The following is a 44,741-nucleotide window of genomic DNA, read 5'->3' as shown; positions in this document are numbered from 1 at the left end:
AAGGGGCGGATGAAAACCACCGGCAAATTGGGCGATGTGATGAAGGAAAGCATTGATGCGGCGAGCAGTTATGTGCGCTCGATCAGCCCTGAAATCGGGGTCAAACCGCCAGTGTTCGAGAAAATCGACATCCACGTTCACGTACCCGAAGGCGCAACGCCAAAGGACGGGCCGAGTGCCGGTGTGGGGATGGTGACATCTATCGTGTCAGTGCTGACGGGCATCGCTGTAAAGAAAGACATCGCCATGACCGGCGAGGTGACCCTGCGCGGTAATGTTCTGCCCATTGGTGGTTTGAAGGAAAAACTGCTGGCCGCGTTGCGAGGTGGCATTAAAACCGTGCTGATCCCGGCCGAAAATGAAAAGGATCTGGTCGAAATCCCTGACAATGTGAAAGAGGGGCTGACGATCATTCCCGTCGCGCATGTGTCCGAGGTGCTAAAGTATGCTTTGGTACGCGCGCCCGAACCTGTGGAATGGGATGAGGCAGCCGAAGAAGCGGCCGCTGCCAAAGCGGCGCTGGCGGCCAAGGCAGGGGATGCGGGCGCTACGGCGCACTGATCCGAACCAATATCGAAATTAAAAAGGGCGCCCGTTTGAGGCGCCCTTTCTGCATGGTATTTGTTGTTGGGACTTAGTCGACGACTGTCATTTCCAGACCCAGCATGTCGTAGTTAACGGCGTAGTAACCACCGGGCATAGTCACCACGGCTTCGGGTGTATGTGTCAGCACGTCCTGCGCCATGACGCCTTGATACATAGTGGGCAGGCCGATGTAGCGGAAATGATAAAGAGGAAGACCGCTGTCTGACATACCAACCTGTGTAATGTCGGCCTTCAGGCGCGCGTCACTGACCGCCGGAACAGGATCACTACCACCGCCAGATACAGCCGCGGCTAAAAGGACCAGCAAAAGGATCGGAATTAACAACCCTCCGCCACTACTGGTGGTTTCCTAGGCAACCACTTCTGGCTCCATTGTCGGCTCGATTAAGTTGCCCGCGAATGCCGCTTGTGCTGTCAGGCCGCAAATTAATGCGCCTGCGATGATTGTATTTCTCATCTTTTATTACTCCCTTGTTTATTGCTACAAATATACACTTACATACCATATGTAGTATTGACTTGGCGTCAACCATTACCAGTACCCTGCTTTAGTCATGTGTTTTCGCCATCACACTACAGAGGTGGCATAATTTGCCATAAGGCGTTATGTTGTTTCCAATCCGGAAACAAAAGGTAGATTGAGCAATGGCAACCACGATCAAGAAAAAGACACCCACGACAGGCAAAAAAACAATCACGGCCCGTGTGGCCCCCAAGGTCATGAAGAAAGCCACCGTGGCAAAGCCAACACCAACACCAGCGGCCAAACCCGCGACTGACGTACCTGTGCTGCGCAAGAAAGAGTTGATCGAGCGGGTCGTGGCACGTTCCGGGATAAAAAAGAAAGATGCCAAGCCTACCGTCGAGGCGATGCTTGCAGTCCTTGGCGAGGCGCTGAGCAATGGCGAAGAGCTGAACCTGCAGCCATTGGGGAAAATAATGATCAACCGTGTGATCGACAAACCAAACGCTACTGTGATCGTCGCCAAGGTGCGCCGTCGCAAGGAAAATGCTGGCAGCACTGTCGTTAAAAACGCCCCGAGTTCCTGATTTTCAGAGGCAGATACCTAAAATAATGAACGCATCGCAAAAGTGGTGCGTTTTTTACCTAATAGGGCTTGCGCGTCCCATGCAAACCGCGTTATGACGCGGCTCGGCAAGGGTGATTAGCTCAGTTGGTAGAGCGCTTCGTTTACACCGAAGATGTCGGGAGTTCGAGCCTCTCATCACCCACCATTTCCCTTATTTTGATGCGAGCGTCAGATGGCAGATAAATACCCCGAAATATTTGTACTGCGGCATGGGCAAACCGAATGGAATCTTGCGGGGCGATTCCAGGGGCGTATGAATTCCGAATTGACGGCCAAAGGGCGGGTGCAGGCAGGTGTGCAAGGTGAATTGTTGGCTGATGTAACCAAAGGGCGCAGTGACATTGTCGCCCATTGCAGCCCCCAGAAGCGGGCGATACATACAGCGCAGATCGCGCTTGCTCCATTGGGGATGATGGCCACACAAGACCAGCGTTTGTGCGAGATATCTTTTGGAGCGTGGGAAGGGCTGACTTTTGAGCAGATTTCCACGGGATGGTCCGAGCACGTCAAACATGCCGATACGACCGAATTTGATTGGCAGTTCCAATCCCCAGGCGGTGAAAGTTTTGATGTTATGCGGGCGCGGATCAAAGGGTTTTTGGCATCACTAAAGGGGCCAGGCATTATTGTCACCCACGGGATTACATCACGTATTCTGCGCGGGATTTGGCTGGGCCATGTTGGGAATGAAATAGCGGGTTTAGGAGGCGGGCAGGGCTGTGTTTACCACCTGCGCGACGGGCAGCAGGTGCTGTTGGAAGGTTAAGCGGTGGTTGCGGGCAAAGTATTTTCGTAAAACCCGCCGGAACGGCTTGACGCCTATCGCCCATAGCCCTAGAACGCCCAAACAGATCGCCGCTTGGTGGTTTGTTAAAGTGCGCGGTTGTAGCTCAGTTGGTTAGAGTACCGGCCTGTCACGCCGGGGGTCGCGGGTTCGAGTCCCGTCAACCGCGCCACTTATCCCCTTAGTGATGAAAGAGGCCGCATGTCATTTCTCGACAAAATTCCGATGCAGATGACAGTGATCATGGCCATATTTCTGGGGCTGTCGCCATTTGTGCCAGAACCACATCTGTTTGAAAAACTGCGGATGTTGATGGATGGGACGTTGGTAAAACCGATTGATATTGTCGATCTGCTGTTTCACGGCACCCCATCGGTGATATTGGTCGCCAAATTGCTGCGCCTGCGCAGTGGTGCTGGGAAAGGTTAAGCCATGTGGGGCATGCTGGAACAACTGCCGCTGTCTTATGCGGTGATCGCGGCGGCCACGCTGGGGCTAGCGCCGTTCGTGCCCGAGCCGCATATCTGGGAAAAGATCAAGATGATCAAGGCGGGCACGTTGAAGCGCCCGATTGATGTGTTTGATCTTGTATTGCACGCAGCGCCGTTTGTGGTGCTGGTCGCTAAACTGGTGCAGGTCGCTATCAGCTAGGCGCAAGGCAAATATTTTGAAAATATTTGGGTAAAATCCTTTCAAAGGATTTTGAGCGCTACTTGGCCAGCGCCGCCAATATCCGTGCCCAGCTGCGTGTGCCTTTATGAAAACTCTCCATATCGTATTTTTCATTCGGCGAATGGATCGCGTCATCATCGCGGCCAAACCCGATCAGCATGGCGTCCATATCCAGAATATCCTTGAAAAACCCTGCAATCGGGATTGATCCACCGCACCCAACATAGGACCCAGGGCGGGGCCATTCATCCGTCAATGCCTGTCGGGATTTCTCGAACGCTGGATTGTCGGTGGACATTTGCGAAGCGGGCGCGCCACGGCTTGGGGTGAATTCGGCGGTGAAATCATCCGGTAGATGAGCGTTGATATATTTGACAAAGCTTCCGTGGATTTTGTCGGGGTCTTGGGTGCCAACCAGCCGGAAGCTGACTTTGGCGTGGGCCTCGGCTGGCAGCACGGTTTTGAACCCGTCACCGGTGTAGCCTCCCCAGATCCCGTTCACCTCGGCGGTGGGGCGCGACCAGATCATTTCCAGCGGGGTGCGATCCATTTCGCCGGCGGGCACCGACAGTCCCACGTCGCTCAGATAGGTGCCATGATCAAAGGCAAGGCTCTGCCACTGGCTGCGCATTTCATCGGACAGTTCCGGCACATCGTCATAGAACCCCTCTAGCGTGATGCGCCCTGTTTCGTCGTGCAAACCGGCGATAATGTTCGACAGCACATGGATCGGGTTGCCAGCCAGCCCGCCATACATACCCGAATGCAGATCACGCGCCGCGCCTTTGATGCTGAATTCTTCCGTTATCATGCCGCGCAACTGGGTGGTGATGGCGGGCACAGCACTTTCAAACAGGCCAGTGTCACAGATCATAGCGATGTCGGCGGTCAATTCGTCCGCATTTTCACGCATGAAGGGCACCAATGAGGGCGAGCCGGATTCCTCTTCGCCTTCAAAAAAGATCGAGACCTTGATCGGCAGCTTGCCATGCACCTGAACCCAGGCGCGGCAAGCCTCGACAAAGGTCATCAACTGGCCTTTGTCGTCGGACGATCCGCGCCCGCGAATAACCACGCCTTTGTCGGTTTCCTCTAACGCCGGTTCAAACGGCGGAGTGTCCCACAGATCAAGCGGGTCCACCGGCTGCACATCGTAATGGCCGTAAAACATAACATGCGTGCCCCCGTCTGCATGGCCCCCGTCTGCATGGGCCATGACCATCGGATGGCCTGTGGTTTTGCGTTTGCTTGCGTCAAAGCCGATGGTTTTCAGATCATTGACCAGCCAATCCGCGGCACGGTCGCAATCCGCGGCAAATTCGGGGTCAGTGGAAATCGACGGAATGCGCAACAGGTCAAGCAGCCGTTCGGTCGCCTCTGGCAGGTTTTCGTCAATTTTGGCAAGGACAGCGTCTAGGGTCATTGGAAGGCTCCGGCAAATGTGAATCAGCCGGAGCGTATCAGGCGTGCACGCCATGTCCAGAGAGGCTGGTCAGGGTGCGGGATACGAGCTAACATTAGCCCAACCATTCTGGAGGGAAATATGGGTAGGATTCTGGCGGGCCTGAGTGTGGCCGTAATTTTGGGTGCTGGCGCGGTCGCGGCAGAGCCGATTGATACAAAAACGGCAAAGAAACTGTTGTTCAAGCCGAACAAAGTTGAAATCGAAATATTACCGCAAAGTTTTTTAAACGACGGGGAGCGCGCGGCGCTTCGATTGAATCTGCTGGATCAGAAATTTCAGTATTATGGTGCCTTTGCGGTATCACCTGCCAATGGGGCGGCGTCTTTGGGTGATATCAAGGGTGCGATGGGGGCGATTAACCACCACAGTCTGGATGCAGCCCGCGCCGCGGCCCTTGCTGGCTGTAACGCCGAGCGCAATGGCGGGGGGGAATGTGTGATTATCGGTTTGGTGCGCCCAGCAGGCTGGAGTGAAACAGGGTTCCAACTGAGTTCAGATGCGACATTGGCATTCCGCAAGAAATACCGCGGGGGCGGCGGCCCCAAGGCATTCGCCATATCACCAAAAACGGGTGAATACGCATTTGCCAAAGGGGATGATGCAGACCAGACCGCATTGGCCAGCTGCAACGCGGTTGCCAAGCCAAAAGGGGCGAGTGATTGCGAAATTGTGATCCAGAACTAAAGATTACCTGCAGCGTCAATTTGTAACCTATTCCAAAGAATATTTGGGCGATAATGTGTAGGCATTCTACAATCGGGCGCGATTCTACGGTGCCTGAAAAGGGAGCCTAACATTGAATTATTCTGTCAAACTCGATGAAAGCCTGCAACGTTTGCATGATGAGGGGCGCTATCGCACCTTTATTGACATTGAGCGGCGCAAAGGTGCCTTTCCGCACGCGATCTGGCGCCGTCCTGATGGGACGGAGCAACCGATTACGGTTTGGTGTGGCAATGATTATCTGGGCATGGGCCAGCACCCGCATGTGCTTGAAGCGATGCACGAAGCATTGGATGCCACCGGTGCGGGGTCTGGCGGCACGCGTAATATTTCCGGCACCACGGTATATCACAAACAGCTAGAGGCCGAGTTGGCCGATCTGCACCAAAAAGAGGCGGCGCTGATATTCACCTCGGCCTATCTCGCCAATGACGCCACGCTTTCAACGCTGCCACGGCTGTTCCCAGGGCTGGTGATTCTTTCGGATGAATTGAATCACGCGTCAATGATCCAGGGCATACGCAACGGGCGCGGTGACAAGAAAATCTGGCGCCATAATGACATGGCACACTTGCGTGAATTGCTTGAGGCGCTGGACCCCGATCAGCCGCGCGTGATAGCCTTTGAATCGATCTATTCGATGGATGGTGATTTTGGCCCGATTAAGGAAGTGCTTGATCTGGCTGATGAATTCAACGCGCTGACCTATATTGACGAGGTCCACGCCGTGGGCATGTATGGCCCGCATGGCGCTGGTGTTGCCGAACGTGACGGGTTGATGGACCGGATCGACATTATCAACGGCACCCTTGGCAAAGCATACGGTGTGATGGGTGGCTATATCGCCACCTCCGCCAAAATGGCGGATGCGATCCGATCATATGCGCCAGGTTTTATTTTCACCACCAGTCTGCCGCCTGCGGTTGCGGCGGGGGCGGCGGCATCCGTGAAACATCTAAAGACCGATCCGCATTTGCGCGCGTTGCAGCAAACACAGGCACGTATTCTGAAGGACCGCCTTAAGGCGCTTGGCCTGCCGATCATTGACCACGGCACCCACATCGTTCCAGTGCATGTCGGTGATCCGGTGAAATGTAAGATGTTATCGGACCGGTTGCTGGAAGATCATGGGATTTACGCCCAGCCAATCAATTTCCCGACCGTGCCACGCGGCACTGAACGGTTGCGGTTTACCCCGTCACCAGTGCATGGACCCGAGGAGATAGACAAGCTGGTGGGGGCGTTAGACGAGCTGTGGTCGCAATGTGCGCTAAATCGCGCCGAACTAACTGGTTAGTCTTTGTAAACGTGCATAATTGGTTGTTCTGTGCTACGTTATCCGTAATAGATCGGCGCATATCGAATCGCCGACTATTTTGGGGATGATTGCGTGACGACGGAGCAGGGTAAATGATCAGGCGGATTTTCTCGTCTAAAGAGGCTGAAGACGACGCGCCGAGCGGTTTCGACGCCTATGATCTGCGCCTTGGTGACGTGATGCGCGGCGAGCGTGCAACGCTTGGAAAATCCCTGCTGGATGTGCAACGCGAATTGAAAATCAAGGCGACCTATATTGCTGCGATTGAAAATGCAGACCCGACCGCCTTTGGCTCCCCCAGTTTTATTGCAGGATATGTGCGTTCATACGCTCGCTATCTGGGGTTGGAACCGGAATGGGCTTATCAGGAATTCTGTAAAGAAAGCGATTACGAAACGGCGCATGGTATGTCGGCCGAGGCTTCTAGCACGGCAGCGGTCAAGCCCGCGCGCCAAAAACGTGAAAACCGTGATCCGCTTGCGGATCCGAACGCGGCGTTTGTGCCGCAAAAAGAACCGATGTTTGCCAATATCGAGGCTGGTGCAATCGGCTCGGTGCTGGTTCTGGTCGCGTTGATTGGTGGCATTGGCTATGGTGGCTGGTCGGTGTTGCAAGAGGTGCAGCGAGTGCAATTCGCACCGGTTGAACAATCGCCTGGTGTGACCGATACGGTTGATCCGTTGGCCGCGAGCGAAGATGTGATTGCCGCTGTTGACCAATCCACGGGGTTTGTTGCCCCGACCCCCGATGCGCTTGACCGTTTGTATCGCCCACAGGCGCTGGACGTGCCGGTGATGGTGGCGCGTGACGGGCCTATTTCGGCGCTGAACCCGCAGAATTTTGGCACCCTTGCCCCCGACGATAACCTAAACGGCGATGACCTGCGCCGTGTGATGGCCGGTCTGGATGCACCAGACCTGTCGCCCGATCCAACCTTGATCAAGGTGGTCGCGGACGGTGTGCCCGAAGTTTCGATATTTGCTGTGCGCCCTGCGTGGGTGCGGATCAAATCGGCGGACGGCACTGTGATCTTTGAAAAAGTCATGGATGCAGGCGAAAAATTTGTTTTGCCCAAAACCGAAGAACCACCAACGCTGCGCACGGGTTATGCCGGCACGGTATATTTTGCGGTGAACGGGCAAACCTACGGGCCTGCCGGTGAAGGGGCGTCTGTCGTCAGCAAAATCGCCTTGGGCCAGGACGAGATCAAGGCAACCTATGCTTTGGCGGATCTGACTGCCAGCGAAGAGCTGGCCAGCGTCGTTGCGGCCCTTTCGGTTGCCCCTGTGGCCCAAACGCCCGAAGAATAATCCCGCATCAGACATTGCCTGTTATTACCTGCGTGATTATCTATCCCTAGACACATGTTGAAACTGGCCAAGAAGGCTGATCGATAATGCATAACCCAATCCGTCCATGGCGCGATATTTACCGCCGTAAATCGCGTAAAATCCATGTCGGCACTGTGCCCGTCGGGGGCGATGCGCCGATTGCGGTGCAGACGATGACCAATACACTGACATCGGATGCTGGCGCGACCATTAAACAAGTGCTGGCTTGTGCCGAGGCGGGGGCAGACATCGTTCGGGTATCCGTGCCGGATGTTGCCTCGTCTGCCGCACTAAAGGAAATCGTAACCGAGAGCCCCGTACCGATCGTGGCCGACATCCATTTCCACTATAAACGCGCGATTGAGGCCGCCGAGGCCGGGGCGGCCTGTTTGCGGATCAACCCGGGCAATATTGGCAAGCCTGAGCGGGTGCGCGATGTGATTCAGGCGGCCAAGGATCACGGTTGTTCCATCCGTATTGGCGTAAATGCCGGATCACTGGAAAAGCACCTGCTGGATAAATACGGCGAGCCATGCCCTGACGCGATGGTTGAAAGCGGTCTGGAACATATCAAAATCCTGCAAGACAATGATTTCCACGAATTCAAGATATCGGTCAAAGCGTCCGATGTGTTCATGACCGCCGCCGCCTATCAACAACTGGCAGACGCCACAGACGCGCCGATTCATCTGGGGGTGACCGAGGCAGGCGGGCTGGTTTCAGGCACGATCAAATCGGCCATCGGGCTGGGGAACCTGCTGTGGATGGGCATTGGCGACACCATTCGCGTGTCCCTGTCGGCGGATCCGGTGGAAGAGGTCAAAGTCGGCTTTGAAATCCTGAAATCACTGGGGTTGCGCCATCGCGGTGTGAACATCATTTCCTGCCCGTCCTGTGCGCGGCAAGGGTTTGATGTGATCAAGGTGGTGGACACGCTGGAACGTCGTCTGGAACACATCAAAACCCCGATGAGCCTGAGCATCATCGGCTGTGTGGTCAACGGGCCGGGCGAGGCATTGATGACCGATGTCGGGTTCACCGGTGGCGGGGCTGGCAGCGGTATGGTGTATCTGGCAGGCGCGCAGAGCCATAAACTAAGCAATGACGAGATGATCGAACATATCGTTCAACAGGTTGAAGAACGTGCCGTGGTCATTGATGCTAAACTGGCAGAAGAAGAGGTGGCAGGTGGCTGATATTGCAGGAAAAATCTCTGCAATGGGTTTGCTTCTACCACCCGAACCAGTGATGCCTGAGGGCGTTGTTTTACCATTCCCGCCCGTTCTGGTGCGGGGCAATCTGGTGTTTGTCTCGGGCCACGGCCCACAAAACAGCGACGGAACATTGGCAGGGCCGTTCGGGCAGGTCGGTGTGGATGTAACTGTCGATGAGGGCTACGTTTTGGCGCGAAAAACAGGGCTGTCGATCCTTGGCTCTCTGGAACGCGAGCTGGGTGATCTGGACCGCATAACCGCATGGTGCAGCATATTCGGCATGGTGAATTGCGCTGCCGGATTTGGCCAGCAACCGGCGGTGATCAACGGCTTTACCGATCTGGTTATTGAGGTGTTTGGCAAAGAGGTCGGCGCCCATACGCGGTCAGCCGTGGGCATGGTGTCATTGCCGTTTGCGATAGCCGTCGAAATTCAGGCAGAACTGTTGATCGACGGCTAAAGCATGTGTTTGGCCGCTATTCGTTGCGGGCTGTTTCGACCATATCGCGCATGGCATCCAGTGGCACATAGCCCCGCACCATTTGGCCATCCAGAATAAACGTCGGAGTGCCGGAAATCTGCAACCTTTGACCAAGCGCGCGATTGGCTTGAATGGCTTGGGTCACTTCGGTGCTTTCCATCTTTTCCAGCAGGGCTGCGGCGTCCAGATCAAACTCTTTGGCCATATTGGCCAAGGCATCGCTGCTGGGGGCGCCACGCAGCTCCATCAGGGCGGCGCTGACCTTTTCATAGGCGCCGGGGCCAGCGACCATCAACGTGGCCAATGCAAATTTGGCAGTGGTCAGGGATTCCGGCCCGAGGATTGGAAATTCTTTGTATATCAGGCGGATATTGCCATCTGATGCGACCAGTTCGGTGACTTCGGGGTGGGCGCGTTTACAATAAGGGCAGCGATAATCGGAAAATTCGACGATGGTGATGTCGCCGTCAGGATTGCCGCCGACATAGGACACGCCATCATTGTAGATTTCATCGTTGTTTGCCAACAATAGGGCAGCATCGTTGTTCTCGGCCTCTGCGGCTTGGCGGCCTTCCAACACAGCGATGGCTTCTAGCAATACCTCGGGGTTTTCCATCAGATAGGCGCGCACTTCGGCGCGAAACACGTCACGCTCGGTGTCGGTCATAGTAATGATGTCGGTGGCATAGGCCGGATTGACGAAAGTCAGGGCGGTAAGTGTTGCCGCGAGAATAAGGCGTTTCATATCTGAAGTTATCTCCGTTGTTGCACTGCTTTTGCAGCTCTTAGCACATCTTGTGCCCTGTTCCAGCCAGCAGAGCCACGCGGCAAAAGGCCCGCGGCGCGTTTGGCATGGATTGCGGCATCTTTCAGACGGCCTTGTAGCGCATATCGTTCGGCGGTGGCTAGGGATGCCATGCCGTTATTGCCGGATTTTGCATAAGCCACGGCCAGATCGCGCATCATGCGGGCATCTTGCGGATCACGGGCGCGGGCCTTTTTCAGCACCGATAACGCCTTTTTGATGCTGGGTCCGGTGTTCTGGGCCAACAACGCGCGGCCATATCCGGCAAGGATCAGGGCCTCGTTCGGGGCCAGATTGACGGCCCTGGCATAGGCCGCAGCTGCGGCTTTGGCTTGACGGGATTCCAGCAGGATTTGCCCTTTTAGTTCATGTGCATATGGATCATTGGGGCGGGCGGCAATCAGCGCGTTTACTTCGCGCAGCGCCTTTTTCGCGTTAGGGATACGATGATAGGCGATAGCCCGCATCATCATGCTCACATCGTTAAATCCGGTTTTTTTGGCTTCACGCAGGCTCCAGCGTGAGTTGCGCAAAAAAGCACCCAGTTTGCCACGGGTGCGGGCATACCAATAGGCCGAGTTCGGATCGGGTTTGCCTTGTGGCGCATAGGCGGCGGCATAGCCCTTGATCGCGCGAAGGCGCTCGCGTGACAATGGGTGGGTCAGCGCATATGGGTCGCGGCGCGCGGCTGACAGGGCTTCTTGGCCGCGAAAAATATTCAGCACGTCAACCATCGCCTGCGGATCAATCCCCGCCCGCGCCATATAGCGCGCGCCGGACTGGTCAGCCGATACTTCTTCGCCACGGGTATGGGCCAGAAAAACCCGCTGTGCGGCGCCTGCAGCGCCAAGGGCGAGACCCGCACCTGCTTGCGAATTGCCAGAGGCGGCAGCGGCGATGCCGGACAGTAAAATCCCCAGACCGGCGGCAGTTTTGGCCGACCGCATGTTGGCCAGACGCCGCGAGATATGACCATTGGCGATATGGGCGGCCTCGTGCGCGATCACCGCTTGCAATTCTTGCGGGGTTTTTAGTTTCAGGATCAGGCCCGAATGGATGAACATGTGGTTGTTGTCGATCACAAAGGCATTCAGCGATGAATCATTGATCACCAGAATTTTGATCCGCCCCGCATTCAGCCCTGCTGCGGTGAAAATCGGGCGGGCCAGTTTGCGTAGGGCAAATTCGATTTCAGCATCACGGATCAGGCTTTGGGCGCGGGCAGGCGTCATCAGCACGCCAGTGGCCGCGACCCAGAACAGCGCGAGTGTCAGAATACGTTTGATAAGGATGACTGCCATTGACCTTCATTCATTGTCTTGGGACAAAGCTGTTAAGTTTTGGGCCCGTAAATTGGGCGCAGTTTGAGAGGGTTGGATGAAAACATCAAGTCGAAGCGTGGTTGATCCCTTTATCGTGATGGATGTGATGGAATCGGCGCGTGCTGCGGAAGAGGCGGGGCGCCACATTATCCATATGGAAGTAGGCCAGCCGGGGACGGCGGCACCTGCGGGTGCGCGTGCGGCATTGGCGGCGGCAATGCAGGATCAGGCGATGGGGTATACCGTGGCGCTGGGGTTGCCGGAACTGCGGGCGCGGATCGCGTTTCTATATAGGGACTGGTATGGCATCACGCTTGATCCGGCGCGGGTGATTGTAACGCCGGGATCATCGGGCGCGTTCATTCTGGCGTTCACCACGCTGTTCGATGCAGGTGCGCGGGTTGGGCTGGGTGAACCTGGCTATCCGTCGTATCGCCAGATCCTATCGGCATTGGATCTTGCACCTGTTGGTATCCAGACCTCGGCGCAAAACCGCTTGCAGCCGGTGGCGTCGGATCTGAAAGGACTAAAACTTGATGGGTTGATTTGCGCCTCACCGGCGAATCCTTCGGGCACGATGCTGGACCGAGGCGCGATGGAAGGATTGATCGGGGCCTGTGCGGATCAGGGCATCAGCTTTATTTCAGACGAAATTTATCACGGTATTCAATATGAAGGCCGTGCGGTATCGGCGCTAGAGGTCAGCGACGATGTCTATGTGATCAATTCATTTTCCAAATATTTTTCGATGACCGGCTGGCGGGCCGGCTGGATGATTGTGCCTGATGATCATGTGCGGGTGATCGAGCGGTTGGCGCAAAATATGTTTATCTGCCCCTCGCACGCCTCGCAAATTGTGGCGCTGGCGGCGATGGAATGCGGCGACGAGCTGGAGGCGAATATGGTGGTTTACGCTGAGAACCGCCGCCTGATGCTGGAAGGGTTGCCCAAAGCAGGGTTTGACAAAATCGCGCCGCCGGACGGGGCGTTTTACATCTATGCGGATGTGTCCGACATCACGACTGACAGCCGCGCATTCGCCGCTGAAATACTGGAGCAGGCTGGGGTTGCGGTGACGCCGGGGCTGGATTTTGACCATATCCGCGGGGCGGGTACGTTACGGTTTTCCTATGCGCGGGCGACGGTGGATATTGTGGAAGGACTGGCGCGGTTGCAGGTGTTTATGCAGGAACGGCCCAAGCCCAAGGAATAAAGATGGGGAAGGTTGTTTCCGAATTGAGAGGGGCGCGTTATAGTCTTGGGAAAACGGGCACTTTGAATATGGGCAATATGATACGGGTATTTCTGCTGACGATCCTTGCAATGTGCGGGGGCGCGGTTCAGGCGCAAAACCTGTCGGCACTGGCGCGACTGGATGCAACCCGTTCGTTCATTCGGGATCAGGGGTGTTGCGGGCTGTCGATTGATCTGCATTTGTCACAAGCGGTGCCGTATCGCGTGTTCACACTGGATGAACCCATGCGGTTGGTCGTGGATTTTCGCGAGGTGGACTGGGGCGGGATTTCGTCCGAGACATTGCTGGAAGGCCAGAACAACGCAAGCGGGGTTCGGTTTGGCCTGTATCGCCCGGGTTGGTCGCGCATGGTGGTTGACCTGAAGGGGCCGATGGCGGTGCAGACGGCGGGGATGGTAACCGACCCGTCCGAGGGCGAGGCCACGGTGCAATTGCGTTTGATCCCATCGTCACAGGCCGAATTTTCAGCCACTTCGGGTGCCCCCGCCAGCGCAATGTGGGGCGAGCCGAGAGTTGCAGATGTGCCGGAACTGATAAAACGGCGCACCGGCGAGGGGCCACTGGTGGTGGTGCTGGACCCCGGGCATGGCGGAATTGATCCGGGGGCCGAAACCGGCGGGGAAAGTGAAGCGCAACTGATGTTGACCTTTGCGCGTGAACTAAAAGAGGTTTTAACGCGAGCAGGCGGGTTTACGGTGGTGATGACTCGCAGCGAGGATGTTTTTGTGCCGCTGGAAACCCGCGTCAGCATTGCGCGAAGGGCGGGGGCGGATGTGTTTATATCGCTACATGCAGACGCATTAAGCGAGGGCCGCGCATCGGGGGCAACGGTATACACCTTGTCGGAAACCGCATCGGACGAGGCATCGGCCAAGTTGGCCGAGCGCCACGAGCGCAGTGACTTGCTGGCGGGGGTCGATCTGTCTGGGCAGGACGATGTGATCGCAGGTGTGCTGATGGATCTGGCGCGGTTGGAAACCGCACCTAGGGCGGACAAGTTGGCAGACCAACTGGTGATTGATATTCGTGAGGCGGTGGGCAAGATGCACAAGCGGCCGCGCCAAAAGGCAGGATTTTCTGTTCTAAAAGCGCCGGATATCCCCTCCGTTTTGATCGAGCTTGGCTTTTTGTCCAGCGCAGATGATCTGGAAAACCTTTCGTCGCCTGTCTGGCGCGGCTGGGCGGCGGACGGGATTCGGGCGGCACTGGCGGCTTGGGCGATTACAGATGCCGCCGAGGCACAACTTTTGCGACAATGACGTGGATTTAGTGATAAAACTGGCGTGTTTGTGCTGATTAATGCGGATCACGTTTTGACCCTAGGGGGCAGCGCCCCTATATACTGTTGGAACCCTTTGGCTGGAGAGCGCAATTGATCCGAACCACACTATCCTTTTTCGGCGCGATATTTAGCTGGTTGACCATTGCCGCTTTTATGGGGGCACTGACGCTGGGCGCTGTTTTCTGGATGTATAGCCGTGATTTACCCAGCCACGAGTCGCTGGCGCAATATACCCCGCCAACGATCAGCCGGATTTATTCAAGCGAGGGGCGGATCATTGACGAATTTGCCAAGGAACGCCGCCTGTTCGCTCCGATTGAGGATGTGCCTGATCTGGTAAAACAGGCGTTCATTTCGGCCGAGGACAAAAATTTTTACAACCACAAGGGCTATGACGTTCTGGGCATTGTCAAAGCGGCAATCGATGCGGCGCGGGGCGGGCGTTTACGCGGGGCCTCGACCATCACCCAGCAGGTGATGAAAAACTTTTTGCTAAGCTCGGACAGGTCTGCCGAACGCAAGGTCAAGGAATTGATTCTTGCCTCGCGTCTGGAACAGACCCTGAGCAAAGAAAAAATCCTTGAGCTGTATCTGAACGAGATTTTTTTGGGGCAAAACAGTTTTGGCGTCGCGGCTGCGGCACAAACCTATTTCAACAAAACGCTGGATCAGTTGAAGCCCGAAGAAGTGGCGTATCTGGCAGTTTTGCCCAAAGCGCCTTCACGCTATCACCCTGTGCGCCAGCATGACCGTGCTGTGGCGCGGCGCAATTTCGTGCTAAAGGAAATGTTTGAAAACGGCTATCTGACCAAGGATGCCTATGAAACCGCCCGTGATGCGCCACTGTTGACGGTGCAAAATGGCGACTTTGACAGTTTCAAAAAGGCCCTGCCACCGCGCGATTATTTCACCGACGAAATCCGTCGCCAGCTGACCAAGGATTTTGGCGAGGGCGAGTTTTTCTCGGGCGGGTTAAGTATCCGCGCGACGATTGACCCCGAGATGCAAATTGAGGCCGCCAAAGCGATGCGGAGTGGGTTGGAGAAATATGACCGCAATCAGGGTGTTTGGCGCGGCACAGGCCAGACATTGCCACCCGAGGCATTGGTGGACGAGGCAACATGGCGGGCTGCATTGGCCGATTTGCGCATTGCCCGTGATGTGTTTCTAGAGAGCCAATGGCATCCGGCGGTGGTGCTAGAAGTGACAAAGAATGGCGCACGTGTTGGCATCGAAGCTGTCGAGACCAAGGAGGGCGGTAACTGGGTGCCCGCCAAAGATATGGGCTGGGCCCGCAAGCGTCTGGAAAACGGCAAGCTGGGACCAAAAGGTAAACTGCTGGAAGTGGGCGATGTGGTGCATATCCGTGCGATGGTGACGGATAGCGATGGTAGTTTCATCCGTTGGACCCTGCGCCAGATCCCTGAAATTCAGGGCGGGTTTATGGCGATGGATGTGAACTCGGGCCGTATCATCGCCATGCAAGGCGGGTTTTCCTATCAACATTCGGTGTTTAACCGTGCAACTCAAGCGCTGCGCCAGCCCGGCTCGAATTTCAAGCCGATCGTCTATGCGGCGGCGCTGGACAGTGGCTATACCCCTGCGACAATTGTCGTCGATGCGCCGATTGAGTTTTCCACCGGCCGCGGCATTTGGCGGCCGACGAACGCGTCGAACCGGTTTTACGGACCAACGCCGTTGCGCACCGGGATCGAGCAATCGAGAAACATTATGACGGTGCGTCTGGCCAGCGAAATTGGCATGGATGTGGTGGCGGAATATGCCGAGAAATTTGGCCTGTATGAGCGGATGGACCAGTTTTTATCTGGTGCGTTGGGCGCACAGGAAACTACCTTGATGAAGGTTGTAACTGCCTATGCGATGATCGCCAATGGAGGTGAGCGGGTCCAGCCAACGCTGGTTGACCGTGTGCAGGATCGGTACGGTAATACCATCTATCGGCGCGATCAGCGGGTGTGTGACGACTGCCAACTGGCAACTTTGCCCGCCGGACAGTCACCGGAGATCCAATCGGACCGCGAACGGGTGATTGATGCGATCACCGCCTATCAGATTCGATCGATGATGCAGGGCGTGGTCCAACGAGGCACGGCCAAAGGTCGGGTCAATCTGGGTGTACCAGTCGCGGGCAAAACAGGGACTACGAATGATGCCAAAGATGTGTGGTTCACTGGTTTCACCTCGAACATCGTTGCGGGCTGTTACATGGGGTTTGATACACCGCGCTCATTGGGGCGCGGGGCCTTTGGTGGGTCGATGTGTGCACCCGTGTTCAACCAGTTCATGAAACAAGCCACCCGCAAATATGGCGGCGGTAAATTCGCGGTGCCACCAGGGGGCCATTTCATCAAGATCGACCGCTATACCGGCGCCCGCCTGTCGGATGATGCATCCGGACCCAACGTGGTGGCCGAATACTTCCGCGATGGCGAAGACCCGATATTCGGCATTACCTTTGATGGTGGCTTTGCGATGGGGGCAAACCTGCCTTTGTTCAAAGAGGCCGAGACAACCACCACAGTGACCACATCGAGCGGCGAGACGATCAATCTGGGCGGCAAGGCCAGTTTCGGGTCTCTGTCATCGGGCGGACTGTATTAAGCCTGCGCCTGACCTCTATTGTAACCAAACTATATTTTTATTACCCTCTAAGTCATTAAAGAGTTGATTTGGAATCGGGGACGTAAATGGGATTATTTGCACTTATTTTTATGACATCGCTTGGACTTGGAGCGCTTGCTTTCAATCTTTTTGACGATGATGATGACAATGATGTCCCCCCCGAAGAAGAGAATACCCAAAATGGCACCGATGGTGATGATGTCCTTACTGGCAGCGTGGTGGATGACATCCTTAACGGTGGAGCCGGTGATGATACCCTGCGCGGTCGTGCCGGCGATGACACGCTGAACGGCGATGCGGGCGAAGACGTGCTTCATGGCTGGATCGGCAATGATATCCTGCGCGGTGGCGACGGGGACGACGGTTTATACGGCGGCGATGATGATGATACCTTGTATGGTGGTTCCGGGAGGGATCAATTGGAAGGTGGGGCTGGCGACGATGTGCTTTATGGCGGTGCTGATGAGGACCTTCTTATTGGTGGGGATGGCAACGATGAGCTTCACGGTGGTTCCGGTGATGATACGCTGGTTGGCGGCACAGGAGAGAACATTCTATATGGCGATGAAGGTAATGACGGCCTCACCTCGGATAGTGGCAACAGTCGCCTTTATGGCGGAGCCGGAAATGATATGTTTTTTGTTTCAGGCGGTAACAACCTCGTAGAAGGCGGCGATGGTAATGACTCGATCTTCGGACGGGACAGTCACAACGATGAGCTTCATGGGGGCGATGGTGATGATTACATCCTGGGCTCGGCAGATAGTGTGCTTTATGGTGGTGCGGGCAATGATCAGCTTGAGACCGGCTACAATGATGAATATGGCGACTTCATTCCTTTTGTCGGTGAATTATATGGCGGTGCTGGTGACGATGTTTTGCGTGGCAGCGGCTTGCTTGATGGTGGTGACGGCAATGATACTTTGATTGGGCCTGCGAATGCTACTGCCGAGACGACCCTGACGGGCGGGGCCGGCGTTGACACATTTGCCGTTGGTTACGGGTTTCATCCAGATGCCCCTAGCAATACGCTCGACTATGGCTATGAGGCCGTGACGATTACCGATTTCGATCCGGCGACCGAGGTTTTACAGGTCACTGTGGCGACCGATACAATCGATCAGACCCTGCTTACGACCGAAACACACGGCGATGACCTTTGGGTGGTTTTGGTTGACACTAGCGGTCAGGAATTTGTTGCGGCAGTAATAGAAGGTGTCAGCGGGGATAGTATTGCGGATGGTAGTATCATCTTGCAGCCCCAACTTACGTTTTAGCAACCGCACCAACCCTTGCCCCTGACCTGTGCGATTGCTATCAGGCGAGGTGAATAACCGTCATCAGGGGCAGGGACCATGCGCGCAGAAATTGAAAACACCGTTGCCGCGATTGATAAATCGCTCGGCCTGTTGCGCCAGCGGATGGATTGGGACACCGCCAAACACCGGCTGGAGGAATTTGACGCGCGGGTCGAGGACCCGACCCTGTGGGATGATCCCACCAAGGCACAAAAACTGATGCGGGACCGGCAAGCGCTGCTGGATGCGATCAAGACCTATGAGGATATCAGCCAAGAGATGTCTGACAACGTCGAGATGATCGAATTGGGCGAGATGGAGGATGATCAGGAGGTCATCACCGAGGCCGAGAATGCGTTGATCAAACTGGCCAAGCTGGCCGCGCAAAAAGAACTGGAAGCGTTGCTGAATGGCGAGGCGGATGGCAATGACACGTTCCTCGAGATCAATTCGGGCGCTGGCGGCACCGAAAGCTGTGACTGGGCCAACATGCTGGCGCGCATGTATGTGCGGTGGGCCGAGAAGAAGGGCTATAAGGTCGAGCTGCAAAGCGAGACTGCGGGCGAGGAGGCGGGGATAAAATCGGCCGCCTACAAGATCAGCGGCCCCAACGCCTATGGCTGGCTGAAATCCGAAAGTGGTGTGCACCGGCTGGTGCGGATTTCACCGTTTGATTCAGCCGCTAAACGGCACACCTCGTTTTCATCCGTCTGGGTTTATCCGGTGGTTGATGACAACATCGAAATCGAAGTGAACCCCGCCGATATCCGCATTGATACCTACCGGTCCTCAGGCGCTGGTGGGCAGCACGTTAACACCACGGATTCCGCTGTGCGTATCACTCACTTGCCCACCAATATCGTGGTGACTTCGTCGCAGAAATCCCAGCACCAGAACCGTGATATCGCCATGAAGGCATTGAAATCGCGGCTCTACCAGATCGAGTTGGACAAGCGCAACGAGGCGATCAACGAGGCGCATGAAAATAAGGGTGACGCGGGCTGGGGCAACCAGATACGCAGCTATGTTTTGCAACCCTACCAGATGGTTAAGGACTTGCGGACCAATTACGAGACCTCCGACACCCAAGGGGTGCTGAACGGTGATCTGGACGCGTTCATGGCCGCCACACTGGCAATGGATGTCGCCGGAAAATCCCGCGCCGAGGCGCAGGGCGACGACTGACCTTACGCGGTGGTTATCGTCGGATAATAGATTTCCCTTGCCGAAAGCACATTTCACCCATTAGCCTTTGATGTTCGAATGGGAGAAATAAGAATGACAGCAACACAAGAATTGGCACCATCAAAGGTACCAGAAATAAATACCGTTACAGTTTCAATGCTTAAACAGGCAATTCAGGCGGGGTGGAGCGATTTCATGGCCTACCCGTTATTTGGCCTGTTCTTTGGCGGGGTCTATTTTTTGGGCGGAGTTTTGATCTGGTATGTGACCCGCGTGACCGGCAATGCCTATTGGATCATGATCCTTGGCTTTGGCTTTCCGTTGATCGGGCCGTTTCTGGCCGTGGGTCTGTATGAAATCAGCCGCTGCCGCGAACGGGGTGAAAAACCAACCTGGGCTTGTCTGTTGGGCATGGCGTACCGGCAAAAGAACCGCCAGTTCCCGTCAATCATCGTGGTAATCGTGTTTATCTTTATGATCTGGACCTTTGCAGGCCATATGATTTTCGCCGTGTTTATGGGCCTGTCGACAATGACCAATATATCCTCTTCGTTTGATGTGTTCCTCACGGCAAACGGGATGACCATGTTGGCTGTCGGGTCTGTTGTCGGGGCGATATTGGCTGGGTTGATCTACGCGATCACCGTCATGGGGCTGCCGCTGCTGCTGGACCGCGAGCTGGATTTCGTCACCGCGATGATCGTCAGTTTCCAGACCGTGCTGCAAAATCTGCCTGTTATGGTGCTGTGGGGGCTGATCATTGCTGTGACGCTGGCCATTGCGATGCTGCCGCTTTTTCTGGGGCTGCTGGTTATGTTGCCGGTGCTTGGGCATGCGTCATGGCATCTTTACCGGATGGCGCTTAGCCCTGAAGCATAACCCGTATGACAAAAAAAACGGGCGCCAGCATAGCAGCGGCACCCGTTGAAAATTCAATCCTGAAATTATCAGGCTTTGTCGGCAGGTTTCGGCAAAGGTGTGGATTTTCCTGCCTTGCTAAGGGGGTCATCCTGACGCTGAACCGAGCCTTCAAAATGGGCACCTGATTCAATTGCGATTGTTTTGTGGATGATGTCGCCTTCAACCCGCGCACTGGAAGTCAAGCGCACCTTCAGGCCGCGCACACGGCCCACAACGCGACCATTCACCACCACATCATCGGCCATCACTTCGCCTTTGATCGTGGCGCCCTCGCCAACCGTTAGCAGATGGGCGCGAATGTCGCCATCCACCTGACCCTCGACCAGGATGTCGCCCGAGGTTTTCAGGTTCCCTTTGATGTGCAGATCGGAAGATAGCACAGATGCAGGGGGCTTTGGTTTCGGGGCGGTTGCCTGAAAATCGCTTGCGGGTTTCGGCGCGTCTTTTGCTGCCGGTTTGTCACTTGCGCCCGCTTTGGGGCCAGGTTCATTGATTTTGCTCTTAGAAAACATCTTTTGCTGCCTTGATATAAGTCATCGGGTTAACGGCTTTGCCGCCGACGCGCACTTCATAGTGTAAATGCGTGCCTGTAGAACGTCCAGTATTCCCCATAGCACCAATTTGCTGCCCGCGCGAGACCCTTTGGCCAGCCTTCACAAGAATTTTTGACATATGGGCATAGCGGGTTTCGATCCCGAAGGCGTGCTGGATTTTGACCAGTTTGCCATATCCCTGCCCCCAACCGGCCGAATAGACGACGCCATCGGCGGTGGCATAGATCGGGGTGCCTTGGGAGGCGGCGAAATCAGTGCCTTTGTGCATCCGCCCCCAGCGCATCCCAAAACCGGATGTAAAGCGGAATGCGGATTTAACCGGCAGGGCAAAGGGCGCCTTTTGCGCGGCGATGCGATACAGGTTCAGCCGGTCCAGATTGTTCAAGATACCATTGGCGCGCAGGGTATCTGCATCCGGTTCTTGCCCCATTGTCGAATAGGACAGCGGCATTAGCGGACCACCTTGTCCGGAATACCCGCGGCGCACTTGTGAAATCAGGCTGTCGCTGGACAGGCCAGCGGCACTGAACATTTTGTCCAGTGGTTTGACCGAAATTGTCATCGCATCTTCGAGTTGGGTAAAGATGCGGTCATTACGTTCCTTGACCACTTCGGCCTGAAACTCCAGCTCGCGGGCGTAATCAAACGCTTTTTCCGCATCAGTGGCGATCTGGTCGCGCTCGGCTGCAGTGCTTTCCAGCGCGGCGGTCAGAAAATCAACGGTGCCGACAGCGTCATCAACGCGCCCGGCAGCGGTTTTGCCGCCTTGCGGCGTGCCGTTTAGCTCAAACGACAGCTGCGCGGTTTCATTTCGGGCCTTGTCACGCTCACCCATAGTGTTGCGCAGGGTGGACTGGATTACGTCGATGCCTTTTTCCAGTTCGGCACGCCGATCCTCGGAGGCCAGTAATGCGGATTGCATTTCGGAAATCTGGGCCAGAGCGACGTTGAAGCGTTCGCGTGCAGATTCGGCTTCTTTGGCGCGGATGTCGCGTTCTACCGATAGGGAATTCAGCCGCGTTTCATAGGCGATCTGTTCGCGTTTTGCCTGATCGCGCAGATTGCCCGACCCGATGTTGTCCATCAACAATACCGCAGTGGCGATGATGGCCCAGGCGAAAATTGCAGTGCTGCCGACCCAGCCCAGCAATTGGGTGCTGGGGGTCAGGCGGATGAATTTTGTGTCTGTGTCTGAGCGCAGAAACATGCGGCGTTCAGGGAATTTTCGCCCTAGAACAGCGTCTATTTTCGTGAGTATTTGAGAAGTCAAAACTGATGCCCTATCTGTTTGCCGTGCGTGCAAGCATATGTCCCCATAACGCAGCCTTGCCCAGCTTGATTAACGGAGTGGGGACTCTGGGGCAAGAAATTTGAGCAGTTCCCTTGGCTTATCTCACGGTTCAACCGAAAACAGGCGGGTTTTTGCCTATGGTTCGGAGCATATAGGACAAATCCTGCATTTGCCGCGGCGGGGTGTCGCAGGGGGCGGTCAGGCCCGTAGCTGACGCAGCGCTTCCAGCACCTCTTCGGCGTGGCCCTCGACTTTGACCTTTGGCCAAATGCTGGCGATTTTACCCGCAGCATCAATCAAAAAGGTGGTGCGGGCGATGCCCATGAACGTCTTGCCGTACATCTTTTTCTCGCCCCACACGCCGTAATTCTCGCAGACATGGCTATCTGCATCGGACAGCAGGGGCATCGTCAGATCATATTTGCTGCGGAATTTACCATGTTTGGCAAGGCTGTCTTTCGAGATGCCAAAGACATATGCCCCGAGGTTTTTGAATTCGGGCAACAGTTCGGTAAAGGCACGCGCCTCAAGCGTGCAGCCCGGCGTGTCATCGCGGGGATAGAAAAACAGCACGACCGGGGCAGGGCGCAGCTCAGATAGTGTAATGTCGGCGTCAGTATCACTGGGCCCACCATCACAGGGCAGGGTGAAATCGGGTGCGATTTGGGCGGTTTTTAGCATGTCATACCTCACTGTTCATTTTTCAGGTTTAGTTTTAAGGCTTTACGGGCAAATATAAAGGGACGTATCGGTGTTCTGTCGAGATGACACCTATATAAAGGCACGAATAGGGTAATGAGCGAAGAGAAGGCCATCAAAGCAGAGAAGCGCAAGCGCCGCCGTAAACGCGCGGGCTATGGTCTGTGGGGGCTGGCCAAATTGGTGGTTTTGCTGGTGGCGGTCGGGTTGTTGCTGTTTGCGGTGTCCGGCAAATCGTTCAAAGCACCCGAATGGATGCAGACGCGGATTCTGGAGCAGCTGAATTCGGTGGTGTCGGATGGTGACGTGCAGTTTCAGGCGATCGAGTTGAAATTTGAAAAGGGTTTCAAGCCCACCGTGACGGTGCAAAACTTGGTGCTGCGCAACGCAAGCGACGTTGTCGTTGCACAGGTCACGACAGCCAGTGCATCGCTTTCGCCAAATGCGCTGTTGAAAGGCGAGGTGCGACCGACGGATGTGCGGCTGGAGCGGGCGGCGATCAACCTACGCCGCGCCCGAAACGGTGAATTCGATCTTGGCTTTGGCGTCGTGATGGGGGGAGGCACCTCACCAACGACGACATTGGCTGAATTGCTGGACAGTGTTGACATCGCGTTTGAAACGCCCGTGCTCGCAACCATTGAAACGATTGATCTTAGCCAGTTAACGCTGAACTTTTCGGACGCACGGGCGCGACGCGGCTGGTTGTTGACGGATGGAAAGTTGCGGCTGGGTCAGGACACGCAAAAGGTCGGGATCAGCCTTGGGTTTGATCTGGATTACGGGGCGGAACAGCCAGCAACTGCAGAAATGACGTTTCAAACGCAAAAGGGGTCAGCGGGGGCCAGTTTCGGGGTAGTGATAGAACAGGTTGCAGCACGTGATCTGGCCAGCCAGATACCGGCGCTGGCATGGCTCGAGGTGTTGGATGCACCAATATCGGGCGCGTTGCGGGCCAAAATTGGCGAAGACGGGCTGTTGGGGAAAATGAACGTCACTTTGGAAATTGGCGAAGGGTCATTGCGCCCCACGGATGATGCGCGCGCAATTGCGTTCAATTCTGGTCGCGCCTATTTCGGATTTGATCCAGCGGCGCAAAAAATCCGCTTTGACGAACTGTCGGTGAAAACCGAAGCGGGCCTGCTGGTGGCCGAAGGCCAAGCCTATTTGCGCGAGGTCACCGACGGGGTTCCGGCGGTGATGTTGGGGCAGTTCCGGATAATCGAAGGTGTTGTGAACCCCGAAGGAATATTTGCAGCCCCTGTGGTCGTGTCGGGCGGGGCTGCGGATCTGCGGTTGCGGCTCGATCCGTTCACCCTGACGGTCGGGCAGGCCGTGGTCGAGGACGGGGCGCAAAGCTATCTGGTCAAAGGCGAGATCAAGGCAAACACCACGGGCTGGCATGTGGCGATGGACGCCAAGGCGAGCGAGATCGCGCCGGACCGGCTGGTGGCCCTTTGGCCACTTGCCGCAATTCCCGGCACCCGTGACTGGATCGAGAGCAATGTAAACAGCGCCAGAATATTCAATGTTAACGGATCATTACGGGTGAACACAGGCGAGAAACCGGTCTTTGCGCTTGGTTATGAATTCGATGGCGCCGATGTGCGCTACATGAAAACTCTGCCACCGGTTAAAAACGGTGCAGGGCATGGAACTATTGCGGCCGATCTGCTGACTGTGGTGGTGGAAAAGGGGAAAGTGACGGCACCGGTGGGCGGGGTTCTGGATGTGACCGGCACTGTTTTCCAGATACCGGATATCAACATTAAAGGGCCGCCTGCTGTTGTTAGCCTTCGGGCGCGGGGACCAATACAAGCGGCAATGTCTCTGCTGGATCAGCCACCATTTAAGGTGATGACCAAGGCAGGTCAGCCGATTGATCTGGCGACGGGGCAGGCCGATATTACTGGTGAAATCCGGCTGCGACTGGTCAAGAAAATAGTGGTTGAGGATGTGGATTACGATGTGGCTGCCACGCTGTCGAATGTGCGCAGCACAAAACTGGTCGAGGGGCGGGTTCTGACCGCCGACAAACTGGCCCTGACCGCAACCCCTGACGATGTTGAAATTTCGGGGGCTGGCCGGCTGGGGCAGGTGCCTGTGCAGGGCAAATGGCACCAGCGGATGGGGCCAGAATATGCAGGCTTATCGCGGCTTGAGGGCACGGTCGAGCTGTCACAGCGCTTTGTCAGCGAATTTGGCATCGGGTTGCCCAAAGGCAGTGTGTCGGGTGCAGGTTTAGGGCGGATCGAGATTGACTTGCGCCGTGGGCAGGCATCAAAATTCCGGCTGGTTTCAGATTTGAACCGAGTAGGTTTGCGGCTGGCCGATCTGGGTTGGTCGCTGCCCAAAAATGGCAAAGGCCGGCTCGAGGTTGTTGGCACGCTTGGCTCGCCACCGCGCATCGACAAACTGGTGATCGAAGGCGCGGGGCTGCGGGCCGTGGGCAAGGTGACATTGACGCCCAATGGTGATCTGAAATCGGCACGGTTCTCGCGGGTGCGGCTGGCAGGGTGGCTGGACGCACCGATTGAACTGATCGGGCGCGGGCGCGGCGCAACACCATCGGTCAAGGTGTCTGGCGGCCTTATCGACACGCGCAAAACTACATTTGGCAGCGGATCATCAGGGGCAGGTGCGGGCGGCAAGCTGACAGTGGCGCTGGACCGGTTGATTGTATCCGAAGGCATTACCCTGACTGGATTTCGCGGTGTATTTACACGCCGCCGCGGGTTCACAGGTGATTTCACCGCTCGGCTAAACGGCAAGGCGCCGATATCGGGCGTTGTGGTGCCGTCCAAGGGCGGCAGTTCGTTCCGGATCAAATCCGAGGATGCAGGGGCGGTGTTTCGCGCCGCAGGTGTTCTGGATTCGGTTCGGGGGGGCAGCATGGATTTAACGCTGATCCCGCGCAAAGGATACGAGGGGCAGTATAACGGGCGATTGTCCGGCAAAAAAATCCGTGTCAGAGGGGCACCTGCAATGGCCGATCTGCTGGGCGCAATCAGTGGTATCGGGTTGCTGGAGCAGTTGAACGGGCAGGGCATTGTCTTTGCTGACTATCAGGTGCGGTTCCGCCTGACCCCGCGACAGGTGATTATCACATCGGGCAGCGCGGTTGGCGCGTCGATGGGGGTTTCGATGGACGGGGTTTATAATTTGGGGGTTGGCACGCTGGATATCCAAGGGGTGATTTCACCGATCTATTTCCTGAACGGGATTGGCCGGATTTTCACCCGAAGGGGCGAAGGGCTGTTCGGATTTAACTACCGGATGACCGGCAAAGCAGCAGACCCAAAGGTGCGGGTCAATCCGTTGTCGATCCTTACTCCGGGGATGTTCCGCGAGCTGTTCAAACGCCCACCACCGAAAGTTGCCGAATGAAGCTGTCCGATTTTGATTTTGATCTGCCCGAGGCGTTGATTGCCACGCGGCCCGCGCGGCCCCGCACGTCAGCGCGGATGCTGGTGGCGCATGGCGACGCGATTTCTGATCAGCGCGTTACTGACTTACCAGACGTTTTGCGGGCAGGGGACCGGTTGGTGCTGAACGACACCAAGGTAATCCCCGCGCGCCTGTTCGGGTTGCGCCACCGGATGAGTGCCCAAGGCGCGGTATCGGCGAAAATCGAGGTAACATTGCTGGAGCCACAACCGGATGGATGCTGGATGGCGCTGGTCAAGTCATTGAAAAAACTGAAGATTGACGAAGATGTGGTGTTTTCGGGCGATCTGACGGCACGACTGGTCGATAAGGTCGATGGCACTGCAATTTTGCAGTTCAACCTGATCGGCGATGATTTTGACGCCGCTTTGGCGCAGGCGGGGGCGATGCCTTTACCGCCCTATATCGCGGCTAAACGGCCCGCCGATGCACAAGATAAACAAGACTACCAAACAGTTTTCGCCTGCCATAAGGGCGCGGTGGCAGCCCCCACGGCATCGTTGCATTTTGACGATGATCTGTTGGCAAAAATTGCCGCCAAGGGGGTCGAATTTACTCATGTAACGCTGCATGTCGGGGCGGGCACGTTCCTGCCGGTCAAGGTGGATGACGTTAGCCAGCACAAAATGCATTCGGAATGGGGCGATGTCAGCCAGCAAGCGGCGGACGAGGTGAATGCGACGCATAAGGCCGGTGGGTGGGTTATTCCAGTTGGCACCACAGCGTTGCGCCTGATTGAAAGTGCGGCCAATGCGGACGGTCAGTTGCAGCCGTGGAGCGGAACCACTGACATTTTCATCCGCCCCGGATACAGGTTTTTAGTGGCGGACGCGTTGATGACCAATTTCCATTTGCCCAAATCCACATTGATGATGCTGGTGTCGGCAATGATGGGCACGCAAACCGTGCGCGACATCTACAAACACGCGATTTCGCAGGGCTATAGGTTCTTTTCTTATGGCGATGCGTCGATTTTGTTTCCCTCGGGCCAAACGCGACGTTAAAGCGTCGCCGTATAGGTAGCGAATCTATTTGGATGTCGCCACGATAATCATCGGAAAACCGCGCGGAGAGACGACATGTTACAAGTGCTGAGAAGCTCGTGGGCGTTGCTGCTGGGCATGCTGTTATTGATGATCGGCAACGGGCTACAAGGCACGTTGCTGGGGGTGCGTGGCGGGCTGGAAGGGTTCTCGACCTTCAATATGTCCATCGTGATGTCGGCTTATTTTATTGGTTTTCTGGGCGGATCACGCATGACGCCTGGACTGATCCGACGGGTTGGACATGTGCGGGTGTTTGCGGCGCTGGCGTCCTTCATTTCGGCGGTGTTGATCCTGTATCCGGCTATCGCGCACCCTGCTGCCTGGGCATTGGGGCGCGTGGCGATCGGGTTTTGTTTCTCGGGTGTGTATGTGACGGCCGAAAGCTGGTTGAACAACTCGGCCACCAATGAAAACCGCGGCCAAGCACTGTCGCTATATATGATTGTGCAAATGGCGGGGGTGGTTACGGCCCAAGGGCTGTTGGTGCTGGGTGATCCGTCAGGATATATCCTGTTTGTGGTCTCGTCCGTGCTGGTTTCGATATCGTTTGCGCCGATCCTGCTGTCGATCAGCCCGACACCGGCGTTTGACACCACCAAGCCGATGAGCCTGCGCGACCTTTACCACCTGTCGCCGCTAAGCTGCGTTGGCATGTTTATTCTGGGCGGGATATTTTCGGCACAATTCGGCATGTCGGCGGTTTACGGGTCATTGGCAGGGATGAGCCTTGGGGAAATCTCGATGTTTGTCTCGACGCTCTATATCGGGGCGTTGCTGCTGCAATATCCGATCGGCTGGATTTCCGATCGGGTGGATCGACGCAAACTGATCTTTCTGATTTCGCTGGTGGGCGGGATTGCTGCGTCGCTGGGGTATGTGTTCGAGAGTAATTTTACCCTGCTATTGGGCACAGTTTTCGTCGTTGGCGGCATGTCGAACCCGCTCTATGCGCTGCTGATCGCCTATACCAATGATTTCCTTGAGCATGACGACATGGCAGCGGCGGCGGGTGGATTGGTGTTTATCAACGGGTTGGGGGCCATTTCGGGGCCACTGATTACGGGGTGGATCATGGGGGTGTTTGGCCCCGCTGGATTTTTTCTGTTTCTGGCAGTCCTGATGTTCGCTTTGACGGGGTATGCCGCCTACCGGATGACCCAACGCGCGGCCACGCCGGTTGAAAAAACCGGCAGCTATATGCCGATCATGGCTTCTGCATCCCCCGTGGCCGTCGAGCTGGCCCAAGAGGTGTTTATCGAAACCGCACTGGAGGAAGAAAACAACACTGAAACGAATGATTGAAAAAGGTTATTGCCAAATCATAAAAGTTTTGCAACGGTCCCTTTAAGAGGGAAGCATTGTGCAAGGGAGTCGTCCATGCTTAACCCAAGTGAGGTGACTGATTTTTGGCTGAACGAAGTTGGGCCAAAAGGGTGGTATATGGCGGATGACGCGGTTGACGCGACGATCCGTAAGCGGTTTTTAACGACATGGGAAGAGGCCCGCGATGGTGGCCTTGCGGACTGGAAATTAAGGCCCGACACGATGCTGGCCTATCTGATCGTGGTGGACCAATTTTCCCGAAATATGTTTCGTGAAAGCGGTGATGCCTTTGCCACCGATAAAATGGCGCGGTGTGCGGCCAAAAAAGCGATCGAGAAAAAGTGGGATTTGAAAGTAGCCGAACCACAGCGGCAGTTTTTCTATCTACCACTGATGCATTCGGAATGTCTGACCGATCAGGAACGTAGCATTTGCCTGTTCAAAACGCGGATGCCCGAGACAGGTGAATCCAACCTGCTGCACGCCAAGGCACATCGCGAAGTGATCCGGCGGTTCGGGCGGTTTCCTTACCGCAACGTCGCACTTGCACGTCGTGATACCGATCTGGAAATGGTGTTTATGGAGCAAGGCGGCTATAGCGTGGCGGTTCAGGCTGTTCAGGCATAATTTATATCAGTGATATCAGCCGGATAGCACCTTTCCGGCCATTTTACATCCTGCGCATTGATGCTGTTTGCTGGATAGTTTAATATCAAACTAGTTTATCAACTGGAGAGATTCCTATGCCCGCAGATACAAAGCCTGAGACCTATGATGTGATTGTTGTCGGAGCAGGGCCGGGCGGCTATGTCGCGGCAATTCGGGCGGCACAGCTGGGATTGCGCGTGGTGATTGTGGAGCGCGAGCATCTGGGTGGAATTTGCCTGAACTGGGGCTGCATTCCGACAAAGGCGCTGCTGCGATCCAGCGAGGTGTTTCATCTGATGCAACGGGCCGGTGAATTCGGCCTGTCTGCGGGCAAGATCGACTATGATCTGGACGCGGTGGTAAAGCGGTCGCGCGATGTGGCTGGGCAGTTGTCGGGTGGCATTGGCCATTTGATGAAAAAGAACAAGATCACGGTGGTGATGGGCGCAGCGACATTGCCCGCCAAGGGGCGCGTTTCGGTAAAAACCGATAAGGGCGTTCAGGAATTAACGGCCAAGAACATCATCCTAGCTACCGGTGCGCGGGCCCGTGAATTGCCAGGGTTTGAAGCCGATGGCGAACTGGTCTGGACCTATAAGCACGCATTGAACCCGCCGCATATGCCCAAAAAACTATTGGTGATCGGGTCGGGTGCGATTGGCATTGAATTTGCCAGTTTTTACAACACATTAGGTGCGGATACTACAGTGGTTGAGGTGATGGATCGGGTGTTGCCGGTCGAGGATGTCGAGATTTCTAAGTTCGCCAAAAAGCAGTTTGTGAAACAAGGCATGAAGATCATGGAGAAATCCATGGTCAAGCAGCTGGACCGCGCAAAAGGCAAGGTGACGGCGCATATCGAGGTTGGCGGCAAGGTCGAGAAGCATGTGTATGACACGGTAATTTCTGCGGTCGGGATTGTTGGCAATACCGAGGATCTGGGGCTGGAAGCGCTGGGTGTGAAACTGGACCGCAGCCATGTGGTGGTGGACGAATTCTGTCGCACCGGTGTGGATGGGCTATTCGCCATCGGTGACATCGCCGCCCCGCCGTGGTTGGCGCATAAAGCAAGCCATGAGGGTGTGATGGTTGCCGAACTAATTTCAGGTCTGAAACCGCATGCAGTGCGCCCCGAGAGCATTGCAGGTTGCACCTATTGCACGCCACAAGTGGCCAGCGTGGGCTACACCGAGGCCAAGGCCAAGGAATTGGGATACGAGATCAAGGTGGGCCGCTTTCCGTTCATAGGTAATGGCAAGGCAATTGCACTGGGTGAAGCAGAAGGCATGGTGAAAACCATATTTGATGCCAAAACCGGCGAATTACTGGGAGCGCATATGATTGGCGCCGAGGTGACCGAGCTGATTCAGGGTTATGTTGTGGGCCGCCAGCTGGAAACCACCGAGGAAGATTTGATTCGCACGGTGTTCCCGCATCCGACCTTATCGGAAATGATGCATGAATCCGTGCTGGATGCTTATGGGCGTGTGATCCATATGTAGGTAGGCGGTGAAGGATTTTTGAAAAATCCTTGAAAAATTCTTTGAAAGAATTTTAGGCTCGGACGATTTTGCCGCCGGCATTGGCCCAGTTGCCAAGACCGCCAAGGTTATGCACGGTTTTATAACCCATTTGCATCATCGCACGCGCTGCCATGCCCGAGCGGGCCCCCGTGGCGCAATAGATACCGACAGGGGTATCAACGTTAAGTTCCGGCATTACTTCCGGGCTGCGTGGGTCGGCCTTCATCTGGAAAGACATCAGGGGCAGATGGATTGCACCTTCGGCTTTGCCGGTTTGGGCCAACTCGTTGCCATCACGTACATCGATCAGGATCAGGGTGCCCGCTGCCACTTGCTTAATGGCATCCGTCATCAATAGCTGCGGCCCAGCGGGCTGCTTGTTGAACATGTTTAACATTCCGGTTCCTGTTCGCGTGTCAGAATTGATTGTGTGGTTAGATATATTCGTAAATCAGAATGTATCAAGGTGATTTTGTGAAAAAGATGAATTTTCCGGCGCGTAAAAAGGTAAACGCGCCGGATTTTGGTATTATTTCACCTGTAACGGTTGGCGCATCAGCACATGCCCGTCCTGTCCCATGACATACATGATTTCATAATCACCAGGTGCATCCGGCACTTTGACGATCAGGGGGGTGCCGTCCTGTGTATAGGCGTAACTTTCATAGCCCTGATCCCCCACCCGACTGATGGCGATGCGGTCATTGCTATAATCCGGCCCCGTCCATTCAACCACAAGGTTGGACCCGGGGGCGGTGGTCTCTTTGGTCGATAGGGTGGCATTGACCGATTCAACCGTCAAAGGGCGCACGGCCAGTATGGCTTTGGGGGTGCCGTTCTGGATGTAGCGCAGCTCATAGGTGCCAGGCTCTCCGGGGACATCAACCAGGATCGCTTGTCCGTCGCTATTGTTCAGATAGCTGTAGGTCACTTCGTCCTGCACGCTGCTGCCCACTTGGGCAATCGAGATATAGTCGCTTTTGTCATTCGGGCCGGTCCACCTGACCAGCAATTTGCCACCAGAGGGGGCGCTGCTGTCGGCCTCTAGACTGGCTGAAACCGCTTCAATGGTCACCGGTTTCATTGCCAGTTGCACCTTGGGTGATCCGTTCTGGATATAGCGCAACTCATAGGTGCCGGTGGTGGTCGGCATGTTGATCGCAACGGCCTGTCCGTCGCCGTTTTTCACATAGGCATAGGCCACTTCGTCCTGCACTGGGCTGCCAACCTCGGCCAGTGAAATATAGTCGTTTTCACTGTTCGGCCCTGTCCACCTGACCACAAGCCTGCCGCCTGCTGCCACGGTGTCATCCGATGCAACCGTGGCTGTCACTGCCATGATGGTCAGGGGGCGCGATGCCAGTTGCACCTTGGGTGATCCGTTCTGGATATAGCGCAGCTCGTAAGTGCCCGTGGTGGTTGGCATGTCGAGTGCTATGGACTGGTCATTGCTGTTCTTGACATAGGCGTAGGCCACCTCGTCCTGCACACGGCTGCCAACCTCGGCCAAGGCGATATAGTCGTTTTGGTCATTTGGTCCTGCCCATGTGACCAGTAGCTTGCTGCCTGCGGGGATGGAATCCTTGGCCTCGAGCGTGGCAGATACAGGCACCACCGTGATGGTTTTGCTGGCCAGCAGCGCCTTTGGTTTGCCATTTTGAACATAGCGCAACTCGTAGGTGCCAGGCATGGTGGGGATTTCCAACGATATTGAATCGCCCACGCTGTTCTTCAGATACGCATAGGACAGCTCGCCATTCAGATCATCGCCAACCTCGTTAATCGCGAGATAGTCGTTCTGGTCATTCGGCCCTGTCCAGGTGACCAGCAATTTGCTGCCTGCGGGCACAGTGTCTTTACTCTCTAATGTGGCGCTGACCAGTTCAACGGTAATGGTATTCGCGGTCAGCATCCGTTTGGGTTTGCCGTTCTGGATGTAGCGCAGCTCGTAGGTGCCCGGCGTGGTGGGCACATCGATGGCGATGGAATCACCCGTGCTGTTTTTCAGATAGGCATAAGACAGCTCGCCATTCAGATCATCGCCAACCTCGTTAAAGGCAATGTAATCGTTCTGGTCATTTGGCCCTGTCCAGGTGACCAGCAATTTGCTGCCTGCGGGAGCGGGATTGATCGTTTCAAGCGTCGCCTGCACCGGCTCAACCGTGATGGTTTTGGAGGTCAGCAGGGCCTTGGGCTTGCCGTTCTGGATATAACGCAATTCATATGTGCCAGGCGTTGTGGGTACGTCGATGGCGATGGAATCGCCTGTGCTGTTTTTCAGATAGGCATAGGACAGCTCGCCATTCAGATCATCGCCGACCTCGTTAAGGGCAAGATAGTCGTTCTGGTCATTCGGCCCCGTCCATGTAACCAGAAGTTTGCTGCCTGCGGGAACGGTGTCTTGGCTTTCAAGCGTGGCGCTCACCGCCACGACCTCGACTTCTTGCGTGACAAGGGCCCGTTGATCAGGGCCCGCCGCGATATAGCGCAGTAGATACGTGCCCGGCGTTGTCGGTGCGCGCAGTTTCAAAGGGCTGCCTTCGCGGGTGTATTCAAAGGTGTCATACTGGTTCACAGCGCTGCCCGGTTTGCCCAGAGAAATATAGTCATTCTTGTAATCAGGCCCGCTCCATTCCATTGCGAACGTGCTGCCTGCGGTAATCGGGGTAGGCGGGTTCAGCGTGGCCGTGACAGGGGTGATGATGATCTTGCGGCGCGCAATGATCTCACGGCCCTGACCCAGCACATAGCGCAGTTGGTATTCGCCCTCATTCAGCGGCATTTTTATCACCGCAGGACTGCCGTCACGGGTATATTCAAAGGCGACATACTGATTGCCGGCACTACCGATTTCAGCAACGGTGATGTAATCGGACGCGGCGTTCGGGCCATCCCATTCAATGGCGATGTTCGATCCGGCAACAGCGGTGTCGGGCGCTATAAGGGATGCGGGCGGGATCAAAACAGGTAGCACCAGTGTTACGGTCATGTTGCTACCGGAAACCGTGAAACCGGTTTTGGCGCTTGCTTCATCCTCGGGGCGCAGCACTTCGATGCTGTAGTCCCCGGGCAGCAAATTAACGGTCATCAACTTGGCCGAGGAGGATGTTGTCGCCAGTGATGCGCCGTCCTTGTCAAATAGCTCCCACACCAGCTGGCCCAAAATAACCGGCCCGTTATCGCCTTCTGTTGCGCGAAACCCGATTTCAAACGGGGTTGGCTCCGGCTCGGCAATCACTTGCAGTGCCTCGTTCAATTCGCTGGCATTGCTGGCGGTGCGGAATGTGCCGCCGGTTTCTTCGGCCAGACATTGCAATTCGGCGCGGTCTTTGGCGTCCGCTATGTCAAAGCCAATGACGTGGGCGGTGAAATCAATGCCGGCTTTCTCAAGGCTTCGACCCACTTCGCAAGTGTTTAGATTGCAGGTTTCGCGCCCATCCGAAATCAGAATAACGGTTGCGCGCTCTTCGGTATATTTCAGCGCTTCGGCGGCCTGAATGACGGCAGCTGACAAGGGGGTTTTGCCCTTTGGGGTGATTGCGTTCACCGCGGCCGCGATCGCCCCGCGCGTATCGCCCCCGGGCAGGATCATCGTTTCAATATCGCTGCAATCGCCTTTGCGCCGATGGCCATAAACCGTCAGGCCCAATTCCTGATCCGCAGGCAGGCTTTGCAATAATTCACCTATCACCTCTTGGGCGATGGTGATTTTTGCCTTGCCGTCAATTTGGCCCCACATTGATCCCGATGCATCCAGCACCAGAATGGTACGGGGTTTTTCCTGTGCGAAACCAAGAGCAGGCAGAAGACAAAGAACGGCGGCAAAAAGATGTTTGAGCATGATCTGATTCCAATATGAATGCGCGAATTGACCTTATGGTAAACAGGTTACCCTAAGGAAGGTAGGTAAGGAATACCCGTATACGACAAGTTCCCTCTTTGTTCTCATTTTCTTGTTGGCCTTTGGGCTGGTTTGCTTTAACCGTTAAGAACTGGTGAACAGGTGGATCATGGCAGAGCAGAAAAACATCGAGGTGCGCGGCGCGCGCGAGCATAATCTAAAAAACATTGATGTGGATATTCCGCGCAATCAGCTGGTGGTGATCACCGGTTTGTCCGGTTCGGGGAAATCCAGCTTGGCGTTTGATACGATCTATGCCGAGGGACAGCGAAGATACGTTGAATCGCTGTCGGCCTATGCCCGCCAGTTTCTGGATATGATGGAAAAACCGGATGTGGATCACATCTCGGGCCTGTCGCCAGCGATTTCGATTGAACAGAAAACCACGTCGAAAAACCCGCGTTCCACCGTCGGCACTGTGACCGAGATTTACGACTATTTGCGCCTGTTGTTCGCCCGTGTCGGCACCCCCTTTAGCCCCGCTACAGGTAAACCGATCGAGGCCCAGCAAGTGCAGGATATGGTCGACCGGATAATGGGCATGGAGGTGGGGCTGCGGGCCTACCTGCTGGCGCCGATTGTGCGGGATCGCAAAGGCGAATACCGCAAGGAATTCGCAGAGTTACGCAAACAGGGCTTTCAGCGTGTCAAGGTTGATGGTGAATTTTACGAGCTGGATGAGCCCCCCACGCTGGACAAAAAAATCCGCCATGATATCGACGTGGTGGTGGACCGTCTGGTGCTGCGCAAAGGTATGGAAACGAGGCTGGCTGACAGCTTGCGCACCGCCCTTGATCTGGCCGATGGCATCGCCATTCTTGAGACAGCAACCGACGAGCCTGAACGCCATGTGTTTAGCGAAAAATTCGCCTGTCCCGTTTCCGGTTTCACCATCCCCGAAATTGAACCGCGCCTGTTTTCCTTCAACGCCCCCTTCGGGGCCTGTCCTGAATGCGACGGGCTGGGGGTCGAGCTGTTTTTCGATGAACAACTGGTGGTGCCGGACAAGACCCTGACGCTTTATAACGGCGCTTTGGCCCCGTGGCGCAAAGGCAAATCGCCCTACTTCCTGCAAACCATCGAATCCATCGCCAAGCATTATAAATTCAACAAAAGCACCCCGTGGAAGGATTTGCCCGCCGATGTGCAGCACGTATTTTTGCGTGGCTCCGGTGATACCGAGATCAAATTCCGCTATGACGAGGGTGGACGGGTTTACGAGGTTTCCCGCGCCTTCGAGGGGGTGATCCCCAACATGCAACGCCGCTACCGCGAGACGGATTCAAACTGGATCCGCGAGGAATTCGAGCGTTACCAGAATAACCGGTCTTGCAAGGCCTGTGGCGGTTACCGTTTGCGCCCCGAAGCGCTGGCAGTGAAAATCAACGGTCAGCACGCGGGGCAAGTGGTGCAAATGTCGATCCGCGAGGCGCTGGACTGGTTTACCGATGTGCCCAACCACCTGACCAAACAGAAAAACGAGATTGCACGGGCGATTTTGAAAGAGATCGTCGAGCGATTGGGGTTCCTAAACAATGTGGGACTGGATTACCTTACCCTGTCGCGCAATTCCGGCACCCTGTCGGGTGGCGAGAGCCAGCGCATTCGGCTGGCCAGCCAGATCGGGTCAGGCCTGACGGGGGTTTTATATGTGCTGGACGAGCCCTCCATCGGCCTGCACCAGCGCGACAATGGCCGTCTGTTGCAAACCCTGAAAAACCTGCGTGATCAGGGCAATACGGTAATTGTGGTGGAACACGACGAAGAGGCGATCCGCAGTGCTGATTACGTGTTTGACATCGGCCCCGGCGCTGGTGTGCATGGCGGGCAAGTGGTATCGCAGGGCACGCCTGACGTGGTGGCGAATGATCCGGCGTCATTGACGGGGCAATACCTGACGGGGGCGCGTGAAATTGCGGTGCCCAGTGAACGGCGCAAAGGTAACAAAAAGAAAATCAAGGTGGTCAAGGCGACGGGGAATAACCTGAAATCTGTCACCGCCGAATTCCCGTTGGCCAAATTCACCTGTGTCACCGGCGTATCTGGCGGTGGCAAATCCACCTTGACCATCGAAACCCTGTTCAAAACCGCCAGCATGCGCCTGAATGGGGCGCGGCAAACGCCAGCGTCGTGTGAAACCATCCGTGGGCTGGAACATCTGGACAAGGTGATCGACATCAATCAGCGCGCCATCGGGCGCACCCCACGGTCCAACCCTGCGACCTATACGGGGGCCTTTACCCCGATCCGCGACTGGTTTGCTGGTCTGCCAGAATCAAAGACCCGCGGCTACAAGCCTGGGCGGTTTTCTTTCAACGTCAAAGGCGGGCGCTGCGAGGCCTGCAAGGGCGACGGTCTGATCAAGATCGAAATGCATTTCCTGCCCGATGTCTACGTGATGTGCGAGACCTGTCAGGGCAAGCGCTATAACCGCGAGACCTTGGAAATTCGCTTTAAAGGCAAGAGCATAGCGGATGTTCTGGATATGAATGTCGAGGATGCGCAAGAGTTTTTCAAAGCCGTCCCCAACATCCGCGACAAGATGGATGCGCTGATGCGGGTGGGCCTTGGATATATCAAGGTCGGCCAGCAGGCGACCACGCTGTCGGGTGGTGAGGCACAGCGGGTGAAGCTGTCAAAAGAGCTGGCCAAACGCTCGACGGGACGCACGTTATATATTCTGGACGAACCCACGACGGGTTTGCATTTTGAAGATGTTCGCAAGCTGCTCGAGGTGCTGCACGAGTTGGTCGATCAGGGCAATACGGTGGTGGTGATTGAACACAATCTGGACGTGGTCAAAACCGCCGACTGGATCATCGACATTGGCCCCGAAGGGGGCGATGGCGGTGGCGAGATTGTTGCCGTTGGCACGCCGGAGCAGGTGGCGGATGAAGCGCGCAGTTATACTGGACAGTATTTAAAAGAGATGCTGAAAACCTAATCAAAAGACCCCGCGCGCGGAAGCGGCGGGGCCTGTAATAATGCTAATGGTTAAGAACCTAGCTGTCTTTCATTGGGCAAGTTTTTAGACCCAAAAGCGTGTAGGCAGGGCAACTGGACATCAGGCCAGTCGCCAGCGGTACGATACCGATCAGCAGCCAAGGGCTTGCGTTTTCCATTACGAAATAAGCGATCAGAAGGGCCGCACCAACAACAACGCGCAAGATGCGGTCAAGATTACCAACATTTTTCTTAAACATGGGGTGTCTCCTTTTTCATGTCAATTGAGAAAAAGCTTAACTGATTCTTAACCGCACGTCTGTGACGAGGTCACATAGCCTCGTCTGACAGGGTTTTAAGCGCCTCGGGGTCCGTGATTTCCACCTTGCCACGCGTGGTTTTGACCCAACCGCGCCGCGACCATGCATCCAGCCTGCGTGAGATCACCTCTCGGGCGCTGCCAACAGCGGTGGCCAGTTCCTGATGGGTGGCCGTCATTTGCCCGCAGGGTTGGGCGCGCTCCAGCAAATGCGCGGCCAGGCGGCACTCAACCCGCTGAAAGGCGATCCTTTCCAACAGATGCATCATGGTTTGCATCCGTCCGGCAAAGGCGGCAAACACAAGGGTGCGAAAACTGGGAGACCCATCAAGAAGCTGCAAAAACAATGCTTTAGGCAGCAAAATCACACGGCTATCTTCATCAGTGACAGCTTCGGCGGTGTAATCATCGCCGCCCATCAAACCCAGCGTGCTCTGAATACAGGATTGGCCGGGCGTGACCGCATAGAGCAGCATTTCGCGCCCTGATGCACCGGTTAAGGACACCGATACGCGGCCTTGCAACACGATCACATACCCCTTGACCGCGTCGCCCGGCGAAAACAGAACGGTGCCCTCAGGCACAATCATCGGGGTTAATGAATTCAGTCTGTTCGCCGTGTCCGCGTCCAGAGTGGCAAGTTCAGGGGCGTCTTGGACCCAGCCCATCAACCGCGATGGCGTTTTTCAAAACGGGGGAGCATTGCGCTAAAATCCATTCCTTCGCCACCTTCCTTCTCAACGAACTGTTCATACAGATCCGTTGCAGAATGCCCCATCGGGGTGTCGGCGTCCACTGCCTCGGCCGCTTGTTGCGACAGGCGCAGGTCTTTCAACATCAATTCGGCGGCAAATCCGGGCTGATAGTCGTTATCGGCGGGCGAAGTCGGGCCAACCCCGGGCGCGGGGCAATAGGCGTTCATGGTCCATGAATAGCCCGACGATGTGCTGACCACATCGAACATTTTCTGCCGGTCTAGGCCCAATTTATCGGCCAATGCGAAGGCCTCGCAGGTGGCTATCATAGTGACACCAAGGATCATGTTGTTACAGATTTTGGCCGATTGTCCCGCACCCGAAACACCGCAATGCACGGCCTTTTGGCCCATGACGTCAAACAGCGGGTTCACTTTGGCAAACGCTGCCTCGGTGCCGCCCGCCATAAAGGTCAGGGTGCCGCCCGAAGCGCCGCCAACGCCGCCCGAAACGGGGGCATCTACGGCTTGCAATCCCGCAGTCTCGGCTTGTTCGGCAACCGCACGGGCGCTTTGCACATCAACGGTCGAGCAATCCAGCAGCACGGAACCTTTGGCCATCACAGGGATGATCTGATCGGCAACGATGCGCAGGATCGCGCCGTTGGGCAGCATGGTGATCACCACGTCCTGACCCGTTGCTGCATCGGTTGCAGTGGCGGCCTTGTTCACCCCATCGGGGCAGGGGGCTGACAGATCAAACCCCGTCACGTCGTGGCCTGCCTTGGCCAGATTTTCCGCCATCGGGGCGCCCATGTTGCCTAGGCCAATAAATCCGACTTTCATGTGTTTACTCCTCAAGTTTCAGCGCGTCTGCCCCAAGCGGCAGCAGCATATTTGTGACGTCCATGTCAATGGAATCGGTTAGAGTGTGTTTCCATTTAGGATCGCGGGTTTTGTCGATGATCGCGGCGCGAATACCTTCGATAAAATCGGCGTGCTGCATAGAGCGATAAGTGAAGCGGTATTCCAGCTCCAAGGCTGTGCGAATGTCGGTAATGCCGCGCAACCGGCGGGTCATTTCTATCGAGCATGCCATTGATAGGGGGGCGTTTCTGTTCAATGATTTCAATGTTCTGGCCGTGAATTCAGTATCTTCTGATCTTAGGGAGCTGATAATATCAGACAGCTTTTTGCCTGCAAAATTCCGCTCTATATCGCCACTTTGCGCCCTTAGGTTTCCGGCGGCTGGGGCCTTGGCTGCCGTCTCGATCAAGGTTTTGTCGCCGCTTTCCTCTAGTGCAGAAATCAGCGCGGGCCACTGGGATTCTGGCACGAAGTAATCGGCAAATCCGGCATAGATCGCATCCTCGGGCCCCAGTCGTGCGCCCGTGCTGCCGATGTATTCGCCCAGATGCCCTGGCGCACGCGCCAATATCAGCGAGCCCCCCACATCCGGCACCAGACCAATGCCGCATTCGGGCATGGCGATCTGGCTGGTTTTGCCAACCACGCGCATGTCACCGTGGCAGCCGACACCAACGCCGCCGCCCATGGTGAAGCCTTGCATAAAACTGGCCACGGGTTTGGGGAATTCATATAATTTGGCATTTAGGCGGTATTCATCGCGCCAGAACTTGCGCCCGTATTCATAATCGCCGCGCATACCGCTGGCATACATTTCGGCGATATCGCCACCTGCACAAAAGGCACGATCGCCTGCCGCATCAATCAGCAACATTTTGACGGCGTCATCCTCGCGCCATTTGTCCAAGGCGGCCTCGATCTCGAGACACATCTCGTAAGTCAGGGCATTCATCGCCTTGGGGCGATTCAGGGTGATCCGCCCGACCTTGCCTTCAATCCGGATGTTTATGTCGGCCATTAGCCACGCTCCGCCAATATTTGCCGCGCCACGATCATCCGCATTATCTCGTTCGTGCCCTCAAGGATTTCATGCACCCGTAAATCGCGAACCAGCTTTTCGATGCCGTAATCGGCCAGGTATCCGTAGCCACCATGCAACTGCAGGCATTGATTTACGATCTTTGATCCGGTTTCGGTGACGAATTTTTTGGCCATCGCACAGGCTTTGGTCGCATCGGGCGCACCTTGGTCCAGATTCCATGCCGCCTGATGCAGGAATACCCGTGCTGCGGCCAATTCGATTTCCATATCCGCCAGCCGGAATTGCAAGGCCTGAAACTGGTCAATCGGCTGGCCAAACGCCTTGCGCTCGCCCATATAGGCCAGTGTTGCGGTTAATGCGGCCTGCGCACCACCTAAGGAGCAGGCCGAAATGTTCAACCGCCCGCCGTCCAACCCTTTCATGGCATATGTGAAACCTTTGCCGGCCTCTCCCAACAGATTCACCATAGGAATGTTGCAATTGTCCAACTGCACTTGGCGGGTTGGCTGGCTTCTCCAACCCATTTTGTCCTCTAATCCACCAAAGCTCAGGCCATCAGCACCGTCATCAACCACATAGGCTGAAATGCCTTTTGGCCCATCTTCGCCGCTGCGTGCCATGACGATATAGGCGTCGGAATAGCCGCCACCGGATATAAACGCCTTGGTGCCGGTCAGGGCATATCCCTGATCGGTTTGCACCGCTTTGGTTTTCAATGCACCAGCATCAGAGCCAGATGCAGGTTCGGTCAGGCAGTAGGAAAAGATAGTTTCCATCGTCATGGCGCGGGGCAGGTATTTATCACGCAATTCGTCAGAGGCGAATTTATCCAGCATCGCGGCACACATATTATGGATCGACAGGAACGCGGCGACCGATGGGCAGGCCATCGACAGCGCCTCGAACACCAATGTCGCGTCCAGACGAGTCAGGCCGGAGCCGCCATGTTCCTCGGAGACATATAGACCGCCAAAGCCAAGTTCGGCCAGTTTGGGCCACAGGTCTTTGGGGATGTCACCTGCTTTTTCCCAATCGCGGGCAAAGGGGGCGATGTGTTCCTCACCAAACGCCTTGGCCATATCAAAAATCAGGCTCTGTTCCTCGGTCAGTGCAAAATCCATCGGTTTTTCCCAGATCGGTTGAATTGAAAGCCTGTTTAATTTCCAATCCTTTCAGGAGTTTTGCAAGGCTGTCTTGAGTGGACGAAATCCAGACCTGAAATAGCGTGCATTCAAAGGGTGTATTGTAAAGGGGCGATGTAATGACCACCGCGCCCCGAAATCTTTGAAAGATTTCGGTTTGTTTTCTTTGAAAGAAAACAGTCCTTTGCCGATCAGTAAGCGGTTTCACAAGTCAGCGTGGTATTCCTCGATCAAATGGCGGACCACATCGCGCAAGGCTTCATCCTTGGGTTTGCCCGCCTTAAGGGATTGCGCAAATATATTGCGTTGTCGGTCCGCGCTGCTGCCTGTAGCGGCAATTTCACGCGCGGTTTCGATTTCGGGCAGACACCCTAATGCTTCGGCGTCTTCATGCAACATTGTGATCATTTCTTCGACCAACTCACCCATCGGCACGATTTTGTGTTGTCCGAAATCGATCAACCCACCCGTCACACCGTAGCGCTGCGCGCGCCAGCGGTTCTCGGAAACCAGAAAGTTATCATACAACCGCCAGCGCTGGTTCTTTTTGGACAAGCGCCAGAGCATGCGCACAAGGCATTGGGTCAGGGCGGCCAGCGACAGCGCGTGTTCCAGGCGCGGAGAAACATCGCAAATCCTTGATTCTATGGTCGGAAAACGCGCCGAGGGACGCAAATCCCACCAGATTTTGCTGCTATCCTCGATCACACCCAGCCCGACAAGCGCTGTGACGGAGCGTTCATATTCGCCCCAGCTGCGCAATTGTGGTGGCAGGCCCGTGCGAGGCAAGTTGTCAAAAACCGTCAGCCGATAGCTGGCCAACCCCGTATCATCGCCCTGCCAAAACGGCGAGGATGTGGACAGCGCCAGCAGATGCGGCAGAAAATAGGTCAGCTGGTTCAGCAGATCAATACGCAGGTCTTTTTGCGCGATGCCAACATGCACATGCATACCGCAAATCAGCATCCGGCGCACTACGCCTGCCAGATCTTTGCGTAGGGCGTTATAGCGGTCCTTGTCGGTGTGGTGTTGGTCTTTCCAGTCGGCAAACGGGTGGCTTGATGCGGCGATGGGGGACAGCCCGTGGTCTGACGCATGTTTGCTGATGCAACTGCGCAGGCGCTTCATATCCTCGCGGGCCTCGCCGATTGTGTGGCAAACCTTGGTGCCGATTTCGATCTGGCATTGCAGGAATTCAGGGCTGACTTGGCCTTCGAGTTCGGCGGCGCATTTGTCCATCAGGTCCTGCGGCGCGCGGGCCAGTTCGTACGTCTCTTGATCGACCAAAAGGTATTCTTCCTCAACGCCCATGGTGAAGGCGGGGTCTGTTTTGGCCATGATCCGTCCTCCCACAGTTGATTTCAACAGGAAATGACCGATGTGGCAAGGCTTGGGTGTATTTGCCGCACCTCTAAAACCTTCCGGCGCTGGAAGGTTTGACCTGTGTCAATTCATGGCCGTTGTGATGCTGTCATAGAGGCCAGACACAAACATGGAGAATATAATGCGCAGATTTATCAAATCACTACTGGCAGTCGCTTTTGTTGCGGTTGCTGCACTGGCACCCGTTCAGACCGCGCAGGCAGAAGAGGGCAAGATGGGCTTGTTCGTCAACCTGACTACGGACGACACATGGGCGGCAGCCAAGGCGATTTCATTCGCACATCAAAAGCGCTGAAGGGCGGGCACGAGCCTGTGGCGATCTGGCTGAATGTTCGTGCAGTGTATCTGGCCGACAAAAAACGTGCGAGCCACGTTCACGGGTTGATGGCAGAATCGGGTAAATCCATTCAAGACTTGCTGACAGATTTCATGACCGATGGTGGTCAGGTGATCATGTGTGGGGTGTGTTCCAAGGCGGCAGGGCTGACCCAGGACGATTATATTGATGGCGTGGTGATGGGCAAATGGCCGCTGATCGAAAGCCTGCTGTTTGATCCGAACGTCAAAACACTGGCCTGGTAATAGCCAATCAGCCAAAGAAAAGCCCCCGAGGAATGTCGGGGGCTTTTTAAATCGGTTTTTGTTTAGTCGTCGATAGCTTTGAAGTGAAATTCGCCGCCTTCTTTGATGCCCGAGGGCCAGCGCGAGGTCACAGTTTTTGTCCGGCTGTAGAATTTGAATGAATCATGTCCATGTTGGTTCAGATCGCCAAACATGGATTTTTTCCAGCCGCCAAAGCTGTGATAGGCCAGCGGCACCGGCACAGGCACGTTGATGCCGACCATGCCGATATTGACGCGGGCGGCAAAGTCACGGGCAGTATCGCCATCGCGGGTGAAAATCGCGGTGCCGTTGCCATATTCGTGGTCCATCACCATTTTTAGCGCGTCATCATAGGTTTCGGCGCGCACGGTGCAAACCACAGGGCCAAAAATTTCGGTCTTGTAGATGTCCATATCTGTGGTGACATTGTCAAACAGGTGTGGCCCAACGAAGAAGCCGTTCTCGTAGCCTTGCAGTTTGAAATCACGGTTGTCGATCACCAGATCGGCACCCTGATCAACACCGGACTGGATCAAACCCAGAATGCGGTCTTTGGCGTCTTGCGAAACAACGGGGCCGTAATCGACATCATCGCCATCTGTGTAGGGCGCAACCCGCAGTTTTTCGACCCGTGGCATCAGCTTTTCCATCAAACGGTCAGCAGTGCCCTCGCCCACGGGCACGGCCACCGAAATCGCCATACAGCGTTCACCCGCGGCTCCAAAACCAGCGCCAACAATAGCATCGGCAGCTTGGTCCATATCGGCATCGGGCATGATGATCATGTGGTTTTTCGCGCCACCAAAACACTGCGCCCGTTTGCCATTCGATGTGGCGCGGGAATAGATGTATTGCGCAACAGGGGTGGAACCAACAAAGGAAATGCCCTGAACGGTGTCATTGTCCAGCATCGCGTCAAC

The 44,741-nt window shown here is 55.7% G+C and carries 40 protein-coding genes and 2 tRNA genes; 26 read left to right on the top strand and 16 right to left on the bottom strand.

Going from position 1 to position 44,741, the window contains the following annotated elements:
- On the top strand, nt 1-561 hold a 561-nt coding region (locus ACWB12_RS02730), incomplete at its 5' end, for a S16 family serine protease (RefSeq protein ID WP_479528527.1).
- A gap of 73 nt (nt 562-634) precedes the next feature.
- Here the strand turns inward: ACWB12_RS02730 and ACWB12_RS02725 are convergent.
- A complete protein-coding gene (locus ACWB12_RS02725) occupies nt 635-913 on the bottom strand; it encodes a tail fiber domain-containing protein (protein ID WP_479528526.1) in 279 nt (92 codons plus the stop codon).
- 338 nt (nt 914-1,251) lie between these two features.
- Between ACWB12_RS02725 and ACWB12_RS02720 the strand changes: the two genes are divergently transcribed.
- The 6 genes from ACWB12_RS02720 to ACWB12_RS02695 all read left to right on the top strand — a co-directional run bounded on the left by ACWB12_RS02720 (nt 1,252) and on the right by ACWB12_RS02695 (nt 3,132).
- Nucleotides 1,252-1,656, top strand: a complete 405-nt coding sequence (locus ACWB12_RS02720) for an HU family DNA-binding protein (protein WP_479528525.1) — start codon at nt 1,252-1,254, stop codon at nt 1,654-1,656.
- A gap of 110 nt (nt 1,657-1,766) precedes the next feature.
- Nucleotides 1,767-1,842 (top strand) — tRNA-Val (locus tag ACWB12_RS02715).
- Nucleotides 1,843-1,869: 27 nt separating this feature from the next.
- Nucleotides 1,870-2,463, top strand: a complete 594-nt coding sequence (locus ACWB12_RS02710; protein WP_479528524.1) for a histidine phosphatase family protein — start codon at nt 1,870-1,872, stop codon at nt 2,461-2,463.
- A gap of 113 nt (nt 2,464-2,576) precedes the next feature.
- Nucleotides 2,577-2,653 (top strand) — tRNA-Asp (locus tag ACWB12_RS02705).
- Between the two features lie 29 nt (nt 2,654-2,682).
- Nucleotides 2,683-2,910: an RND transporter gene (locus tag ACWB12_RS02700; RefSeq protein ID WP_479528523.1), complete on the top strand. Its 228-nt coding sequence runs from the start codon at nt 2,683-2,685 to the stop codon at nt 2,908-2,910.
- 12 nt (nt 2,911-2,922) lie between these two features.
- Entirely contained in the window at nt 2,923-3,132 is a 210-nt protein-coding gene (locus ACWB12_RS02695; RefSeq protein WP_479528522.1) for an RND transporter, read from the top strand.
- 58 nt (nt 3,133-3,190) lie between these two features.
- Here the strand turns inward: ACWB12_RS02695 and ACWB12_RS02690 are convergent, their stop codons facing one another.
- The gene (locus ACWB12_RS02690) at nt 3,191-4,576 is read right to left on the bottom strand and encodes a dipeptidase (protein WP_479528521.1); all 1,386 of its coding nucleotides are present in this window, start codon (nt 4,574-4,576) and stop codon (nt 3,191-3,193) included.
- Between the two features lie 120 nt (nt 4,577-4,696).
- On the opposite strand from ACWB12_RS02690, the gene ACWB12_RS02685 reads away from it, so the two are divergent.
- From ACWB12_RS02685 to ACWB12_RS02665, 5 genes are all read left to right on the top strand, one after another.
- A complete protein-coding gene (locus ACWB12_RS02685) occupies nt 4,697-5,302 on the top strand; it encodes a 5-aminolevulic acid synthase (RefSeq protein ID WP_479528520.1) in 606 nt (201 codons plus the stop codon).
- Nucleotides 5,303-5,414: 112 nt separating this feature from the next.
- Nucleotides 5,415-6,638 carry a 5-aminolevulinate synthase gene (gene hemA, locus ACWB12_RS02680; protein ID WP_479528519.1) on the top strand — a complete coding sequence of 408 codons (1,224 nt, stop codon included), beginning with the start codon at nt 5,415-5,417 and terminating at the stop codon, nt 6,636-6,638.
- A gap of 113 nt (nt 6,639-6,751) precedes the next feature.
- Nucleotides 6,752-7,969 carry a helix-turn-helix domain-containing protein gene (locus tag ACWB12_RS02675; RefSeq protein WP_479528518.1) on the top strand — a complete coding sequence of 406 codons (1,218 nt, stop codon included), beginning with the start codon at nt 6,752-6,754 and terminating at the stop codon, nt 7,967-7,969.
- Between the two features lie 86 nt (nt 7,970-8,055).
- Nucleotides 8,056-9,186, top strand: a complete 1,131-nt coding sequence (ispG, locus tag ACWB12_RS02670; protein ID WP_479528517.1) for a flavodoxin-dependent (E)-4-hydroxy-3-methylbut-2-enyl-diphosphate synthase — start codon at nt 8,056-8,058, stop codon at nt 9,184-9,186.
- A gap of 22 nt (nt 9,187-9,208) precedes the next feature.
- Entirely contained in the window at nt 9,209-9,664 is a 456-nt protein-coding gene (locus ACWB12_RS02665) for a RidA family protein (protein ID WP_479528516.1), read from the top strand.
- A gap of 16 nt (nt 9,665-9,680) precedes the next feature.
- On the opposite strand, the gene ACWB12_RS02660 is transcribed toward ACWB12_RS02665, so the two are convergent.
- Both ACWB12_RS02660 and ACWB12_RS02655 read right to left on the bottom strand, forming a co-directional pair.
- Nucleotides 9,681-10,430, bottom strand: a complete 750-nt coding sequence (locus tag ACWB12_RS02660) for a DsbA family protein (RefSeq protein WP_479528515.1) — start codon at nt 10,428-10,430, stop codon at nt 9,681-9,683.
- 8 nt (nt 10,431-10,438) lie between these two features.
- Nucleotides 10,439-11,791 (bottom strand): M48 family metalloprotease, encoded by a 1,353-nt coding sequence (locus ACWB12_RS02655; protein ID WP_479528514.1) that lies wholly within the window; start codon nt 11,789-11,791, stop codon nt 10,439-10,441.
- Nucleotides 11,792-11,867: 76 nt separating this feature from the next.
- Between ACWB12_RS02655 and ACWB12_RS02650 the strand changes: the two genes are divergently transcribed.
- The 6 genes from ACWB12_RS02650 to ACWB12_RS02625 all read left to right on the top strand — a co-directional run bounded on the left by ACWB12_RS02650 (nt 11,868) and on the right by ACWB12_RS02625 (nt 20,354).
- Nucleotides 11,868-13,025 carry an aminotransferase class I/II-fold pyridoxal phosphate-dependent enzyme gene (locus ACWB12_RS02650; RefSeq protein ID WP_479528513.1) on the top strand — a complete coding sequence of 386 codons (1,158 nt, stop codon included), beginning with the start codon at nt 11,868-11,870 and terminating at the stop codon, nt 13,023-13,025.
- A 77-nt stretch (nt 13,026-13,102) separates the two neighbouring features.
- Nucleotides 13,103-14,326: an N-acetylmuramoyl-L-alanine amidase gene (locus tag ACWB12_RS02645; protein ID WP_479528512.1), complete on the top strand. Its 1,224-nt coding sequence runs from the start codon at nt 13,103-13,105 to the stop codon at nt 14,324-14,326.
- Between the two features lie 113 nt (nt 14,327-14,439).
- Complete coding sequence (locus ACWB12_RS02640) at nt 14,440-16,971, top strand: penicillin-binding protein 1A (protein ID WP_479528511.1); 2,532 nt, start codon at nt 14,440-14,442, stop codon at nt 16,969-16,971.
- An 86-nt stretch (nt 16,972-17,057) separates the two neighbouring features.
- A complete protein-coding gene (locus ACWB12_RS02635; protein ID WP_479528510.1) occupies nt 17,058-18,269 on the top strand; it encodes a calcium-binding protein in 1,212 nt (403 codons plus the stop codon).
- A 78-nt stretch (nt 18,270-18,347) separates the two neighbouring features.
- Nucleotides 18,348-19,475 (top strand): peptide chain release factor 2, encoded by a 1,128-nt coding sequence (gene prfB / locus ACWB12_RS02630; protein ID WP_479528509.1) that lies wholly within the window; start codon nt 18,348-18,350, stop codon nt 19,473-19,475.
- Nucleotides 19,476-19,568: 93 nt separating this feature from the next.
- Nucleotides 19,569-20,354 carry a DUF2189 domain-containing protein gene (locus ACWB12_RS02625; RefSeq protein ID WP_479528508.1) on the top strand — a complete coding sequence of 262 codons (786 nt, stop codon included), beginning with the start codon at nt 19,569-19,571 and terminating at the stop codon, nt 20,352-20,354.
- Nucleotides 20,355-20,422: 68 nt separating this feature from the next.
- Here ACWB12_RS02625 and ACWB12_RS02620 read toward each other — a convergent pair whose 3' ends face one another.
- The 3 genes from ACWB12_RS02620 to ACWB12_RS02610 form a co-directional block, all read right to left on the bottom strand.
- Nucleotides 20,423-20,908, bottom strand: coding sequence for a bactofilin family protein (locus ACWB12_RS02620; RefSeq protein WP_479528507.1), 486 nt, complete (start codon nt 20,906-20,908; stop codon nt 20,423-20,425).
- A complete protein-coding gene (locus ACWB12_RS02615) occupies nt 20,898-22,220 on the bottom strand; it encodes a DUF5930 domain-containing protein (protein ID WP_479528506.1) in 1,323 nt (440 codons plus the stop codon). The genes ACWB12_RS02620 and ACWB12_RS02615 overlap by 11 nt, the downstream gene beginning before the upstream one ends.
- Nucleotides 22,221-22,439: 219 nt before the next feature.
- Nucleotides 22,440-22,922: a peroxiredoxin gene (locus ACWB12_RS02610; RefSeq protein WP_479528505.1), complete on the bottom strand. Its 483-nt coding sequence runs from the start codon at nt 22,920-22,922 to the stop codon at nt 22,440-22,442.
- Nucleotides 22,923-23,036: 114 nt separating this feature from the next.
- On the opposite strand from ACWB12_RS02610, the gene ACWB12_RS02605 reads away from it, so the two are divergent.
- The 5 genes from ACWB12_RS02605 (at nt 23,037) to lpdA (ending at nt 30,906) form a co-directional block, all read left to right on the top strand.
- Nucleotides 23,037-26,327 (top strand): hypothetical protein, encoded by a 3,291-nt coding sequence (locus tag ACWB12_RS02605; protein ID WP_479528504.1) that lies wholly within the window; start codon nt 23,037-23,039, stop codon nt 26,325-26,327.
- Nucleotides 26,324-27,391, top strand: coding sequence for a tRNA preQ1(34) S-adenosylmethionine ribosyltransferase-isomerase QueA (gene queA / locus ACWB12_RS02600; RefSeq protein ID WP_479528503.1), 1,068 nt, complete (start codon nt 26,324-26,326; stop codon nt 27,389-27,391). The genes ACWB12_RS02605 and queA overlap by 4 nt, the downstream gene beginning before the upstream one ends.
- Before the next feature lie 75 nt (nt 27,392-27,466).
- Nucleotides 27,467-28,735 carry an MFS transporter gene (locus ACWB12_RS02595; RefSeq protein WP_479528502.1) on the top strand — a complete coding sequence of 423 codons (1,269 nt, stop codon included), beginning with the start codon at nt 27,467-27,469 and terminating at the stop codon, nt 28,733-28,735.
- A gap of 75 nt (nt 28,736-28,810) precedes the next feature.
- Nucleotides 28,811-29,383 (top strand): DUF924 family protein, encoded by a 573-nt coding sequence (locus ACWB12_RS02590; RefSeq protein ID WP_479528501.1) that lies wholly within the window; start codon nt 28,811-28,813, stop codon nt 29,381-29,383.
- Between the two features lie 116 nt (nt 29,384-29,499).
- Complete coding sequence (lpdA, locus tag ACWB12_RS02585; protein ID WP_479528500.1) at nt 29,500-30,906, top strand: dihydrolipoyl dehydrogenase; 1,407 nt, start codon at nt 29,500-29,502, stop codon at nt 30,904-30,906.
- A 52-nt stretch (nt 30,907-30,958) separates the two neighbouring features.
- Here lpdA and ACWB12_RS02580 read toward each other — a convergent pair whose 3' ends face one another.
- Both ACWB12_RS02580 and ACWB12_RS02575 read right to left on the bottom strand, forming a co-directional pair.
- Nucleotides 30,959-31,324 carry a rhodanese-like domain-containing protein gene (locus ACWB12_RS02580; RefSeq protein ID WP_479528499.1) on the bottom strand — a complete coding sequence of 122 codons (366 nt, stop codon included), beginning with the start codon at nt 31,322-31,324 and terminating at the stop codon, nt 30,959-30,961.
- A 132-nt stretch (nt 31,325-31,456) separates the two neighbouring features.
- Nucleotides 31,457-34,768: a VWA domain-containing protein gene (locus ACWB12_RS02575; protein WP_479528498.1), complete on the bottom strand. Its 3,312-nt coding sequence runs from the start codon at nt 34,766-34,768 to the stop codon at nt 31,457-31,459.
- A 169-nt stretch (nt 34,769-34,937) separates the two neighbouring features.
- On the opposite strand from ACWB12_RS02575, the gene uvrA reads away from it, so the two are divergent.
- Nucleotides 34,938-37,772 (top strand): excinuclease ABC subunit UvrA, encoded by a 2,835-nt coding sequence (gene uvrA / locus ACWB12_RS02570; RefSeq protein ID WP_479528497.1) that lies wholly within the window; start codon nt 34,938-34,940, stop codon nt 37,770-37,772.
- A gap of 58 nt (nt 37,773-37,830) precedes the next feature.
- Here the strand turns inward: uvrA and ACWB12_RS02565 are convergent, their stop codons facing one another.
- The 6 genes from ACWB12_RS02565 to ACWB12_RS02540 form a co-directional block, all read right to left on the bottom strand.
- Nucleotides 37,831-38,031, bottom strand: coding sequence for a YgaP family membrane protein (locus ACWB12_RS02565; protein WP_479528496.1), 201 nt, complete (start codon nt 38,029-38,031; stop codon nt 37,831-37,833).
- Nucleotides 38,032-38,101: 70 nt separating this feature from the next.
- Nucleotides 38,102-38,758: a Crp/Fnr family transcriptional regulator gene (locus ACWB12_RS02560; protein WP_479528495.1), complete on the bottom strand. Its 657-nt coding sequence runs from the start codon at nt 38,756-38,758 to the stop codon at nt 38,102-38,104.
- On the bottom strand, nt 38,758-39,630 hold the full coding sequence (mmsB, locus tag ACWB12_RS02555) for a 3-hydroxyisobutyrate dehydrogenase (protein ID WP_479528494.1): 873 nt from the start codon (nt 39,628-39,630) through the stop codon (nt 38,758-38,760). The genes ACWB12_RS02560 and mmsB overlap by 1 nt, the downstream gene beginning before the upstream one ends.
- Before the next feature lie 4 nt (nt 39,631-39,634).
- Nucleotides 39,635-40,669: an enoyl-CoA hydratase/isomerase family protein gene (locus ACWB12_RS02550; RefSeq protein ID WP_479528493.1), complete on the bottom strand. Its 1,035-nt coding sequence runs from the start codon at nt 40,667-40,669 to the stop codon at nt 39,635-39,637.
- Nucleotides 40,669-41,814, bottom strand: a complete 1,146-nt coding sequence (locus ACWB12_RS02545; RefSeq protein WP_479528492.1) for an acyl-CoA dehydrogenase family protein — start codon at nt 41,812-41,814, stop codon at nt 40,669-40,671. The genes ACWB12_RS02550 and ACWB12_RS02545 overlap by 1 nt, the downstream gene beginning before the upstream one ends.
- A 225-nt stretch (nt 41,815-42,039) precedes the next feature.
- A complete protein-coding gene (locus ACWB12_RS02540) occupies nt 42,040-43,173 on the bottom strand; it encodes a carboxylate-amine ligase (protein ID WP_479528491.1) in 1,134 nt (377 codons plus the stop codon).
- A gap of 166 nt (nt 43,174-43,339) precedes the next feature.
- Between ACWB12_RS02540 and ACWB12_RS02535 the strand changes: the two genes are divergently transcribed.
- Nucleotides 43,340-43,513 carry a hypothetical protein gene (locus tag ACWB12_RS02535; RefSeq protein ID WP_479528490.1) on the top strand — a complete coding sequence of 58 codons (174 nt, stop codon included), beginning with the start codon at nt 43,340-43,342 and terminating at the stop codon, nt 43,511-43,513.
- Nucleotides 43,468-43,800, top strand: a complete 333-nt coding sequence (locus tag ACWB12_RS02530) for a DsrE family protein (protein WP_479528489.1) — start codon at nt 43,468-43,470, stop codon at nt 43,798-43,800. The genes ACWB12_RS02535 and ACWB12_RS02530 overlap by 46 nt, the downstream gene beginning before the upstream one ends.
- Nucleotides 43,801-43,862: 62 nt before the next feature.
- Here ACWB12_RS02530 and ACWB12_RS02525 read toward each other — a convergent pair.
- Nucleotides 43,863-44,741: aldehyde dehydrogenase family protein (locus tag ACWB12_RS02525; RefSeq protein ID WP_479528488.1), on the bottom strand; the 879-nt coding region annotated here is incomplete at its 5' end.

The organism is Profundibacter sp., from assembly GCF_056498605.1.
The sequence above is the reverse complement of the archived record's forward strand: the minus strand, read 5'-3'. Positions and strand labels throughout refer to the sequence as shown.

Coding starts and splice junctions, on each gene's coding strand:
- ACWB12_RS02720 (WP_479528525.1), top strand. CDS start 1,252: ATGGCAACCACGATCAAGAAAAAGACACCCACGACAGGCAAAAAAACA.
- ACWB12_RS02710 (WP_479528524.1), top strand. CDS start 1,870: ATGGCAGATAAATACCCCGAAATATTTGTACTGCGGCATGGGCAAACC.
- ACWB12_RS02700 (WP_479528523.1), top strand. CDS start 2,683: ATGTCATTTCTCGACAAAATTCCGATGCAGATGACAGTGATCATGGCC.
- ACWB12_RS02695 (WP_479528522.1), top strand. CDS start 2,923: ATGCTGGAACAACTGCCGCTGTCTTATGCGGTGATCGCGGCGGCCACG.
- ACWB12_RS02690 (WP_479528521.1), bottom strand. CDS start 4,576: ATGACCCTAGACGCTGTCCTTGCCAAAATTGACGAAAACCTGCCAGAG.
- ACWB12_RS02685 (WP_479528520.1), top strand. CDS start 4,697: ATGGGTAGGATTCTGGCGGGCCTGAGTGTGGCCGTAATTTTGGGTGCT.
- ACWB12_RS02675 (WP_479528518.1), top strand. CDS start 6,752: ATGATCAGGCGGATTTTCTCGTCTAAAGAGGCTGAAGACGACGCGCCG.
- ispG (WP_479528517.1), top strand. CDS start 8,056: ATGCATAACCCAATCCGTCCATGGCGCGATATTTACCGCCGTAAATCG.
- ACWB12_RS02665 (WP_479528516.1), top strand. CDS start 9,209: ATGGGTTTGCTTCTACCACCCGAACCAGTGATGCCTGAGGGCGTTGTT.
- ACWB12_RS02660 (WP_479528515.1), bottom strand. CDS start 10,430: ATGAAACGCCTTATTCTCGCGGCAACACTTACCGCCCTGACTTTCGTC.
- ACWB12_RS02655 (WP_479528514.1), bottom strand. CDS start 11,791: ATGGCAGTCATCCTTATCAAACGTATTCTGACACTCGCGCTGTTCTGG.
- ACWB12_RS02650 (WP_479528513.1), top strand. CDS start 11,868: ATGAAAACATCAAGTCGAAGCGTGGTTGATCCCTTTATCGTGATGGAT.
- ACWB12_RS02645 (WP_479528512.1), top strand. CDS start 13,103: ATGATACGGGTATTTCTGCTGACGATCCTTGCAATGTGCGGGGGCGCG.
- ACWB12_RS02635 (WP_479528510.1), top strand. CDS start 17,058: ATGGGATTATTTGCACTTATTTTTATGACATCGCTTGGACTTGGAGCG.
- prfB (WP_479528509.1), top strand. CDS start 18,348: ATGCGCGCAGAAATTGAAAACACCGTTGCCGCGATTGATAAATCGCTC.
- ACWB12_RS02625 (WP_479528508.1), top strand. CDS start 19,569: ATGACAGCAACACAAGAATTGGCACCATCAAAGGTACCAGAAATAAAT.
- ACWB12_RS02620 (WP_479528507.1), bottom strand. CDS start 20,908: ATGTTTTCTAAGAGCAAAATCAATGAACCTGGCCCCAAAGCGGGCGCA.
- ACWB12_RS02610 (WP_479528505.1), bottom strand. CDS start 22,922: ATGCTAAAAACCGCCCAAATCGCACCCGATTTCACCCTGCCCTGTGAT.
- ACWB12_RS02605 (WP_479528504.1), top strand. CDS start 23,037: ATGAGCGAAGAGAAGGCCATCAAAGCAGAGAAGCGCAAGCGCCGCCGT.
- queA (WP_479528503.1), top strand. CDS start 26,324: ATGAAGCTGTCCGATTTTGATTTTGATCTGCCCGAGGCGTTGATTGCC.
- ACWB12_RS02595 (WP_479528502.1), top strand. CDS start 27,467: ATGTTACAAGTGCTGAGAAGCTCGTGGGCGTTGCTGCTGGGCATGCTG.
- ACWB12_RS02590 (WP_479528501.1), top strand. CDS start 28,811: ATGCTTAACCCAAGTGAGGTGACTGATTTTTGGCTGAACGAAGTTGGG.
- lpdA (WP_479528500.1), top strand. CDS start 29,500: ATGCCCGCAGATACAAAGCCTGAGACCTATGATGTGATTGTTGTCGGA.
- ACWB12_RS02580 (WP_479528499.1), bottom strand. CDS start 31,324: ATGTTAAACATGTTCAACAAGCAGCCCGCTGGGCCGCAGCTATTGATG.
- ACWB12_RS02575 (WP_479528498.1), bottom strand. CDS start 34,768: ATGCTCAAACATCTTTTTGCCGCCGTTCTTTGTCTTCTGCCTGCTCTT.
- uvrA (WP_479528497.1), top strand. CDS start 34,938: ATGGCAGAGCAGAAAAACATCGAGGTGCGCGGCGCGCGCGAGCATAAT.
- ACWB12_RS02565 (WP_479528496.1), bottom strand. CDS start 38,031: ATGTTTAAGAAAAATGTTGGTAATCTTGACCGCATCTTGCGCGTTGTT.
- ACWB12_RS02560 (WP_479528495.1), bottom strand. CDS start 38,758: ATGGGCTGGGTCCAAGACGCCCCTGAACTTGCCACTCTGGACGCGGAC.
- mmsB (WP_479528494.1), bottom strand. CDS start 39,630: ATGAAAGTCGGATTTATTGGCCTAGGCAACATGGGCGCCCCGATGGCG.
- ACWB12_RS02550 (WP_479528493.1), bottom strand. CDS start 40,669: ATGGCCGACATAAACATCCGGATTGAAGGCAAGGTCGGGCGGATCACC.
- ACWB12_RS02545 (WP_479528492.1), bottom strand. CDS start 41,814: ATGGATTTTGCACTGACCGAGGAACAGAGCCTGATTTTTGATATGGCC.
- ACWB12_RS02540 (WP_479528491.1), bottom strand. CDS start 43,173: ATGGCCAAAACAGACCCCGCCTTCACCATGGGCGTTGAGGAAGAATAC.
- ACWB12_RS02535 (WP_479528490.1), top strand. CDS start 43,340: ATGCGCAGATTTATCAAATCACTACTGGCAGTCGCTTTTGTTGCGGTT.
- ACWB12_RS02530 (WP_479528489.1), top strand. CDS start 43,468: ATGGGCGGCAGCCAAGGCGATTTCATTCGCACATCAAAAGCGCTGAAG.